General features: G+C 24.4%; 32 protein-coding genes, 3 tRNA genes and 3 pseudogenes. 19 read left to right on the top strand and 19 right to left on the bottom strand.

The genetic code is table 11. The features are described from left to right. Positions 1-541, top strand: a pseudogene (locus tag NQK76_RS01210) (hypothetical protein); the annotation flags it as partial. Between the two features lie 500 nt (positions 542-1,041). On the opposite strand, the gene NQK76_RS01205 reads toward NQK76_RS01210, so the two are convergent. From NQK76_RS01205 to NQK76_RS01170, 9 genes are all read right to left on the bottom strand, one after another. Then, positions 1,042-1,383: an SVM family protein gene (locus tag NQK76_RS01205; RefSeq protein WP_255872657.1), complete on the bottom strand. Its 342-nt coding sequence runs from the start codon at positions 1,381-1,383 to the stop codon at positions 1,042-1,044. A 1-nt stretch (position 1,384) separates the two neighbouring features. Continuing rightward, positions 1,385-1,843 carry a hypothetical protein gene (locus NQK76_RS01200; protein WP_255872656.1) on the bottom strand — a complete coding sequence of 153 codons (459 nt, stop codon included), beginning with the start codon at positions 1,841-1,843 and terminating at the stop codon, positions 1,385-1,387. Positions 1,844-2,609: 766 nt separating this feature from the next. Continuing rightward, positions 2,610-2,948 (bottom strand): hypothetical protein, encoded by a 339-nt coding sequence (locus NQK76_RS02550; protein WP_320415238.1) that lies wholly within the window; start codon positions 2,946-2,948, stop codon positions 2,610-2,612. Beyond that, positions 2,908-3,180: a hypothetical protein gene (locus NQK76_RS02545; protein ID WP_004994791.1), complete on the bottom strand. Its 273-nt coding sequence runs from the start codon at positions 3,178-3,180 to the stop codon at positions 2,908-2,910. Before NQK76_RS02545 ends, NQK76_RS02550 begins: the two co-directional genes overlap by 41 nt. Positions 3,181-3,621: 441 nt before the next feature. Next, entirely contained in the window at positions 3,622-3,786 is a 165-nt protein-coding gene (locus NQK76_RS02610; RefSeq protein WP_407064893.1) for a hypothetical protein, read from the bottom strand. A 389-nt stretch (positions 3,787-4,175) separates the two neighbouring features. Further along, positions 4,176-4,691: a hypothetical protein gene (locus NQK76_RS01185; RefSeq protein ID WP_152908763.1), complete on the bottom strand. Its 516-nt coding sequence runs from the start codon at positions 4,689-4,691 to the stop codon at positions 4,176-4,178. A gap of 209 nt (positions 4,692-4,900) precedes the next feature. Beyond that, on the bottom strand, positions 4,901-5,239 hold the full coding sequence (locus NQK76_RS01180) for a holo-ACP synthase (protein ID WP_004994785.1): 339 nt from the start codon (positions 5,237-5,239) through the stop codon (positions 4,901-4,903). A 17-nt stretch (positions 5,240-5,256) separates the two neighbouring features. Then, positions 5,257-7,269: an NAD-dependent DNA ligase LigA gene (ligA, locus tag NQK76_RS01175; RefSeq protein WP_255872655.1), complete on the bottom strand. Its 2,013-nt coding sequence runs from the start codon at positions 7,267-7,269 to the stop codon at positions 5,257-5,259. 331 nt (positions 7,270-7,600) lie between these two features. Continuing rightward, entirely contained in the window at positions 7,601-8,488 is an 888-nt protein-coding gene (locus tag NQK76_RS01170) for a hypothetical protein (RefSeq protein ID WP_004994779.1), read from the bottom strand. A gap of 1,082 nt (positions 8,489-9,570) precedes the next feature. Here NQK76_RS01170 and pgsA point away from each other — a divergent pair. From pgsA to nrdF, 3 genes are all read left to right on the top strand, one after another. After that, the gene (pgsA, locus tag NQK76_RS01165) at positions 9,571-10,227 is read left to right on the top strand and encodes a CDP-diacylglycerol--glycerol-3-phosphate 3-phosphatidyltransferase (protein ID WP_004994778.1); all 657 of its coding nucleotides are present in this window, start codon (positions 9,571-9,573) and stop codon (positions 10,225-10,227) included. Positions 10,228-10,302: 75 nt separating this feature from the next. Continuing rightward, entirely contained in the window at positions 10,303-11,316 is a 1,014-nt protein-coding gene (gene recA, locus NQK76_RS01160; protein ID WP_255872654.1) for a recombinase RecA, read from the top strand. 318 nt (positions 11,317-11,634) lie between these two features. After that, positions 11,635-12,663, top strand: coding sequence for a class 1b ribonucleoside-diphosphate reductase subunit beta (nrdF, locus tag NQK76_RS01155; protein WP_004994776.1), 1,029 nt, complete (start codon positions 11,635-11,637; stop codon positions 12,661-12,663). Between the two features lie 137 nt (positions 12,664-12,800). On the opposite strand, the gene NQK76_RS01150 is transcribed toward nrdF, so the two are convergent. From NQK76_RS01150 to NQK76_RS01130, 5 genes are all read right to left on the bottom strand, one after another. After that, positions 12,801-12,875: transfer RNA gene (locus NQK76_RS01150), tRNA-Trp, on the bottom strand. 999 nt (positions 12,876-13,874) lie between these two features. Next, positions 13,875-13,949 (bottom strand) — tRNA-Gln (locus NQK76_RS01145). A gap of 32 nt (positions 13,950-13,981) precedes the next feature. Beyond that, a tRNA-His gene (locus NQK76_RS01140) sits at positions 13,982-14,057 on the bottom strand. Between the two features lie 149 nt (positions 14,058-14,206). Further along, positions 14,207-15,112 (bottom strand): hypothetical protein, encoded by a 906-nt coding sequence (locus NQK76_RS01135; RefSeq protein ID WP_255872652.1) that lies wholly within the window; start codon positions 15,110-15,112, stop codon positions 14,207-14,209. 248 nt (positions 15,113-15,360) lie between these two features. After that, positions 15,361-15,954: a hypothetical protein gene (locus tag NQK76_RS01130; RefSeq protein WP_255872651.1), complete on the bottom strand. Its 594-nt coding sequence runs from the start codon at positions 15,952-15,954 to the stop codon at positions 15,361-15,363. A 690-nt stretch (positions 15,955-16,644) separates the two neighbouring features. Here NQK76_RS01130 and gyrB point away from each other — a divergent pair. The 5 genes from gyrB (at position 16,645) to tsaD (ending at position 25,025) form a co-directional block, all read left to right on the top strand. After that, positions 16,645-18,591, top strand: coding sequence for a DNA topoisomerase (ATP-hydrolyzing) subunit B (gyrB, locus tag NQK76_RS01125; RefSeq protein ID WP_213680370.1), 1,947 nt, complete (start codon positions 16,645-16,647; stop codon positions 18,589-18,591). 84 nt (positions 18,592-18,675) lie between these two features. Further along, positions 18,676-21,216, top strand: coding sequence for a DNA gyrase subunit A (gyrA, locus tag NQK76_RS01120; protein WP_004994766.1), 2,541 nt, complete (start codon positions 18,676-18,678; stop codon positions 21,214-21,216). Between the two features lie 399 nt (positions 21,217-21,615). Next, positions 21,616-22,080: a tRNA (adenosine(37)-N6)-threonylcarbamoyltransferase complex ATPase subunit type 1 TsaE gene (gene tsaE, locus NQK76_RS01115; protein ID WP_255872650.1), complete on the top strand. Its 465-nt coding sequence runs from the start codon at positions 21,616-21,618 to the stop codon at positions 22,078-22,080. Next, positions 22,067-22,693, top strand: a complete 627-nt coding sequence (gene tsaB / locus NQK76_RS01110; RefSeq protein WP_004994758.1) for a tRNA (adenosine(37)-N6)-threonylcarbamoyltransferase complex dimerization subunit type 1 TsaB — start codon at positions 22,067-22,069, stop codon at positions 22,691-22,693. Before tsaE ends, tsaB begins: the two co-directional genes overlap by 14 nt. A 1,327-nt stretch (positions 22,694-24,020) precedes the next feature. Further along, a complete protein-coding gene (tsaD, locus tag NQK76_RS01105; RefSeq protein ID WP_004994752.1) occupies positions 24,021-25,025 on the top strand; it encodes a tRNA (adenosine(37)-N6)-threonylcarbamoyltransferase complex transferase subunit TsaD in 1,005 nt (334 codons plus the stop codon). A gap of 40 nt (positions 25,026-25,065) precedes the next feature. Here tsaD and NQK76_RS01100 read toward each other — a convergent pair whose 3' ends face one another. The 5 genes and pseudogenes from NQK76_RS01100 to NQK76_RS01075 form a co-directional block, all read right to left on the bottom strand. Next, positions 25,066-25,371, bottom strand: a complete 306-nt coding sequence (locus NQK76_RS01100) for a hypothetical protein (RefSeq protein WP_213680514.1) — start codon at positions 25,369-25,371, stop codon at positions 25,066-25,068. Positions 25,372-25,546: 175 nt separating this feature from the next. After that, positions 25,547-27,278, bottom strand: a pseudogene (ltrA, locus tag NQK76_RS01090) (group II intron reverse transcriptase/maturase). A gap of 557 nt (positions 27,279-27,835) precedes the next feature. Continuing rightward, the gene (locus NQK76_RS01085) at positions 27,836-28,282 is read right to left on the bottom strand and encodes a pseudouridine synthase family protein (RefSeq protein WP_238120351.1); all 447 of its coding nucleotides are present in this window, start codon (positions 28,280-28,282) and stop codon (positions 27,836-27,838) included. Between the two features lie 705 nt (positions 28,283-28,987). Then, positions 28,988-29,128: pseudogene (locus NQK76_RS01080) on the bottom strand (tRNA pseudouridine synthase); the annotation flags it as partial. A gap of 117 nt (positions 29,129-29,245) precedes the next feature. After that, positions 29,246-29,563 carry a thioredoxin family protein gene (locus NQK76_RS01075; protein ID WP_004994742.1) on the bottom strand — a complete coding sequence of 106 codons (318 nt, stop codon included), beginning with the start codon at positions 29,561-29,563 and terminating at the stop codon, positions 29,246-29,248. A 563-nt stretch (positions 29,564-30,126) separates the two neighbouring features. On the opposite strand from NQK76_RS01075, the gene NQK76_RS01070 reads away from it, so the two are divergent. From NQK76_RS01070 to NQK76_RS01025, 10 genes are all read left to right on the top strand, one after another. Beyond that, positions 30,127-31,428, top strand: a complete 1,302-nt coding sequence (locus NQK76_RS01070; protein WP_255872647.1) for a trigger factor — start codon at positions 30,127-30,129, stop codon at positions 31,426-31,428. 118 nt (positions 31,429-31,546) lie between these two features. Next, complete coding sequence (gene lon, locus NQK76_RS01065; RefSeq protein WP_255872646.1) at positions 31,547-33,946, top strand: endopeptidase La; 2,400 nt, start codon at positions 31,547-31,549, stop codon at positions 33,944-33,946. A 177-nt stretch (positions 33,947-34,123) separates the two neighbouring features. Then, positions 34,124-34,336, top strand: a complete 213-nt coding sequence (locus NQK76_RS01060; RefSeq protein ID WP_004994729.1) for a hypothetical protein — start codon at positions 34,124-34,126, stop codon at positions 34,334-34,336. A gap of 246 nt (positions 34,337-34,582) precedes the next feature. Further along, on the top strand, positions 34,583-34,756 hold the full coding sequence (gene rpsU, locus NQK76_RS01055; protein WP_004994728.1) for a 30S ribosomal protein S21: 174 nt from the start codon (positions 34,583-34,585) through the stop codon (positions 34,754-34,756). Positions 34,757-34,957: 201 nt separating this feature from the next. After that, positions 34,958-35,377 carry an rRNA maturation RNase YbeY gene (gene ybeY / locus NQK76_RS01050; protein WP_004994727.1) on the top strand — a complete coding sequence of 140 codons (420 nt, stop codon included), beginning with the start codon at positions 34,958-34,960 and terminating at the stop codon, positions 35,375-35,377. Between the two features lie 50 nt (positions 35,378-35,427). Continuing rightward, the gene (era, locus tag NQK76_RS01045; RefSeq protein ID WP_213680471.1) at positions 35,428-36,333 is read left to right on the top strand and encodes a GTPase Era; all 906 of its coding nucleotides are present in this window, start codon (positions 35,428-35,430) and stop codon (positions 36,331-36,333) included. Between the two features lie 20 nt (positions 36,334-36,353). Further along, positions 36,354-37,712: a glycine--tRNA ligase gene (locus NQK76_RS01040; RefSeq protein WP_255872645.1), complete on the top strand. Its 1,359-nt coding sequence runs from the start codon at positions 36,354-36,356 to the stop codon at positions 37,710-37,712. A 48-nt stretch (positions 37,713-37,760) separates the two neighbouring features. Then, positions 37,761-39,674 carry a DNA primase gene (gene dnaG / locus NQK76_RS01035; RefSeq protein WP_255872644.1) on the top strand — a complete coding sequence of 638 codons (1,914 nt, stop codon included), beginning with the start codon at positions 37,761-37,763 and terminating at the stop codon, positions 39,672-39,674. Beyond that, the gene (locus tag NQK76_RS01030; protein ID WP_255872643.1) at positions 39,652-40,956 is read left to right on the top strand and encodes a sigma-70 family RNA polymerase sigma factor; all 1,305 of its coding nucleotides are present in this window, start codon (positions 39,652-39,654) and stop codon (positions 40,954-40,956) included. The genes dnaG and NQK76_RS01030 overlap by 23 nt, the downstream gene beginning before the upstream one ends. A 2-nt stretch (positions 40,957-40,958) precedes the next feature. Then, positions 40,959-41,408 (top strand): tRNA (adenine(22)-N(1))-methyltransferase TrmK, encoded by a 450-nt coding sequence (locus NQK76_RS01025; RefSeq protein ID WP_054598515.1) that lies wholly within the window; start codon positions 40,959-40,961, stop codon positions 41,406-41,408. Positions 41,409-41,719 lie beyond the last annotated feature (311 nt).

Below are 41,719 nucleotides of genomic sequence, written 5' to 3'. Positions count from 1 at the left end.
TGAAGATAGAGATCTAACTATTAAAAAGGGAGATCAAATTATTGAAGCTCAAAAACAAAGTAGTGAAGATAGAGTTCTAGTTATTGACAATAGAGATCTAACTATTGAAGCTCAAAAACAAACTATTGAAGATAGAGATCTAACTATTAAAAAGGGAGATCAAATTATTGAAGCTCAAAAACAAAGTAGTGAAGATAGAGTTCTAGTTATTGACAATAGAGATCTAACTATTGAAGCTCAAAAACAAACTATTGAAGATAGAGATCGAACTATCGTGATTTTAACTGAAACTGAAGAAATTAATTTTGAACAAAAAAAATATTTATATAATAAAATAAATAAAATATCTGAACAACAATTAACTTTCTCTAAAAAAATTATTAACTTAATGAAACAATATTTAAAAAATCTTTATTTGATTAATAATCAAATATGGAAATTATTATTCCAACAATATAGTAGAATGTACTTCATAATTATTTTATGCGTAATAAATATTTTATTTTACTTCTTATTAATTAAGAATTTTAAATCATATTAATGATAATAATAAAAAATTCTAAACAAGATTAATGTTAAATTGTTTACTTATTATTCTTTTCTTATACTGTTGAATATCATAAATTTGTTGATTTTTTCAAACATTCTTTCTTCGAAGACGCTAATACACCACGAAATGATGTGAGAAATATGAAACATAAAATAAAATAGAACCTCCGCCGAGGTTCTATTTTTCTTTTTCACCACGAAATTTGTTAGAATTGAACATAAAACAAAATCGAAACCAACCAACTTATAGAAAAAACAAACCAACACAAGTTAGCTAAGATTAATTTAGCAAAAAGTAAAAAATGAACAAAGAAAATTTATATTTATTTTAATGTATTTTCTTTTTATAAATCTTCAAATAAAATTTTTTTTATTTTTATTGTGGTTTCAATATTTATAACAACATAAAAAAACATTTATATTAAAAATATATTAACAAAAAAAGACCCTTCAGAAAGGGTCTTAAAAAAAAATAATAGTTTATTTTAATTTTTATTTTTTAGAATCATCAGGCTTTTTAGAAGAAGAACCTTTTTTTTTAGACTTAAGCGCTTCTTCTTGTAATATTTTTAATGTTTGCGAATCTGATAACATTTGAATAATTTTATTTCGATCTTCTTCAGAATAATTTTCAAGAGTATTGTATAATTCATAATATTGTGATATATCTTTTTTAGTTGTTTTTTCTTGTTTTTCAGAGGAAGCGATTTTTTTACCTTTATCATTTTTTTCGGGAGCGGCTATAACTTGATTAATATTAATTAACAGGAATAATCCTAAAAAACTCATTAAAAATAATGGTAAAAAATATAATTTATTTTTTATTTGCATCATTTTAGCTTATAACTCCTTTTTTTATTGATCCCTCAGTTGAGGTAATTTCGTAGAGTTCGTTTAATTGAGAATAAATTAAATTTTTATATTGTTTTTCGGATCTTTCATATCCTTTTTCTAAATCTTTTTTTAATTTTTCAGCACGATTTAAAATATCTTGGTAGTATTTTTGGTCTGTTTCTAAATTTTTGATTTGAACTTTTATTTTGCCGATTTCGTTAACTATTTCCGAAATTTCATTTTGAAGTTTGTCGATTTTATCTTCGTTAGCTTTCCTATCAATCTTTAATCTATTAACTTCTTGGTGTCTTTCGTCTCGTTGTTTTTCTAGTTTTTGTTGTTGTGGTTTTAAAGATTCTATTTGAGATTGAAGAGAATTTAATTGCGATTGGTATTCATCACATTTATTTTGATATTCGTTAATTTCATCTTTTTTTTCATTTAAATAACCTAAATCCAATCCTCAACTCTTTTTAAGTTTATTAATTTCGTTATCTTTCTGATAAATCAGATGGTAATAAAGTAGGATTAAGAGGTTCAAAAAAGATAATTTTAATTTGTTCTAAACGAGCAGCAGTTGTTTGAATTTTAGGGATTGGTGGTTCTTCCAGAGAACGTTTTGTCCTAGGAGAAGTGGGGATTACTTCAGAAGGTAATGAATCTGATAATGATTCTGGTGAAGACGCTAAGGTTGTTTCTTTTTGATTTTGAAACCAGAAATAACAAAAAACAAGTCCGAAAATGATAAGAAGGAATATAAAAAACCATTTTTTTCGAAAAAATTTGATTTATTCATTGTTAGAATAACCTTTCTTAATAATAGTGATAATTATTATATTTAATTATCACTATTATACAGTTTTATTAATAAAATGATTAAATAAAATAATTATTAATTTGTTAAATTAATGATTTCAGGAATTTTGCCAACTCGTTTTTCTTGTAGGCGTTGTTGAACACGGGCGTAATTCGGATTTTTTTGTTTTAATTGTTCTTTTATAATATTCACGTTATCTCTTTTGTTTTCTAATATTTCTTCTAATTTGGCTTTGTCTTCATATAATTTGTCAGTGTCGGAAACTTTATCTCTTTCTTTTTCTAATTCTTTGGCGATGGTTCCATATTCATCAATCCAAGTTACAAATTATTTTTTTATACTTTCATTTAATTTTTCAGAGTTTTTCCATTCATTCTTTAAATTATCTTGGTTAAGACGAAGTTTATGATCATCTTTTTTTCTTTTCGTAATCTTTGTAGTCGGCATCGAGTTTGTCTAAATCACGGTTAATGTCTTTACTATACATTTCTAAAGCTTCTTTGGTAATCATTTTTGGATGTTCATTGTTTTCGTTAATTGTTTCCATAAACATGTGATATAAACGGTGGCCTTCGCGAAGAACTAAAGTAGTTTTTGACATACCTTGGACGAATTTACATGTAAAAGTAATTGATTTTCTTATAACTTTCAGACCAAATTTAACTGGGGATAAGTCAGTAAATTTATCAAAAGCTTTAAAACCCCATTTAACCACATTTCCTACTGATAATTCGTTCTCTTTTTTCATAAATTAGCGCACGATTATACATTTCTTGATATTTTGATTTTAATTCTTGATATACTGTTTTTTCGAGTTTGATTTCTTCAAGTTTTCCATCGACTTCCTCGATTTCTTTTTGGATTTCAATACGGTGTTCTTCGACTGATTGGATTTGTTTGAATATTGGTTTTTCATCATTTGTTAAAGTTTCAAATCTTTTTTCTAAATCTTTTTTTAATTTTTCAGCATGATTTAACATATCTTGGTAGTATTTTTGGTCTGTTTCTAAATTTTTGATTTGAACTTTGATTTTACCGATTTCACCAACTATTTCTGAAATTTCATCTCGGAGTTTATCGATTTCCGCTTGTAATCTAATTTTATCATCGGGAGAAGCTAATTTTAACTGTTCTTCTTTTTCTTTAATTCCTTTTTCTTTAGTTTCTTTGTCTTTTTCTAATTGGACTAATTTCCTTTTAAGATAGTAATATTTTTATCATTTTGATCTAAATTTTCTTTTATTTCTTTAATTTTAGCTTCATTTTTTTCTAAAGCTTCTTTGATTTTTTCTTTGGCTTTTTGGGTAAGGGCTTTTTGTTCATAAAGGTCTTTTAGTTCTTTTTCATATTTTTCTAATTCTTTTTCCCAATCTTGTTTTAAACCATGGTAATTATTAATAGTTTCTTCTTATTTATTCTTCTTATTTATCAATAGCTTGATCAATTTTATCAATTAATTGGCCATAATAACCATTAATTTTACGGATGGTTTCAGAAATCGCTTTTTGAATATGTGGTCGAGCATAAGCGAGAAAATCATAACCTAAATCTTGATAATAATCGAGAGCTTTCATTAAACCTAACAATCCTTCTTGAAATAAATCTTCTTTAGTTAAAACGCGAGGATAATAGTTAAATGCGAGGATAATAGTTAAATTTTTTCACTATTTTATGAACCAATGGATAATGAAGTCCAATTAATTGAGAACGTACCTGCATATTTTTTTTATTTTTTAAAAAAAGTAAAAATAAAACTTTTCTTTCCATATTATGCCTTTGCCAAAATAAATTAGAAAAGATAAGCATAAAAAAAATCTTTTTTTATTTCTTTTAAAAAACAAAAAAAGATCAACTAAGAAAGTTGATCTTGAACATGATTAACAGATTTATTAATTGTAATACTTTTGGGGTTCAGTGCGATCTTCCCTGGTTATTGGTTCGATATCACGAAATTTAGGCATCTTTGGTAACCATTTTAAGAAGGTAATATATCATTAAACCAATTTTTAATTTTTTTAGGCATTAAATAATTAATTCCGTTTAAAGTGGCACATAAAATTGATAAAGATAATAACAAGCTACTTAAATGATTAGTTTTAGTTTTGTAATTCAAATTAATATTGTTGTTATTTTCAAGTAAAATAAAAATTTTGCTTAACATTTTGATATAAAGTGGTTCATCTGTATCTGTAAAAAAAACATTATTTTGGTTAGTTTTAATTTCAATTCTTTTATAAGAATCTTTATTAAAAAAATTGTTACCTGAATCTTGAATATTTATAGATGTGATATTTTTATTTTGTTCTAATTGAGTTGAAAAATCTTTATAAGATAATTTCGTACCTAAATTTATTTGCATTTCTGCTAAAATAATTTGCATAAACCAAATTATTACGAGCACTAACAAAGTAATGTTAATGGCAAAATTTAACATGTTATAACTAATATTTAAAGTTTTAGCAATTTTTTTTTTAATTTGTTTACACAACAAACAAAATTTTATAAACAGAATATAACCCTTTCTATTTTTGTAATGAAAAATTATTATTTTTTATTTATTTTATAGGAATGATTATCTTGTTAAACGGAAGAATAACTCCGAATTACAATTTAATTATAACATTAATTATTGGTAATAATACTTGTAATAAGATGCTATTTTGTTAATTGATATTGGTTTAATTGTAAATTAATTTCATATTATAACATAATTACTAAAGCTAAAGCATATTTATCAGTATGAGTAATAGATATCATAAATTGATTACTGTATTTATCTATTATATAAGGAGCTCCTGTATTATCATTTAGTATAGACCAATCACAATAATTATTAGTTAAATTACCTTTTTTATAAGTTTTAAAGATGGCTTCTTTTGCGGCCCATCTTCCTGCTAAAAAAAAACTTTTACTTTTTAATGAGGTTATTTTTTTATAAATGTGATGTTCCTGAGTAGATAAAATTCGATGAGATATTGAATTTAATCCGATTTTGACAATTTTATTAATTTCAATTAAATCGATACCAATATTTTTCATTTTTTAATTATTACCTTTTATATTTGATTGTTTGTTTGTTTTAAAATTTTATATAACTCTGATTCTTGAATAATAGTGATATTTAAATGTTTAGCTTTTTCTATTTTTTGTTCACTGTAATTTTTTCCGCAAATTAAATAATTAGTTTTTTTAGATAAATTATGCACTATTAAAGCTCCTAATTTTTCTAAATTTTTAGTTATTTGTGAACGTTTATATTTTGTTAATGTGCCTGTAATAATAATTTTTTTGTTATTAAAGAAATTATTATTAATATTATTGATATTATTTTGTATAGAAAAATTTAATTGATGTTTTTTTAGTTGAATTATTTCGTTAATATTTTTTGCATCATTAAAAAAATTATGTATACTATCTGCGATTTCTGGTCCTATTTCATTTATATTTATTAAATCTTCTATTTTAGATTGTTTTAAATTATCTATATTATAAAATTTATGAGTTAAAATCCGAGCAATTTTGCTACCAACATGTTTTATTCCTAATCCAAATAGAACTCGATCGAAAGGTTTTTGTTTACTACTTTCTATAGCTTCTAAAATATTATTAATTTTTTTAATGCCAAAAAAGGGCAATTTTAGTAATTTTGGTTTATGTTGTTTAAGATTGTATAAATCCGAAATTTTTTGGATAATTTTTTTTTGAAATAAAATTGTTAATGTTTTGGAACCTAAAATATTGATGTCCATAGCTTCTCGAGATGCGAAATGAATTATTTTTTGTAATTGTTGTTCGTTACATTCCTGATTAATACAAAAATAATTAATTCCATTATTGTCTTTGTGTAACAATGTATCACAAGATGGACACTTCGTGATCATTATAAAAGGTTTAACAGATGCATCTCTTTTATGAGTGATTACTTTAATAATTCTAGGAATAATAGAACCTGATTTTACAATAATTACGCTATCATTAATACGAATATCTTTATTTTGTATATAATTGTAATTATGTAATGTTACACGTGATATTGTGCTGCCATCAATAATAATAGGTATTAGATCTGCTACAGGATTAATTATTCCAGTTCTTCCGACATAAAATAAAATATTTTTAATTATAGTTTCGCCGGTAATAGAGTTAAATTTATAAGCAAGAGCATATTTAGGAAATTTATTAGTGTAACCGATTTGCGGATATAAATCAAGTTGATTTATTTTTATAACAATACCATCTACATCATAATTTAAAGATGATTTTAAATCAATATAATGATTGATAAAGTGAGTTAAATCAGACCAAGAATTAATTATATTATAATGCGGATTGACAGAAAAACCTAATTTGTTTAATAATTTTAAAACTTCTTCTTGACTATTAACAATCAAGGATGAATATACAATATTATAAAAAAAAGAAGATAAGTTTCTGGAAGCAACAATATTAGCATTTAATAATCTTACAGTTCCAGAAGCCGCATTACGCGGATTAGCAAAAGTTTTTTTTTGTTCTCTATTGTGTTGTTGATTTAATTTTTGAAAATTTTCATAATTAAAAAAAACCTCCCCTCTTACTTCTAAATTTATTGGTTGTAAAAGTTTTGACGGAATATCTTTAATGTTTTTAATATTATGAGTTACCAATTCTCCTACTAAACCATTACCCCTTGTAGTAGCTTGTGTTAAAATGCCTTGTTCATATTTTAAATTAATAGCTATACCGTCTATCTTTAATTCTGTAATAAAATTACAATGAGGATACTTTTCTTTTATTCTTGTATAAAATTTTTTTACTTTCGCAATATCAAAGGCATTTTCTAATGATAACATAGGTTTACTATGAGTTATTTTAGGTATTTTTTTTTCACTTAAAGAACTGCCTATTTTATCAGTAGGGCTATCTTTTGATTTAAATTGTGGGTATTTATTTTCTAAATATATTAATTCTTGTAATAATGCATCATATTGCTGATCAGTTAAAGAAGATTGGTTTAAATTAAAATACTCGTAATTAGCTTGATTTATTTTTTTAGTTAATTGTTGAATTTTTTTTATAATATTTAACATATTTTTTATCTATTATCCGTATTAAAAATTGTAATTTATTGATTTATTGATATTTTAAATTTTGGGTTATTTTTTAAATGATATTTTAATTTTAAAAAAATATTATATAATATTAAAAAAAATATGCATATTTTAATATATGCATATGCGAAAATATGATTTTAATATTATAGATTTCTATATTTATATTTTACTTTTATACTGTAAAACATGATTACATGAAATAATCAATTAAATGAAGATATTTCTAAGTAATCTTTTTTTGTTTAACAGTGTTTTATATTTATGAAGTCAATTGTCATTTTTTTTATTTAATAAAATTAATTTTTTATTATATATTCTCAGTATCTTTTGTAGAACGTTTATTTTCGGCAATTGACACAAATTCTTCTACAAAAAATTCTTCTGCTTCTTGTCCTGAATGGAAAACTTTTGTTTGAACTAAAGTTTCTTCAGGAATAATATTGTTTAATTCTTCTATAGACTTCAATTTATTATCGGTATAATGATAGATTTTAGTTATTTTTCCTTTATTATCGAACAAAAATCTTTTTTCTATTTGACTAGGATTATTTGCACTATATTTATTCATTGTAACTAAAACATTTTTATCATTATATGTCATAACGTGAAACGGTATGAAAGTTTTAGTTTTTTGGTCATATACATTTAATATTTCAGTCTTTGTTTTATCTTCATTATAGATTGTAATGAATTCTGTTTGATTATTTTCATCTAAAGTAATTATTTTAAAGAGTTTATTATCTCGATATTCTTCTATTTTGTTATAATCATTATTTTGATCATTAAAAAAGATTTTACGTATTAATTCTCCGAATTTGTTAAAATATTCAATATGATCTATTTTTTCTTCGTTATTATTTTTAAAAACTATAACACTTTGAACAGTTTCATCAGTTAACTTTTGCAAAGAAGCATCGAAGTTTTTTGTTTTTGGTCGAAAGAATTTTGTTTGTAATTTTATATTATCTTTTAAAGAGTTTATTACAGGTTGTAATGATATTTTATTTTGATTAATTTTATTATAACTTTCTAATTGTTGATTATTAATTTTTAATTTTTCATTTTCCTCTTGTATTTCTTCATTATGAGCTAATACATTCATAATAAAAAACATTTGGCCTAATAAAATTATACAACTAATAAAAAATAATAATACTTTGTATAATGTGGTGTTTTTTTCGTTATTGGAGTTCATTTGTTTGAGTTTATCTCACTTTCTGATTATTTATATAAATATAATAAAATAAACTTAATTTGCGATAATAAACCATACACAATCCTATACTAAACGATAACAAACCATACACAATCCTAATAGATAAAATGTTTTAAATTTTAAACAAACGCAATCTAATTATAACAAAAAATAATATAATAATAAATATTAGTTATTTTAAAATTTAATTTTTTCAAAAGTATACTAAATGCGATTAAAATGTTTTATGGAGGCAATTATTTCAAATTATATTATTAGTTAAAAAAATTCATTTATGTAGTCATTATATGAATAATTATGTTTAAAATTTTTAAAATAATATTTAATTTATTTTTTATTTATGTCTTAATGCATTATAATTTTAATTATTAGTTAAGTTAGTTATTAAAAAAAATTATTAATAATTTTAAAATTTTTATATTAAATATCTATTTTGTATTAATTTTATATTAATAGGTAATTAAAATTAAATTGATTGATATAATTGAAAATCAAATTATTAAATTTTATTTTGATATAAAAAATAAAATAATTTTTTTTAATTAAAATCGGAACTTATCTAAAAAGAATAATCATAATTAATAATTATTTATAATACTTAAAATCTCAAATCATAAATGATTTTCGACATTTTGATGATTATTATAATTAAATTTTTAAATTATAATTGCCTCATATATAAAAAAAATAAATACAAAATATTTTCTTTTTTTAATAAAAATACAATATTTTTAGCTTAAATTAAGTAGGTATATTGAAAAAACAATGCATTTTTATCGATGCAATAATTTTTAATTATATATAGGTATAAGATAAGAGATTATATTTTAAATTAAGTAGGTATATTGAAAAAACAATGCATTTTTATCGATGCAATAATTTTTAATTATATATAGGTATAAGATAAGAGATTATATTGTCAATAAAAAAATCAAAACATAATTCAAATAAATTGCACGTTTATAATATATTTTAGTAATTGTGATAGTATATTGAAATATAATTAAGAAGATTTTATTTTTGGATAATTTGTTTTATATGTTGGGAAAGATTATTATAATATGAAAAATATAATTAACAAAACAGCCAATTTATTAACGATATTTCGTATTTTTTTAGTTTTTTGTATGCTACCTTTTTTATATTTAAAGTTGCTAAAACACGAAATTGAAATTTTTAAAATTTATTTTAATATTATTTTTTTAGTAGCATCTATAACTGATTATTTAGATGGCTTTATTGCGAGAAAATTTCTTCAAACAACTATTTTTGGAAAATTTTTCGATCCTATAGCGGATAAATTATTAGTCATTATCTCTTCTTTTTATTTACTAATTTTATGTCAAAATAATAATTTATTACATCAAGATAATGAAAAAATTGTTAATTATGTTTTAAGTTTTTTAATCGTGACTATTATAAGAGATTTTATTGTTATGGGTATTAGATTATTAGCTTTTGAAAAAAAGCATATTATGACTCCTTCTTTTGGCGGCAAATTAAAAACTTTTTTAAATTTTATTTCCATTAGTATAATGCTTTTATCTGCTCAATTAGAACGTTTTTGTTTTCAATTATTTCCAAGATATAATTTAAAAATGTATTTTTTTATTAATATTATTTTAATTTTGAATATTTTTATAATTATTGTTTCTGGTATGGATTATATTTTAAAAAATTTTAAATTAATTTATACGAATTTTAATTCTAAAAATTAATTTTTATAGAAAATTATATTTTTGATAATATCGTTAAATTTTATTAAAATGATATATGTAGAGGTGATTGATCAAATGAGTAAAGAAATATTTAAAAAACCTCCTTTAACTCAAACTATCTGTGAAATAGAGAAAATTTTCGGCAAAGGTAGTATTATGCAAATGAACTCCGATAAAGTAGAACCTATAGAATCTATTTCTACTGGTTCTTTAGGATTAGATATAGCTTTATCTATTGGAGGTTTACCTAGAGGTAGAATTGTAGAAATTTTTGGACCCGAAAGCGCTGGTAAAACTACTTTAGCTTTGCATGTAATAGCAGAAGCTCAAAAATCTGGAGGTACGGTTGCTTTTATAGATGCTGAGAATTCTTTAGATATTAATTATGCTAAAACTATAGGAGTAGACTGTAATAAAATGTTAATATCTCAACCTGATTCTGGAGAAGTTGCTTTAAATATTGCTAATTTGTTATTTGAAAAGAATGCTGTTGATCTAGTGGTAGTAGATTCTGTAGCTGCTTTAGCACCTTTAGCTGAATTAAATGGTGATGTCGGTGATTCTTACGTAGGTATACATGCTCGAATGATGAATCAGGCTTTAAGGAAGCAAAGCCATATCGTTTATAAATCTAATGCTATTCTTATTTATATTAATCAGTTAAGAGAAAAGGTAGGAATTACTTTCGGTAATAATGAAGTTACTCCCGGAGGTAAAGGATTAAAATTTTTTACATCTGTTAGATTAGATGTTCGAAAAACATCAGAATTAATTAAAGAGAATGATCAAGTTGTGGGAGTGAAAACTAATGTTCGTATTGTTAAATCTAAAATTTGTTCTCCTTATAAAACCGTTAGTTTTGATATTTTATATGGCAAAGGTATTTCTAAAGTTAGTGAAATTTTAGATTTAGCAGTAAGTTTAAATTTAATTAAAAAAAATGGTATGTGGTATAGTTATAATAATCAACAAATTGGTCAAGGTAGAGAGAAAGCGCGAGAATTTTTACTAAAACATCCAGATCTTGCTCATGAATTAGAATTAACTATTCGTAAAAATTATAATTTAAGCAGTAATAATAAAAAATAAATGTTTAATTGAAATGCCTATTAGGCGTTTTTAATAATTGATTATTTAATTTTTTATTTTTCTTAATAAAAATTTAATATTTTTTAATTATAATTTTTATTTTAGAAAAGATTTTATTTATCATTTCTAGTATATAAATATTTTAAATTAATAAAAAATAAAAAGATTTTTTAAATAATTTAATATTCGGCTTTAGAAAAATATTTATATAAAATTTATTGGTTTCAGATGAGAATAAATAATAAAAAAAGTGTTTTTTGTTTGTTAAATTATTTTAGATTTTAATAAATTTTAAAAAGATAGGAATTAAATTAATATATGGATTTGAAAAAAATAACTTATCAAGGCGCTAATTGGAATAATTTAGATGATGATTTTACGCATCATTTTTATGAACAAAATTTAAGTCAATTTTGGCGCCCAGAAGATATTAGTTTACAAAGTGATTTACACGTTTGGAATACTTTATCTCCTTGGGAACAAAAAACCTATTCACGTAATTTATTAGTTTTAACTTTTTTGGATACTTATCAAGGGGATATTGGTATGCCTGTTTTAGTTAGAGCTTGTTTACCTGAAGAACATCAAAAAAAAGCTACTTTGAGTTTTATGGGAGCTATGGAAAATGCTGTTCATGCTAAAAGTTATTCTAATATTTTTATGACTTTTTTAAATAAAAATGAAATTGATGATTTATTTTGTTGGGGTATGAAACAAAAAAATTTACAGAATATTTTAAATTTAATTATTAATGTTTATGAAATGTTAGATCAAAAAATAGTTGTTAATAAAAATGATTATGTTTATTATAATAGTTATGAATTTCGCGAAATCAAATGGAAAGCTATGGTAGCTTCAGTATTTTTAGAAACTTGGTTATTTTATAGTGGTTTTTATTACCCTCTTTATTTTTATGGACAAGGTAAATTAATGCAAGCCGGAGAAATCATTAATTTGATTATTAGAGATGAAAGTGTTCATGGAGTTTATACTGGAAGATTAGCGAAAAATTTATACTCTACTTTTGATCCAGATCAAAAGAAAAAATTATATAGTTGGTTAGAAAATTTTTTATTTAAGTTATATCAAGAACAAAAAAAATTATCTTTTGAAATTTATCAGGAAATTAATTTAGTTGAAGATGTAAATAAATTTGTTCGTTATAATGCTAATAAAGCTTTATTAAATTTAGGTTTTGAACAATATTTTCCTTATGAAGAGATTAATCCTGTTATTTTAAATGGATTAAATACAGAAACGAAAACAATGGATTATTTCTCTATGAAAGGTAATGGTTATCAAAAAATGAAAACCGAAAGTTTAAAAGACGAAGATTTTATTTTTTAATTTTTTAAAAAATATATTAATGCTTATATTTTATCCAATTATAAAATAAAAAAAGAAGGTTTTTATACCTTCTTTTTTTTATTTCAATTAATTATTTTAGTTAAATTATTTTTTTTCAATATTTTTTAAATTTAATTTGGCAGGGATATCAGGATTCGAACCCGAACTCATGGTTTTGGAGACCATTATGCTACCATTAACATCATATCCCTAAATAAAAATAATTGGTACGGGTGACAGGACTCGAACCTGCAAGCTAAAGCGCTAGAATATGGATAGAAAACCATAATTATTATGCATATGGTTAGCCCCCATCCAAACCGGACAGGCATGTTTCCATGCATCCGGCTTTCCGAATTCAACATAATAAATTTTTTTATTCGTTTAGATTAAAAAAATATTTTTTTATTTAATTTATATTGCGCATTTATAAATTGTTTTATAGAAAACAAAAAATTATCTTTTTAAAAAGTGATAAAAAAATATTTTTATTATTTTTAATCTTTCTGCTTTCCTTCGCCTTGTGAATAGTTTTCCTATTCTCCCTGAGAGGGCATAAAACCTCCGACTACTATGTCAGCTCTGCAACCTTAACTATTTTATAAAAAATAATTTTAGGTTTTCCTAGGTAGCTATAAATTATAGGCTAATGATAAATAGCGGTTGGAGACTTATAATAGACAAAATTAATGATATAATTGAATTTTGTCTTGGTGTAGATAATTTAAAATAAATTTTTTTATTATTAATTGGTAATTATAATTACTTTAGGATCTGGGAGCAATTATATAATTATCTATTTAGGTTTTTGGAATATATCGTTTAACCATCCCTAAAGCTTTAGAACTGCGCCACCATTCTTTGCTCTTCACTTAATTTTATATTTGTTCAACCTTATTTTATCTTATTCTTACATTTAATTTAATTTTTTTAATAATAATTAAAAAAAACGATTTTATTTTTCATTAAATGCTTTATGAATATGCTATTGTCCCTTTTATTCTTTCGAATTCAGGTAAATTCATTGAATTACTTTTATTACCTTAAAAGTGAGGTGCCCATAAAAAATCCTCTTTAATTTACGCCCGAACTAGCGCCCTCCTAAGTCTAGTGCGTCTACCAATTCCGCCACACCCGCAATATGACTATTTTTTATTTTAAAAATTTTTAATTATTTCATTTATATTAAAGACAAAAATTTAGAAAAATTATGGCAGGCCCAGCTGGATTTGAACCAACGCATGACGGAGTCAAAGTCCGTTGCCTTACCGCTTGGCTATGGGCCTTTTATTTATAAAAAAATAAGTTAATTAAACTTTGGGGCGGATGATGGGGATCGAACCCACGAATGTCGGCGCCACAAGCCGATGCGTTAACCATTTCGCCACAACCGCCACAAAAATTATTAAATATTTTAATTTCAAAATATAAAAATTTAATAACATTACATATTATACATGATTATAGATAAAAAAATATATAGAATATTATTTAAATTAAAAAAAATTATTTAAGTATTTAAAAAAATTGTTTTAAAATCAAATTATTGTTTTATTTGTTTAAATTGTTTTTGTTTTTCTATTAATAATGATTTGACAAATATTAAATCTTTGGGATCTATATATAAAGCTTTATTTTTGGAATCATAATAAGAATGAGAAACATTGTAAAAGTTATTACGATTTTCTATAGGCATATTATTTAACATAAATAATTGTATTTCAGCGAAATTTTCCATCCTATCAAAAATTTTTTTTAAACTTTCAGGTATTTGTTTTTTTAAAGCTTCATCAATAAATGTTAGGTCTATATTCTCTAATAAATTTTGAGATAATTTATTATTTGTTTTTGAAGTGTTATTTTTTGATTCTTGCTTAATTGACGAATCTTGATGATAAAATTTTGGTTTGGTTGTAATTTTTAATAATTCTTTTTCTAAATTATTTATTTGTTGTTTAAGCATCTCTTGTTCGAAGTAATTTTTTTGTTGTTGTAATTCTATTTTAGTTTCCATTTTATATTGATTTAATTCAAGACGAAAAGACTGTTCTTTATGTTTGTTTTCATTTTCTTTTCGATTAATTTCTAACATTTTCAATTCTATTAATGTTAAATTTTTATCTTGATATAATTCATTAGGAATTTGGTTTTGTATAGAGAAATTTGGTACTTCTGTTTTTGTATTTAATTCAGATGTTTGATTATCTTTAGTTTTTTCTTCTTGGATGTTGAAAATAAAATGAAAATTTAGCAAAAAAATACGATATATAAATGTTAAAATTTTTCGCAATACTATCTTGATAATTTCTGAAAACATGAAAATACTTAAAAAATATATCCACCAATAGTTTTCAAAAGGAAATCGATTTAACCATTCTTTAATATTCATTATCATATTTATCATCAAATTATTGACACAACCTTCTGTATAATCATTGCCTTTTGACAATGTTATCTCAAATTTAATTTTTATTCATTTCATTGCGAAAATAACAAAGCAAATTTATCGAAAACTTATCATTTGATATAATATTATATTAAAGTTAATTTAAAAAATATTTTCAACTTAAATAACTTTCAGCACTATATAAGATAGTATTTAATTTTTTGATAATCATTGAATAGAAATTTGGTTTTGTTAACTTTTTATTACATTTATTTTCTTTTATTTGATAATTGATTTGTTTATATTATTTTTTATCGATTTCTACTATTACTATTAATAAATAATTCGTTGGAATGATTCAATTTCTTTTGTGTTATTTTTTTTTCTATTTTTATTATTCTATCATTAATATTTTTTATATCTTGATTGAAAATACTTAGAGTAGTAAAGTATTCTTGTAAAACGTTATTAATGGTTGGTTTATTTTTATTTTCTTGACATTTATTTACCCATTTCGCAAAATTTTTTTTTATTGTTGCAATTCTTTGTTTAACTAAAACTGCTTCTTGGTTTAATGAAATTAGAAGAATTGATATTTCATTCGTATTATTTTCATCATTTTGATTATTATTTAGAAGAATTATGATTTTATTCATATGATTTTCGGCATCTTGTATATCTTTTTTTATACTGTTTTCTGTAATTAGCTGTTTTTCAACATTCGGTTTTATTTCTTTAGTTTTCGATAAAAAAGGCCAATCAATATCAAAAAAAGCTTTAATATTATTTAATTTAGAATTGTATAAATTACCTTGTTTATTTATAAATACACCATAAAAATTAATAACAAAAAGATTTAGTAATAATAATATAAACAATTTTTTTATTTGAATTTTTTTAAGCATTTTCGCTCCCTCAATGTTATTATATATAAAAAATGCAAAACATATGTTCTATTTTATTTTAAAATAAGAAACATAAATTTTATATAATATTTTAACATTTTTCCAATAATGTTTCAATATTTTAGGATATTTTGATAAAAAACTGAATATTGTACTTTAATGAAAAATAGAAATACAAAATTAGAGATTATTAATTTATATTTTTTAATCTTATAAAAATATTATTTTTAATTAAAAAAAATGAAAATTTTTTTTCGAAAATCTAAATAAGTTTAAATTTAAAATATTATTTATATTAAATTCCATTTAAGGTTTAAATTTATTTTAAAAATTTTAGATTATTTTTAAAAATAAAAATTTTATTATAATTTGCTAAAAAGAAGTTATATCTGCTTTAATCTCAGTTTGATTTTTTATGTGTTATAATTATTAACACATTTTTTATTTTTAGTTTACCATTTTCTAATTAATCTGATTTTAAAAAAATTATTTAATTAAAGTTTTATTAATCTGTATATTTATATTAAATTTTTTTAATTAAGTTAAACAATAACCTGAGAATTATTTTTATGAAATTGAAAAAAAATTAAAATTTTGAAATTATATTGTTATGATTTTTACTAAATTAATTATTAAATTGAATAATAAATAATAAAAAAAATAAAAGGAGAAAATAATAAATTTCATAAAATGAGCAAAAATGATAAAAAAAATAAAGAAAATTTAGGTGAATATAGTGCTTCTAGTATTGAAATTTTAGAAGGTTTAGAAGCTGTTCGTAAAAAACCAGGAATGTATATTGATTCTGTTACTATGAAAGGAGCATATCATTTAATTTGGGAGATTATAGATAATTCTATAGATGAAGCTTTAGCAGGTTATGCTACAGAAATCATTTTAAAAATTTTTCCAGATAATGTAGTTAGTGTTTCTGATAATGGTAGAGGCATTCCCGTTGATATTCATCCTAAAACTAAAAAATCAGCTGTAGAAACTATTTTAACTACTTTACATGCAGGAGGTAAATTTAAAAATGCTCCTAATTCCAAAAATTATAGTTATTCAGGTGGTCAGCATGGTGTAGGCGCTTCTGTAGTAAACGCTTTATCCACTTGGTTTACAGTGGAAATTTGTTTAAATGGCAAAATATATTATCAGAAATATGAAAAAGGCGTTCCTACTACATCTTTACAAATTATAGGTAACACTAATAAAAGAGGTACTAATATTAAATTTTTACCTGATGAAACTATTTTTCAAGATATAAAAAACACTCCTTATAGTTTAGATGTTTTAAAAAAACGAGTACAACAATTAGCTTTTTTAAATAAAAATGTTAAATTAATTATAGAAGATTTACGCCTTGAACCGCCTCAAATTATTAATTTTTATTCTAAAGGCGGTATTCAAGAATATCTTCAGTATCTAAATGAAAATAAAAAAGTTTTAAATCAACCTTTTTATCAAGAGAGTTCTGAAAATAATATTTTTTTAGAAATAGCTTTCCAATATAATGAAAATTATATTTCTAATATTTATTCTTTTGTAAATAACATACCTACACATGAAGGTGGAACTCATGAAGAAGGTTTTAAAATGGCTTTAAATAGAGTTTTATCTAAATATGCCAAAGATAAAAATTTATTAAAGAAAGATCTTAGTTTCATCGGTGAAGATACTTTAGAAGGTATTACAGCTATTATTGCTTTAAAACATTATGATCCTTTATTCGAAGGCCAAACTAAAGCTAGATTAGGTAATTATGATATGAGACAATTTGTTTCTAAACATTTTGGTATTGCTTTGGAAAGTTATTTATTAGAGAATCCGCAAGAAGCTAAAAAAATTATTGATAAATGTTTATTAGCAGCTAAAGCTAGAGTAGCAGCGAAAAAAGCTCGTGAAATTACACGAAAAAAATCACCCTTAGACACTTTAAGTTTTGCTTCAAAATTAGCTGATTGTCGGACTAAAGATCCGTCTTTAGCGGAATTATATATTGTTGAAGGAGATTCTGCGGGGGGGTCTGCTAAACAAGGGAGAGATTCTTCTTTTCAAGCTATTTTGCCATTGAGAGGTAAAATTATTAACGTTGAAAAAGCTCGATTAAATAAAATTTTAGTTAACAATGAAATTATTTCTTTAATTCAATCTTTTGGTACAGGTTTCGATAAGGAGTTTAATATTTCGAAAGCGCGTTATCATAAAATTATTATTATGACGGATGCTGATGTTGATGGAGCTCATATAAGAACTTTATTATTAACTTTCTTTTTTAGGCAATTTAGACCTTTAATTGAAAATAACTATATTTATTTTGCTCAACCTCCTTTATATAAAGTGCAAAACAATAAAAAAATTTCTTATTTCTATACAGAACAAGATTTAAAAAATTTTATGAGTCGTAAAAATAATTCTCAAAAAATTGTTGTCCAAAGGTACAAAGGGTTAGGAGAAATGAATGCCGAACAACTTTGGGAAACTACTATGGATCCTGCCACTAGAACATTATTGCAAGTGAAATTAGAAGATGCAGTAGAAGCTGATAGAATTTTTACTATGTTAATGGGCGAAGAGGTTAGTAATAGAAAAATTTTTATTCAAGAGAATGCTACTTATGCTGACATAGATATTTAAGATTTTAAATTATAAAATATTATTTTACTTTTAAAGTAAATCTTAATTAATTTAACTCAATTTTTAATAAAAAAGGCGTGAAATATGATATTAAAAAAAACAAAAAAAAATGATAGTTTAAACGAAGAACACTCCTCTTTAGATTCTAAAATTAATTTTAATCGCGTTCAAGTCGTAGATATCAATGAAGAAGTTAAAAAATCTTTTTTAAGTTATGCTATGAGTGTGATCGTAAGAAGAGCTCTTCCTGATATTAGAGATGGTATGAAGCCTGTACAAAGAAGAATTCTTTATATAATGAATGATTTAGGATTATCTAATCAAGAACGTTTTAAGAAGGCTGCAGCTGTAGTTGGTGCTGTTATGGGTCGTTGCCATCCTCACGGAGATAATAGTATTTATGAAGCTATGGTTCGTATGGCACAAGATTTTAATTATCGTTATCCTCTTATTACTGGGCATGGTAATTTCGGTTCTATTGATGGAGATTCAGCAGCAGCTATGCGTTATACAGAAGCTAGAATGTCTAAAATAGCTATAGAATTAATTCGTAATATCGAACAAGAAACTGTTGATTTTATTGATACTTATGATGGTAACGAGAAAGAACCTACAGTTTTACCTGCTTTATTTCCTAATCTTCTAGTGAACGGTTCTACTGGTATCGCTGTAGGTATGGCCACCAATATTCCTCCGCATAATTTTAAAGAAGTTATTAATGCTCTAATTGCTTTTATAAATAATAAAAATATAGAAACTCAAGATTTAATGAAATACTTAAAGGGACCTGATTTTCCTACAGGAGGAGAAATTTTAGGAGCTGAGAATTTAAAAAATATTTATAATACTGGAAAAGGACGTATTTTTATCAGATCTAAAACGCAAATAATTCAAAATGATAAAAATAAAAATTCTATTGTAATTACTGAAATACCTTTTCAAATTAAAAAAAGTAGTTTAATTGAATCTATTGCTTTTTTAGCTAAAGAAAAAATTATAGATGGAATTACAGATTTAAGAGATGAATCTAATCGCCAAGGTATTAAACTTGTTATTGATTTAAAAAGAGATGTTAATCCTCATGTAGTACTCAATAATTTATATAAAAATTCTCAGGTACAAGTCTCTTTTAATTTTAATATGATTGCATTAGTAAAAGGGGTTCCTAAATTAGTTAATTTAAAGCAAATGTTAAAAGAATTTTTTGATTTTCGAATTAATGTTATTCAACGTCAAAAACAATTCGAATTATCTAAAGCTCTTAAAAAACAACATTTAGTAAAAGCTTTGATTATAGCTTTGAATGATATTGATCGAGTAGTTAGATTGATTAAATCTTCATCCAATTCTAAAATGGCACAAATACAATTAATGGAAAAATATCAATTAGATGAACTTCAAAGTAAAGTTATTTTAGAAATGAGTTTACAAAAAATTACTAATTTAGAAATAGAAAAAATTAAACAAGAAGATACAGAATTATCGTTAAAAATTTCAGAATGCCAAAATATTATTAATTCTATATTGTTAAAAGAACAAATTTTAAAACAAGATTTATTAAATTTACAAAAAAATTTCCAAGATGGACGCAGAACCGTTATTAATATGGAAAATCAAGATTTAGATATAGATAAATCTTCATTAATTGAAAAAGAAAAAATTTTAATTACTATTACTCATAAAGGGTATATTAAACGTTTAAATTTAGATACTTATAAAAAACAAAACAAAGGCGGTAAAGGTGTTATAGGTATTACTATGAATCGAGATGATTTTGTAGAACATTTTGCTATAACCTCTACTCATGATTATCAATTGTTTTTCACTAATAAAGGCAAAGTGTACCAAATTAAAGGTTATGAAATAGCTTCTTATTCGCGCCACGCTAAAGGTATTCCGTTAGTAAATTTAATACCTATGGCTAAAGGTGAATTTTTAACTACTTTGACAAGTGTAACAGAATTTAATAAAAATAAAGATTATTTAGTATTAGTGACAAAAAAAGGATTTATCAAAAGAAATCGTATTCAAGAGTATGCTAATATTCGTTCTAATGGCAAAATAGCTTTTGCTTTAAAAAAAGATGATGAAGTATTAGCAGTATTAAAAACTTCTGGTCAACAAGATATTATTTTAGCTAGTTCTGGTGGTAAATCCATTCGTTTAAAAGAAAATTCAATCCGAACAACTAATCGTAAAAGTTCTGGAGTTATTGGTATGCGCATGGATAAAGATGAACAAATTGTAGGAGCAGCTGTTGTTTGTCATCCGGAACAAGATATTTTGGTAGTAACAGAATTTGGTTACGGAAAAAAAACTCAAGCAAGTTTTTATAAACCGCAACAACGAGGAGGTAAGGGTGTTAAAACTTTAAAAATCACTGATAAAAAAGGTCATTTAGTCGCTTTAAAAACCATTTTTCCAAATGAAGAATTAATTTTAATTTCTCAGTGCGGGCAAGTTATTCGTATTGAAGCTAATAAAGTTTCTACTACTAAATCTAAAAACACTGAAGGAAATAGATTATTTAAATTAAAAGATGATGATAAATTACTTAATTTAGTAGTTGTCCAGAAACAAGAAGATGATGATTCAATAGATGAAAAATCTATAATTATTAATTAGATTAAAATTTATCGACTATTGTTTTTTTGATTAAATAATTTTAATATATTTATTAAAATTGATTATTATAAAATGGTTAAAATTATTATATATATTATAAAATTATATAAAATTTCATTTAAATTAACTAACTACTTTACTGATTTATTAATTTGATAATTATTAGTTAATAAAAAATAAATTTATATAACATGAACTCTGATCAATTAATTATGATTTATTAAAAAACTTATTTCATTTAGAAATAACAAAGATATCGGAAATATAATCTTTATGGAAATATATATTGTTCTAGTTATGTAATAATTAATTACGAATATACCATTTAAGCGAAAATACTCTTTTTAAATTGATTTGATAGTAATAATTTTATCTCCCGATTACAAAATGGAATTAAAAATGACATTTATTTATAATAAAATATCTTTAAAATCGGTACAAACTAAATTAGCTGGTATTTTTTTAGCCAAAAAAATTTTATCTACAAATCGATACAAAAATAAAAAGAATATTGTGTTTATTCATGGTTCGATGGGTTTAGGTAAAACTATTTTTGTAAAGGGTTTTGCTCAGGAATTAGGAATTTTAACAATTAACAGTCCTAGTTTTAATTTATTTAAAAGTTATAATTTTAATAATAAAACATTGTTTCATATGGATCTTTTTCGTTTAGAAAATAATAGTAAATTAATTTTTTTATTTGAAGAGGTATTGGAATATTTAGAACTAGGTGATATTATTTTAATAGAATCAACTTATATAAATGATGAAATTGATAAATTATGGGATTTTAAAGTTGAAATTAAATTTTTAAAAGATAATAGTAGAGGTATTTTAATAAAACAAAAAAATGTTAAATATTAATAAAAAAGGTTTTGATAAAACAAAGATATACAATAATTCGTTATTTTTTAATAAAAATATTTTAATTATAGATACTTCAACAGATATGCAAATAGTGATTTTAACATATGAGCAAAATATTATTGATATATGCTTTAATGTTAAATCTAAAAGTTTTGTATCTTGTATGATGCCTTTGATTAATAAAATTTTAAAAGCAAATTCTGTAGATTTATTTAAAATAAAAAAAATTATAGTAGGTTGTGGTCCTGGTTCTTATACTGGTACTAAAATAGGCGTTTTAACAGCCAAATTATTATCTTTAGAATTAAATATTCCTTTGTTTAAAATTAGCAGTTTATTATTACTTTCTAGCGGTTTTGAAAAAAATCCTTTAACTCCTAAAATAAAAATTAATGAGGATTATTTTTACGCAATTAGCTATCAACACAACAAAATTATTTTAGCAGAATCAAGATATTCTACGGATTTGCTAGTTAATTATCCTAATCATATTTTATTAAATTCTTTAAATTATAAAATTGCTTTGAATAAATTATTTAATTATTTAAATATCGTTGATAATCCTCACGAATTATTGCCTAATTATTATTGTTCTAATTGGGAGGATTAAAGTAAGTTCATAATTCGCTATTTATATATGATATTTTATATATATAAATTAATTGTATCTAACACATATAATAGAATTATGTAATAACTTTGATCTCTTTAAAAGCAACCACAAAAGGTTTAAACTAATAGCTGTTAGGTTCAAAAGAAAAGTGAAATTTATATTAGTTGTTAGTTTAATTCTAGAATGGGAATATTTTAAAAAAAACCTGATCATGACAAAAGGTAATAACCTTTACATGGCCACAGAGTTTCAATATCTTATAATAATGTTTTAATTAAAATTTTAATAGAATATAAAATATTTATATTAATTTATCGGACGCCAAAGAGGCCTAAATTTCGTGCTATTTAACCAATAGCCAGGGCCGATAAACCTTGAAAGGAGATGGTCGGTTTAGTAAACGAAAGAATACTGAATTATAGCAGACCATAAAAAGCGGGTTGCGACGAAAGCAAATTAGTCAAGATGACTCCGCCACCTAACAATTCGATGGATAAGCCTGAAAGGGCCTAAGAAGCTAAGAAGATGTAATATTAAACCTGACTTGTAAATTACTGTAATCGATCAGTCCAGAGTCCATCAATAATATTATCACGAATTGGATGGTTTATCTATAGAAAACCTGGAATCTCACCACCAAAATAATAGTGGTTACTTCACCTAAGGAATCAAGGTCGATATTTAGAGTAACTTGGAGAATCCTAAAAGTCAGTTCTTAACAGGAGCAGTATAAGAAGTAAAATTCTTATGGCCCAAGGATAAAGCGACTTTTTAGTAGTCGGAAGAACTAAAACTTTGTTTGGAATAACAAAGATAATCGCCCTCCCGAGAAGAAGGTTAACCACCTTTATAGGGCGAAAGAAGTCAGTAATTTGCTGTTAATAATACAACAACTAACTAGTGGCAACACCAAGTTAGCCTTATAAAAAGGACAAATTATGGCAAGCCGGATGCTGGGAAACTTGCTTGTCCGGTTTGGACGGGGGCTGATTGTAAATAAAACAGCAAAGATAAATCGCTGAATAAAACGCAATTAATCTATCCGTATTGTAAAATAATATTTTTATATTAAGTTTAATTGTTATTTTTGTTTTATTTCTCAATAAAATTAATTAAAGTATAAAATTAAATATTCTAAATTTTTTTATTTAATTAAAAAAATATTTTTTAAATAAAAAATCAATTAAATTTCTCATTGTTTTTAAAAAAATATATATTTAAAATATGAAATTATTTTTTTAATTTACAATGAGATTAACTATTTATTTAATATTGATCAATAAATAGAAAAAATATAATAAATATAAAAAAAGGTTTTCTAATTATGATTATTTTATCTATTGAAACTAGTTGTGATGAAACTAGTATCGCTATTACTCAAGATGGAAAAAAAGTATTAGCAAATGAAACTTGTTCGCAAATTAAATGTCATCAAAAATATGGTGGTGTAGTTCCTGAAATAGCTTCTAGAAAACATTTAGAAGTGATAACATATCTTTTACAAAAAACTTTTGTTGAAGCAAAAATAAACCCTAAAAATATAGATTTAGTAGCAGTAACTCAAGGTCCAGGATTAATAGGATCGTTATTATTGGGTGTTAGTGCTGCCAATACTTGGTCTTATATTTATAAAAAACCTTTAATGGGAGTAAATCATTTAATGGGTCATATTTACTCTGTTCAAATAGAACATGAGATAGAATTTCCTGCTTTAGCTCTAATTGTTTCAGGAGGACATACAGAATTAATTTATTTAAATAATCATTTTGATATACAGAAATTAGGAGCTACTTTAGATGATGCTGTTGGTGAAGTTTATGATAAAGTTGCTAAAAATTTAAATTTAAATTATCCTGGTGGTCCTATTATAGAAAAACTCGCTCTTAAAGGCGAATCTGTTTTTAAATTAACATTACCTTATATTAAAAATAATAATTTGGATTTTAGTTTTTCAGGATTAAAAAGTCAAATTATTAATTTAATCAATCAAAATAGTCTTAATATGTCTAACAAATTTATTTATGATATATGCGCTTCTTTTCAAAAAGTAGTTATTGAGGTTTTATTAATTAAAATAAAAAGAGCTTTAAAAAAATTTCCTACTAAAAACTTAATTTTAGTAGGAGGTGTAGCTTCTAATGCTAGTTTAAAAAAGAGATTTTTTCAAGAATTTCCTGATTTAAGATTATTAATTCCAAGTGTAAAGTTTTGTACAGATCAAGCTGCCATGATTGGCATTGCAGCTTATTATCAATACAAATTCAAAAAGCCTAAAGAATTGTATAGTTATAATTTAACAGGATTAGCTGATTTAAATTCTTTTTTTTAATAACTTTTTAAATAATATTTGTAATTATTAAAATTAAACTTTAAAAAAAATATTTAGGAATATATTTATATTTTTGGATAGGTTCATAGTATGCAATCCATTCGTGATTATAATTTGTGACTATAAAAGGTTCTGTGGTGATAATTTGTCTTTGATCTAAATACACACCGTTTTTAATTAATCTTATCAAATAATCATTTAAAATAATTTTTTGATAATTTTTAAATAAAATTTTAATATCTATTAAATTAGATAAAGAAATTTGATTCATTAAAGTAGCTTTTTGTAGATCATATATACCAATTCTAGTTCTTTTTAATTCTTTTAGTGCACCATAAGTATTCATTTTTTCACCAATATCTCGAAATACGGATAGATTAATTGCGTTTTATTCAGCGATTTATCTTTGCTGTTTTATTTACAATCAGCCCCCGTCCAAACCGGACAAGCAAGTTTCCCAGCATCCGGCTTTCCATAATTTACTCTCTTGCGAGAACTAATTTCCCCTCACGGTTGATTAGCTATTTATTCTTATTGTTCTTATTCTTTCTGATATCGTGTATTTGTTGATTGGTTACCTTTCGGTGACAATCTTCACACAATACCTTTGTTCTTTTATTCATGATACTTTGGTGGTGCGCATTGCGGACCGTACCAATGTGATGAATTTGTAGTTGAGTTGTTTTATCGCAGTGCTCACAACGTTCCGCCTTTAGACGGTCAGTTAAATGCGTGCGCCCATGGAATATAAATCTATTAATGGTAATATCGGGATTTCCCTTATAATTACGCATTGTCTTAATTTTGTTCCAAGAGTAAACCTCCCATGGTTCATATTGGGTTCTTCCTTTATTAAGATAAGAAATACCCCAGGTTGAACCAATTTTACATTTCTTTCGAACTTTGGCAATTGACGTTTTCCGTTTCCTTGCCAGTGTTTTCAAACAGCTATATTCCGCTAGATAATTTAAATGGGTTAAGACCCCCGAGATTGTTAGCTAAACAAAAGTATTGGATAATTCCTCTAACTATTGTTTGATAAGTTCGGATTATTTCTAACTCGTCTCTATCTGCTAATGTTTCATCGTGTCTCACCTTTCCCCTTTTTAACCAATTATATTCCTCTCCATATTCTTTAGCTTTCGCCTTGGGAATTTGGATCTGAACTTTGCCGTTTAAGGAATTCTTGGTGGCCTTCTCTTGGCGAGTTTTATTAGTAGGGTTGACCTTTACCATGTAGGATAGAAATCTAGTTCCTTTACTGGCTTTCACAATTTTTGACTTATCCTTACTAATCGTAAGGTTTAGGTCTTGCTCTAACCACTGTGTTACTTGATTTTTGATGTTATACGCCTCATTATATTCTCCCTTAACGCCAATGATAAAGTCATCAGCATAGCGGATATATTCAACTCTTGGTTTTGGATTCAGGTTGATGTGTCTGTCAATCCCTAAATTATGGTGCTGGTTTCTAAGCCATGCTTTCTTATATTCTGGGTTACTCTTCTTAATTGGTTTTCCTACTTTAATCAGTTCCTCCATTTTCAGGTCAATGTAATGTAAATAGACATTCGCCAACAAAGGAGAAATAATTCCTCCTTGAGGAGAGCCTGATAAAGATTCATATTTGATCCCATCTTTCATAAAGCCCGCTTTTAACCATTTGTTAATGGTTGAGAGTGTTTTATTCTTTTTGATGAACTGATTTAAGGTTCTCATCAGAATCTCATGATTAATGGTATCAAAGTAACCTTCTAAGTCAATTTTGACAAGGTAATCAATTCCTTGAAATCTTGGTTTGACGCGTTTGATAGCGTCATGACATGATTTTTTGGTTCTAAATCCAAAGCTCCATTCTGAGAAGATATTTTCAAAATAAGGAGTTAAGAGTTGTTCCAGGCATTTTTGCATCAATCTATCTTTGATAGTCGGTATGCCCAAAGGTCGGGTTTTTTTATTATCTTTAAGAATGAGAACTCTTTTAACTGGTTTCGGATGATAACCATTGTTGACGTATTCCTGATGGTATCTTTTTAATCTTACTAGATTAATCCCATCGATGGTTTTATTGTCGATTCCGGGGGTATCCGCCCCTTTGTTAGCCGCAATTTTATTAAATGCTGTTAACGTGTTGTAAAAGTTATTCATTCCCTGCTGGAGTTCTCTTTTTAAAGAGTAGCTGTTTGATGAACAATATTGAATTTTATTCAATGTTCGTAAAAGTTTAGCTTCTGGTGAAACTGTCGTTGACATAATATATCAACTCCTTTCCTAACACCATTGAATAACTAGTAAATTACTTTCTTCCTTCGCCCTATAAGGGTGATTAACCCTCTTCTTGGTAAGTCGATTAACTAAATTATTCCGAATCTAGGTTTACGCTTACGACTACTAAAAAGATGCTTTATCCTTGACCATCCAGACTTTTATTTCCGGATTCGTAAATTTAATTACTTAGTTTTAGGATTCTCCAAGTTACGCTAAATTTCTACCTTAATTCTTTAGGGGAAGTTTCCTCGTTAAGAGGCTGATTCCAGGTTTCTTTTCTTTGATAAACTACTCAATACGTTTAATTTATATTAGCAGACTCTGGACTGTCCGTTTCAGCAACTTCCGAAACAGGTTTTAGGATTACATCAATTTTCCTTCTTAGGCCATTGCAGGCTTCTCCATCGAATTATTTGGTGGCGGAGTCATCTTGACTAATTTGCTTTCATCGCAACCCGCTTTTATGGTCTGCTGTAATCCGTCATTCTTTCGTTTGACTGACCGACCATCTCCTTTCAGGGTTTATCGGCCCTGGCTATTGGTTAAATAGCACGAAATTTAGGCCTCTTTGGCGCCCTTAAACTTCTAATGTAAGTTCCTTTAGATACATCTACTTGAAATTTCGCCTCTTGTTTGTGCGGATTATATGAAATTAATTTTAAATTTGAAATTGTTACTTTTCTAGGTGGAATATCAATATGTTTTTGTTTTCTAGCTAAATTATACATTTTTTGACCTTTAATTTTAATAGCAGAAAACATTGGGGGAGTTTGCCAATATTGTTTATTATTAAAATAATCAAAATTTTTTTTTACAATATTTTCTGGTAAAATTATTTCTTTTTTATCAATTAATTCTCCATAAATATCTAATGTATCATAATTTTTATTAAATAAAGCAGTTCCTTGATATTGCTTATTTAAATCATTAAATAAAAATGCTAATTTTGTTGCTTTATTAATATAGGGATAGATTATTTGCGTTTCCATATCAGAATTTATCCTTCTGATATTTATTACAAACAGCCTCCCTCTAAACCGGACGAGCAAGTTTCCCAGCATCCGGCTTGCCATAATTTGTCCTTTTTATAAGGCTAACTTGGTGTTGCCACTAGTTAGTTGTTGTATTATTAACAGCAAATTACTGACTTCTTTCGCCCTATAAAGGTGGTTAACCTTCTTCTCGGGAGGGCGATTATCTTTGTTATTCCAAACAAAGTTTTAGTTCTTCCGACTACTAAAAAGTCGCTTTATCCTTGGGCCATAAGAATTTTACTTCTTATACTGCTCCTGTTAAGAACTGACTTTTAGGATTCTCCAAGTTACTCTAAATATCGACCTTGATTCCTTAGGTGAAGTAACCACTATTATTTTGGTGGTGAGATTCCAGGTTTTCTATAGATAAACCATCCAATTCGTGATAATATTATTGATGGACTCTGGACTGATCGGTTACAGTAGTTTACAAGTCAGGTTTAATATTACATCTTCTTAGCTTCTTAGGCCCTTTCAGGCTTATCCTTAGAATCATTCGGTGGCGGTATCTTATTGACTAACTACTTCATCGCAATCCGCTTTTAAGAACTGCTGTAATTCTTTATTGTTTCCTTTAAAGAACCGTTCTTATCCTGTCAGTGTTTATCGCACTGGTGATTGGTTAAATCACACGATATTTAGGCATCTTTGGCGCCCTATCACAATTAACAAACCTTCTGCTAAAGGATCTAAAGTACCTGTGTGACCCGCTTTTTCTAAATTTAATTTTTTTTTGATAAATTTAACAACATCATGTGATGAAATACCAGAAATTTTATTTATTAAAAAAAATCCATTCATTTTTTATGGACCATTTACTTTCTTTTTTATTTATATTTTCAGAATTTTTTATCAAGTAATTAAAATTATAAATATTGACTTTTTTATTTTAAATGATTAAATCATTTTATAATATTATTAATCATCTATATTATTTGTTAAAAAATTTAATAATTCTGTTAAAGATAAATAACCTACATTTTTTTTTATTAATTTCCCGTTTTTGTATAGCATTAAACTAGGATAACTTGTAATATTATATTTCTTAGCTAATTCATAATTCTCATATCCATTAATTTTGATAATTTCGATATCTGGTTTTTCTTTTTTTATTTGTTCTAAATGAGGCATTAATTTTTGACATGGAGGACAATTTGTTAAAAAAAAATCAATTAATAATAATTTATGTTTATTTTTAATGATTAATGTATCTAAATTTTCTATAGAATTTTTCATTATTTATTCCTTTAAAATCCTTTTCTTTATATTTTTTAATATAATAAATATTATTATTAAGTAAAGATAATAACTTTTTTATTTTTTTAATTTTTTTATGTAAATTAATTATTAATTTTAAAATTAATTTACGCTTATATATTATAATGATTTAAAGGAAATTAATATTTTATTAAATATAATTATAAATTTACGTTTTGTATGTATTATTAAAAATTTATTTTAACTATGTAATTTTACAGAATTTTTTTTGGTATAAAAAAATTTAATTTAATCAAAAAAACTCGGAATTATTAATTTTTTTGATAAAATTTAATATGTATTGATCTTTATTATTAAAATAATATATGTTAAAATATTTTTTTAATATATGAATCTTTTTATAATTGAATTATAATTATTAGATAAAAAGGTTTTTTAATATATTAAATAATTTAATTATATTCATATATTTAAATAAGTTTTATAATATTATTTTTATATAATTATATAAATAAATTCAAAAAAGTTTTTATCTTTATTATTTTGGTTTTTTAAAAAAGTGATTTGCTAGGTGATGAATAATGAAAAGTGAATATATAAACAATGATTTTGTGAAATACCATTTCGAGATCAATCCTCAAGAGTTTGAATTTTTTTTACAGAAATCTTTTGATAGTGTTAAAAATGATATTAAAATTAAGGGGTTTCGCAAGGGTTTTGTAACTAGATTATTATGTGAAAAACATTTTGGTGAAAGATTTTTATATCAAAAAGCTATTACATTTTTAATTGATAATAAAATAAATGAAATTTTAGCCAAAGATAAAAAAAAAATTATGGGTCAACCTGAATTAGTTGATTTTGATTTAAATAAAATAGAACGAGATCATAATTTTAATTTAATAATTAAATTTGCTTTAAAACCAAAAATTGAGTTATGTGATTATAAATCTATTAATGTAAATAAAGATCAAGGTGTTATAGTAACTGAAGAAGAAATAGATAAATCTATTCGAAATTGGTTAAATATGGCATTTAAAGAACAAGGCTTTAAAATAGATAATAAATATTGTCAATATTTTTTTGATTTAGAAATAAGAAATAAAAATATTATTTTATTTAATGAAAATGATATTTGTTTGTATGGTTCTGATCAGCAATTCGATAACATTATTAATTATTTATCTTCTCATATAATAGGCATGAAAGAGAAAGAAACTCGCAATTTAAAAATTAAATTTCCTGATACATTTGCAAATTTAAAGTTATCTGGTCATAATTTAAAAATTAAAGTTTTTTTAAACAGAATTAACGTTATATCTGATATTGATTTAAATAATGATTTAATTAATCAATTAAATTTATCTGAAAATTTTCCTGATATTAAAAATTTAAGAGATTATTTTAGAACACAATTGCAATTTAATAAAAAAGAAGTTTTGAAAAAAAAAGAAATACAAAATATTTTGGAGTATTTATTAAAAAATTCGATTATAAATATACCTCAATATTTATTACAAAACTACATTTCAACAACCGAAAAACAAATATGTGAACAGTTAAAAAATAAAGATCCTCACTTAAAAGAATATTTACAGCAAAATAACTTGTCAGAAACAGATTTTAAAAAACAAATGTCTGAAGAAACGATTAAAAAATTAAAAATAGAATTTTTGTTGGAAGAAATCGCTATTAAAGAAAATATTCGGATTTTAGATAATGAAATTCAAGATTTTTATCAAAAATTATTTCGTAGTTCTAATATGCAAAATTTAGAAGATTTTCAAAAAAAATATAATATAGATTATATTAAGACAACTTTATTACAAAATAAAGTTATAGATTTTTTATGGAATAATTGTTCTGTTAATAAAAATTCTTAACATAATTATTATGTAAATGATTATTTTGAATATTTAAATTATTTTTTTATATTAATATTAAATATTAATAAATTCTTATTATAATAGTTTAATTTTATTTTCAAAAGAGAGGCAAGTAATGAATAAAAAAATTAAATTAACTCAAATCGAAGATGATCATAAATTCGAATATATTGATGGTGTTGAGGTTCCTTTCGAGTTACCTGCAATTATTGTGCGTGATGTGATACCTATTCCCAACAATGATTTTAGAATAGAGATAGGGCGTGATTTCTCAATCAATGCTTTAAAATATGCGGAAAAAACTAAATTTCCTTATGTAGTTATTTTGCCTCAAAAAATATTTGCTTTAGAAGATCCTGAAATAGTAGATATTGCAGAATATGGGGTTTTAGCTCGAATTGTGGCTTCTGTTAAAATTCTTAACAGTTCTATTTATAAAGTTAAATTCCGTTTATTAAAAAGAATTAAAACAACTTTTATTTCTAAAAAAGATAATTTTTTTAATGTTAAATATATTCCGGTAGCTACCGAATTAAGCGATGATATAAAAAAAGAAGAAGCTTTGATTAAATTAGTTATGGAGCAGATAACTTCTAATACAAGTCAATTTTTATTTATATCTGAAAATAATTTGCTAGAACAAATTCAAAGTGGTATTGATACTGAAAAAATAGCTGATTTAATTACTTTTGCTTTAAAAATTGATGAAAAAGAAAAATATAAATATTTACAAGAAAAAAATTTAAATAATAGATTGTTTTATATTTTACAAGACATTCATAAAAAGATTGATATTATCGAATTAGAAAATAAAATAAATGAAGAAGTAAAACGTAGTATTGACGAAAATCAAAAAGAATTTTATCTGAGAGAAAAAATACGTGCGATTCAAAATGAATTAGGTGATAGAGCTAAAAAAGAAGAAGAGATAGAAACCTTAAGATCACAAATTAAAAATTCTAAAATGCCCGTTAATATTAAAGAAAAGGCGTTACAAGAATTGTCTCGTTATCAATCTATTTCTTCAGCAGTAGCCGATTCGTTTGTTATCCGGAATTATTTAGATTTTTTAATAGCTTTACCTTGGGGCAAAAAAAGTAAAGATATTAATAATCTAGAAAAAATTCGTACGGTTTTAGAAAAAAATCATTATGGTTTACAAGAAACAAAAGAACGTATTTTAGAGTATGCTGCTGTTAAAATTATGACCAAACATAATGCTCAAACAATATTATGTTTAGTGGGGCCTCCGGGAGTAGGCAAAACCACTTTAGCTATTTCTATTGCAGAGGCTTTAGGACGTAAATTTGTTAAACAATCTTTAGGAGGTTTACAAGAAGAAAGCGAATTTAAAGGTCATAGAAGAACTTATGTTGGAGCCATGCCTGGACGTATTTTAGATGGTATCAAAAATGTAGGAGTTATCAATCCTGTATTTTTATTAGATGAAATAGATAAATTGGTAAATAATTTTCATCATAATCCAGAATCTTCTTTATTAGAGATTTTGGATCCTAATCAGAATAAAACTTTTGTAGATCTTTATTTATCGGAGCCTTTTGATTTATCGCAAGTATTATTTATAACTACTGCTAATGATATTAGTAACATTTCTGCTCCTTTAAGGGATAGATTAGAAATTATCGAATTAAGCTCTTATACAGAAAAAGATAAATTGAATATCGCGAAGCAACATTTAATTCCAAAACTTTTGAAAGAACATGGTTTAAAATCAACACAATTTTCTATTAGTGATTCTGCTTTAATTAAAATCATTAGAAATTACACTAAAGAAGCTGGAATCAGAAATTTAAGTCAAAAAATAGCAACTTTAATTCGTAAAACAATTAAAAATATTTTAATTAAAAAAATAACTCACGCTAACATTAATGAAGATAATTTAGAAGAATTTTTAGGAAAAATTATCTATTATGATTTATTAACAGAAAAAAAACCTCAAATAGGTGTTGTTAATGGATTAGCTTACACTACTGTAGGCGGAGATGTTTTATCTATTGAAACTACTTGTTATCCTGGAAAAGGCAAGTTAGTTTTAACAGGTCATTTGGGTAAAGTTATTGAAGAGAGCGCTATTACTGCTTTTAGTTTTTTAAAAGCTAATGCTCAAAAATTAGGAATCGATTACGATATCTTTGATAAAAAAGATTTTCATATTAATTTTGTTGAAAGCGCTATACCTAAGGATGGGCCTTCCGCTGGTGTAACAATAGCTACATCTTTATTTTCTGTTATGACTAGTCAAAAGGTTAAAGAAAATATAGCTATGACTGGAGAAATTAGATTAACTGGTGATGTAATCGCTATAGGTGGATTAAAAGAAAAAGTTTTAGCCGCTGATAGAATAGGGATAAACATTGTTTTTATTCCGAAAGCTAATTCAAAAGACATTGAGGATATTCCTGAAGAAGTTCGTAATAAATTAAAAATTATAACTATTCAAAATGTTCGAGATATATTCGCAGAAGCTTTTATTTCTTCCGTTATTGAGAGATAAATATAATTCCGCTATTTAACGCATAGCCTGGAGTGATAATAGGCGCCGGATGCTGGGAAACTTGCTTGTCCGGTTCTGTGGGGGGGCTAATTGCGAATATGAAAGTAAATTATCAATGCACTTTCTAAACCGAGTTAATCTATCCCGATTTAAAATTATTAAAAAAAAGGTGGTATTATGTTTGCATTACCCAATTATATTATCTATATTATATGTATTATTATTATTATTAGTGTGCTTTTTTCTTCAGAAACAGATGTAACTGATGTGTTTGCCGAACAATATGGAACTTTTAAAAGTAATAAGAGTATAGATAAATTTAATCGTTTTATTAGTGTTTTGATTTTAATTCTCTTTTTACAATTATTTATGCAACAATCAATATTATGATTATTTAAATAATAGTTTATATATTAGTAGGATTAAAATCATTCTCAATATGCAAAAATTATCCATTTTAGTATATTTTTTATATCTTTTTATTGTAATTTATGTTATAATAAAGCAACGTATTGATTAGATGATTTTAATTTTGTTGATGTAAATAAAATTATTTACTTATTTACTGAAAAAATGAAATTAATAAACTGTTTACTGATATATTAAAATGATAAAAAAAGGAGAAATAATAATTACATGCCAAAAGTTATTACGCGCGAAAATGAACAAATTGAAGATGCATATAAACGTTTTAGAAGAGAAGTTTCTAAATCGGGTATTACCGCTATAGTTCGTCAAAGAGCATTTTTTATCAAACCTAGTGTAGCTAGAAAAATGCGTGCTAAAAAATTTCAATCAAAAAAACGTTAATAAAATAGTTTTTTATTTTTATCAAAAACTTTTTTTATTTTAGATAAATTTTTAGATAAATTATAAATTTTTTCAGTTTTTATTTTTATTTATTAAAATTGCAAAATATAAATGGCGATAATAAATAAAAGCAAATTCTGAATTTATTTTTTGTGATTATGCAAATTGAGCAAATTTTGATTTTTGGATAAGATTTGAATTATGGATGTTAAAATAATAAATAATACTAATTTTGAAATTAATAATTTAAGTATTGTTTTGACGCAAATATTTCAAAATTTGGATATAGGTAAAAAAATGAATATTATTTTTGTTAGCGACAAATATATGAAAAAAGTTAATAATTTTTATTTAAAAAAAAATTATACTACTGATGTTTTAGCTTTTAATGATTATACAAATGATATTTCTTTAGGTGATATTTTAATTGCTTTACCAAAAGCTTTTAAACAAGCTATCCAGCATAATATTCGTGATGAACAAGAGATTAGTTTTTTGGCTTTACATGGTTATTTTCATTTAAAAGGTTATGAAGATAAAACAGAAGAATCATTATGCGAAATGATTGATTTACAGCAAAAAATCTTAAAAAAACATAATTTACATTTTGATTATTATTAAAATCAAAAAATTTTATTAGGCTATTTTATTTATAAAAAAGGAGGGGTATTTTGTTTAAATCAGGATTTATTTCTATTATTGGTAATACTAATGTAGGAAAATCTACCCTTATTAATGCTTTAATTAATCAAAAAATATCTATAACTAGTTATAAGTCTCAAACTACACGGGATGCTATTATAGGTATTGATACTTCTTCTTGTTATCAATTTATTTTTATTGATACTCCTGGTTTACACGCGAATAATAAGTATTTATTAAATAAAATGATGTATCAAGTAACTTTAAAAAGTTTAAATGAAGCTGATGTTATTTTATTGGTAGTAGATCGGGAATATCAACAAACTTCTCGAGAACAAAAGTTTTTAGATCTTCTTAGAAAATATAATAAAAAAATTATTTTAGTAGTTAATAAAATGGATTTGTATAAAAAAATAGTTATTGATAAAATTATTTTAAGTTATGTTAAAAAATTTAATTTTGATGCCGTTGTCCCTATATCATCTATTAACAACAATAATAATAATATAAATATTTTAAAACAACATATTTTAGAATTTTTACCTGAAGGCGAAAATTATTATCCATCTCATATTAAAACAAATATAAACCAAAATAAATTTATATCGGAACTTATTAGAGAAAAAATTCTTTATTATTTGCATCAAGAAATTCCTCATGCTTCCACTGTTTTGATCGAAAATATTTCTCCGATAAACTCTTCTGCTGTTGTTAATATTTCGGCACTAATTTTAATTGAAAAAAATAATCAAAAAAAGATTTTAATAGGTAATCAAGGGAATATGTTAAAAAAAATAGGCATTGAAGCTCGAAAAGATATTGAACAAATTTTAAATAAAAAAATTTATTTAGATTTATGGGTTAAAGTTGAAAAAAAATGGCGTAATAACATTAATTCTTTAAGAAAAATCGGAATATCAATTAATTTTAATTAAAAATAGCAAAGGATAAAGAAATGTTTTCTTTACAAGAGTTAATTAGTTTTGCAAAACAAAATGGTTTTATTTTTCCAGGAAGTGAAATTTATGGAGGTTTAGCCAATACTTTTGATTATGGACCTTTAGGGTGCTTATTAAAACAAAATATTAAAAAAGCTTGGCAAAAAAAATTTTTTCAAGAGAGAGAAGATACATTATTGTTAGATAGTTCTATAATATTAAATACCAAAGTTTGGGAAGCTTCCGGACATATTAAAAATTTTACTGATCCTTTAGCGGAAAATAAAGATACTAATAAACGTTATCGAGCAGATAAATTAATTCAAAAACATAATCCAAAGATTGATGTTCATGGAATGTCTTTAGAATCAATGACTCAATATCTTATTAAGTATCGTTTGTTAAATACTTCTAATTGGTCTACGGTTAAACAATTTAATTTGTTATTCCAAAGTCATCAGGGTTCAGTGCCATCTAATAATAATATAATTTTTTTAAGACCAGAAACTTGTCAAGGTATTTTTGTTAATTTTAAAAATATTTTAAATACTTCTAGAAAACGAATACCTTTTGGTATTGGTCAGATCGGCAAATCTTTTCGTAATGAAATTACTCCAGGAAATTTTATTTTTCGAACTTGTGAATTTGAACAAATGGAATTAGAATTTTTTCATCATCCTCAAGAAACTCAAAAATGGTTTGATTTTTGGAAAAAATATACTTATGATTTTTTGCTTGATTTAGGTTTAAAAACGGAAAATTTAAAATTTAAAGATTATAATAAAACAGAATTAAGTCATTATGCTAGCAATACTACTGATATTTTATTTAATTTTCCTTGGGGTTTTGATGAGCTATGGGGGATTTCTGCTCGTAATGATTTTGATTTAAAGCAACATCAAGAGCATTCAGGTATAGATTTAAGATATTCAGATCATCAACAATGTAATAAATTTTATCCTTTTGTGATAGAGCCTTCTGTAGGAGTCGAAAGATTATTATTAGCTGTTATGTTAAATAGTTTACAAAAAGAAACTTTAACAAACCAAACAGAGAGAATATTATTTAAGATACATCCGTTTTTAGCTCCTTATAAAGTGGCAATTTTGCCTTTGATTAAAAATATTCATCGAGAAAAAGCTAAACAAATACAACGTTTTTTATGTAATTATTTTGAAGTTATTTATGATGAAACTCAAAGCATTGGCAAAAGATATAGAAGACAAGATGCTATAGGTACACCTTATTGTTGCACAATAGATAATCATACTTTAGAAAAAAATATTGTATCTATAAGAGATCGAGATTCTTTAAATCAAGAATTTATACCCTTGGAACATCTTAAGGATTATTTGGTAGATAAAATATCTTTTTAATAAATTATTAAAATTAATTGATCTAAACTGGATAATATAAAAATAAATATGAACCATATGAGAAAAAAATTATCATTTATTGAGCAAATTAATAAAAAAATACCTATTCATGAATTAGTTAGCCGATATGCCGGAATAACTTTAGAAAAAAAAGGAAAAAACTTTATGAGTTTATGTCCTTTTCATAAAGAAAAAACTCCTTCTTTTTCTGTTTCACCAGAAAAAAATATTGCTGTTTGTATGGCCTGCCATGAAGGGGGTAGTCCAACGGCTTTTTGGGCTAAATTAAAAAAAATAACTTTAGAAGCAGCTGCCCACGAATTAAATTATAAATTTAATTTACAAATATTAAGTCAACCACAAGATTATGTAAACAATAAATTGATAAATATTTTAGAACATACCCAAGATTTTTTTAAAACCGCTTTAGAATGTATTTTAAATGATATCGAAAATCATTATGTTTTAGATTATTTATTAAAAAAACGTAAATTAAATTTAAAATTAATTAAAAAATTTAATTTGGGTTATGCACATGCTCATCCTAAAGCTCTTCAAAATCATTTATTAAATAAAGGTTTTGAAATAAAAGATTTATTATCATTGGGTTTGGTTGTCCCATCCAAAGATGATTCTCAACAATATCGTGATTTTTTTTATGATCGAATTATGTTTCCTTTAACTAACGAAAAAGGTCAAGTTATAGGTTTTGTCGGCCGATCTTTGAAAACAGATCCTAATAATCCTAAATATTTATTTAATAATGAAACAGTTTTATTTAAAAAAAGTAATTTATTATATAATTTATTTGAAAGTTGTGAATTTATTAAACGAAATCAAGATGTTATTTTATGCGAAGGTATTTTTGATGTTATAGCTTTTTATAAGTTTAACATTTATAACACTATTGCTACTTTAGGTACTCAATTAACTCCAAAACACATTGATTTGTTAAAACAAAATGCTCAAAAAATTATAATTGCATTCGATGGTGATGAAGCGGGTATAACAGCTACATATAAAATAGCTGATATGTTAACAAAACAAAAGTTACAGGTTTTTATTTGGCATCCACCTAATGGTAAAGATCCAGATGATTTTTTTTCAAATTTAACTGAATCAGAATTATTTAATTATGAAAATTTGTTGCAAAAATCTCAAGATTATGTTTTTTATATGATCGAAAAATATTTACAACAAGATATAGAAATAACAATTTTAAATCGCCATATCTTTAATTTAATTAAAAATTATGATGATAAAATTAAATATGATTATTGCAAAAATATTTATAAAAAATATTCTCTTTTTATAAATAATGATATTCATCATAAAAAAATCATGAATCAAAATGATTATACAATTCTGATGCGTCAAAAGTATTTTCAAGAAGTTCAAAAACCAACCCAAAATATTATAAGTCTTGTAGAAAAAGAAATTTTAATTGAAATTTTATTAAATTCAGAACATTTAAAATCAATTAAACACGATATTTATGATCATGTCGTTTCTAATATAAATTTTTTAAAATTAATAGATAAAATTGATGTTTATTATCAAAATGATGCAACAGAAAATGAAATAAAAAATGGTATAGATATAGATCGTTTTATGGAAGTTTATCGCGATTTTATATCAGAATTATCAAAAGAATTTGATATTTATGGTTTATTTTTAGAAATTAAAAATAACTATTTATTTAAAAAAAAAATACGTATACGGAAAGCTGAAAGTTTAAATGAATTTTATTGTTATTTAAAAATGCATTTAATGGATCAAATTCGACAAGAATTAAAAATTCTTAAAAATAAATTGCAAAATTTATCAGAACAAATTATAAACACTAATAACAATGAAGATAATGATCTGAAACAATTAATATTAGAAATAGCCCATAAACAAAAAGAGTTATTAAAGTTAAAAAATATAGGAGTTCATGATGAATCTAAAAATGACAATTAAAAAAATCTACAAACAAAAAATTTTGCAATTTGAAAAAAAAGGTGAAACAGTTTTAGTTGATATTTTAAAAAAAGAATTAAAATGGTTTAGTTATAATGTTAAAGACATAAATAATATTTATCAAAAAATTTTTAAATGTTTGTTAACAGCTAGTAAAATAATTAATAAAAAAACATCTAAAAATTTTAAATCAAAAAAAACTCAAAATGAATTAGAAAATGCTGATTATGATATGTTAGATATAGAAGATTTAGAAGATGAAAATATTAATATCGAAACTATTCGTTCCGAAGAAATACAGGAAGATATTAATTTAAAAAAAATTGCCAATTCAATTAAAGTTGATGATCCTGTAAGAATGTATTTAAAAGAAATTGGACAAATCCCTTTATTAACTTTAGAAAAAGAAAAAGAAAATTCTAAATTAGTTTATGAAGGAGTAAAAGCTAGACAAAAAATAGAAGATTTTAAAAATAAATTAATTTCTATAACTGACGAGGAATTAGAAAAACTCCAAATATCAATTAATAAAGCTGTTATAGCAAAAAATAAATTAATTGAAGCTAATTATCGATTAGTGGTATCAGTAGCTAAATTATATATAGGCAGGAAAATTAAATTTTTAGATTTAATCCAAGAAGGTAATATGGGATTGATGAGAGCTGTAGATAAATTCGATTATACAAAAGGTTTTAAATTTTCTACTTATGCAACTTGGTGGATTAGACAAGCTATTACTAGAGCTGTTGCCGATCAATCTCGTACTATTCGATGTCCGGTTCATGTTTCAGATATTTTAAATAAAATTTCGCGTTTAAGAGGTAAATTAACTCAAGATTTAGCTCGAAAAGCAGAAAATCATGAAATAGCTAAGGCTATGAATATAGAAACAAAAAAAATTAATGATTTACAAATGATTGAAAAAGAAACGATTTCTTTAGAAACATCTATTCGTGATGAAGATGATTCTTCTTTAGGTGATTTTATTAGCGATCCTAACGCTATTTCGCCTCATGATTATATGTTACAAGAAACTTTAAAAAAAACTTTAGAAGAATCGCTTGAAGAAGCTTTAACCCCTAGAGAGCAACTTGTTTTGAAAATGAGATATGGAATTTTAGAAGGCGATAATAGAGTACATACCTTAGAAGAAGTTGGAGCTAAATTGGGTGTGACACGCGAACGTATTCGCCAAATAGAAGCTAAAGCTTTAAGACGTTTAAGATCACCTTCAAGGCAAAATAAATTAAAGATTTTATACAAAAATATAAATAGAAAATAAATATGAAAAGAATTTTATTTATAGCTTCATTAATTAAAAATTATAATACAGTAGCTGATATTGGTACAGATCATGGATTAGTATTAAAAAAAGCGTTAGATTTAGGTTATATTTGTAAAGGAATTGCCGCAGATATCAGTCCCAAAGCTTTATCGAATGCTCGTAAGAATTTAAAAAATTATCCTGTTCAATTTTTTGTTAGCGATGGTTTTAAAAATATTTATTCGGATTTCGATTTAGCGGTTATTTGTGGTTTAGGAGCTTATACAATTATAAATATTTTAAAAACTGCTCCAATTACTAAACCATGTTTATTAGGTTGCCAAAGTAAAATACATTTATTATTTAATTGGTTAAAAAATAATAATTTTTTAATTATAAAACATTACATTTTTTCGGATAAATTTGATTATATTTTTTTTAAAATTCAACCTAAAAATATTAATTTTTAGTTATTTTTTTTCTTGAAATGATAAGATAATAAGTAGTTAATTATAAAATATTAATAATAATTAATAAATTTACCTTTATAAATTAATTATAAATTGTATATTTCTAGTATAATATAAGTTGTTTTTTGAAAATGTTTGAGTAGCTCAGCAGGATAGAGCAACGGCCTTCTAAGCCGTCGGTCGGGGGTGGACGAAAAAGATGCCTTATATTTAGTGATTTAACCAATCACCTACTGCATGATAATCAGTAGCAGTATATAGTCGGTTATTATAACGAAAGAAATAATAATTATAGTAGATTATAAAAACAA

The sequence above is a fragment of the Candidatus Phytoplasma australasiaticum subsp. ipomoeae genome (genome assembly GCF_024425275.1).
In the GTDB taxonomy this organism is placed as follows: domain Bacteria; phylum Bacillota_I; class Bacilli_A; order Acholeplasmatales; family Acholeplasmataceae; genus Phytoplasma; species Phytoplasma australasiaticum.
The sequence above is the reverse complement of the archived record's forward strand: the minus strand, read 5'-3'. Positions and strand labels throughout refer to the sequence as shown.

Bases quoted from the DNA above. Each gene is read 5' to 3' on its own strand.
- NQK76_RS01205 (WP_255872657.1), bottom strand. From the start codon at position 1,383: ATGATGCAAATAAAAAATAAATTATATTTTTTACCATTATTTTTAATG.
- NQK76_RS02550 (WP_320415238.1), bottom strand. From the start codon at position 2,948: ATGAAAAAAGAGAACGAATTATCAGTAGGAAATGTGGTTAAATGGGGT.
- NQK76_RS02545 (WP_004994791.1), bottom strand. From the start codon at position 3,180: ATGTTAAATCATGCTGAAAAATTAAAAAAAGATTTAGAAAAAAGATTT.
- NQK76_RS01180 (WP_004994785.1), bottom strand. From the start codon at position 5,239: ATGAAAAATATTGGTATCGATTTAATTGAAATTAATAAAATTGTCAAA.
- ligA (WP_255872655.1), bottom strand. From the start codon at position 7,269: ATGTTAAATATTATAAAAAAAATTCAACAATTAACTAAAAAAATAAAT.
- NQK76_RS01170 (WP_004994779.1), bottom strand. From the start codon at position 8,488: ATGAACTCCAATAACGAAAAAAACACCACATTATACAAAGTATTATTA.
- pgsA (WP_004994778.1), top strand. From the start codon at position 9,571: ATGAAAAATATAATTAACAAAACAGCCAATTTATTAACGATATTTCGT.
- recA (WP_255872654.1), top strand. From the start codon at position 10,303: ATGAGTAAAGAAATATTTAAAAAACCTCCTTTAACTCAAACTATCTGT.
- nrdF (WP_004994776.1), top strand. From the start codon at position 11,635: ATGGATTTGAAAAAAATAACTTATCAAGGCGCTAATTGGAATAATTTA.
- NQK76_RS01130 (WP_255872651.1), bottom strand. From the start codon at position 15,954: ATGCTTAAAAAAATTCAAATAAAAAAATTGTTTATATTATTATTACTA.
- gyrB (WP_213680370.1), top strand. From the start codon at position 16,645: ATGAGCAAAAATGATAAAAAAAATAAAGAAAATTTAGGTGAATATAGT.
- gyrA (WP_004994766.1), top strand. From the start codon at position 18,676: ATGATATTAAAAAAAACAAAAAAAAATGATAGTTTAAACGAAGAACAC.
- tsaE (WP_255872650.1), top strand. From the start codon at position 21,616: ATGACATTTATTTATAATAAAATATCTTTAAAATCGGTACAAACTAAA.
- tsaB (WP_004994758.1), top strand. From the start codon at position 22,067: ATGTTAAATATTAATAAAAAAGGTTTTGATAAAACAAAGATATACAAT.
- tsaD (WP_004994752.1), top strand. From the start codon at position 24,021: ATGATTATTTTATCTATTGAAACTAGTTGTGATGAAACTAGTATCGCT.
- NQK76_RS01100 (WP_213680514.1), bottom strand. From the start codon at position 25,371: ATGAATACTTATGGTGCACTAAAAGAATTAAAAAGAACTAGAATTGGT.
- NQK76_RS01085 (WP_238120351.1), bottom strand. From the start codon at position 28,282: ATGGAAACGCAAATAATCTATCCCTATATTAATAAAGCAACAAAATTA.
- NQK76_RS01075 (WP_004994742.1), bottom strand. From the start codon at position 29,563: ATGAAAAATTCTATAGAAAATTTAGATACATTAATCATTAAAAATAAA.
- NQK76_RS01070 (WP_255872647.1), top strand. From the start codon at position 30,127: ATGAAAAGTGAATATATAAACAATGATTTTGTGAAATACCATTTCGAG.
- lon (WP_255872646.1), top strand. From the start codon at position 31,547: ATGAATAAAAAAATTAAATTAACTCAAATCGAAGATGATCATAAATTC.
- NQK76_RS01060 (WP_004994729.1), top strand. From the start codon at position 34,124: ATGTTTGCATTACCCAATTATATTATCTATATTATATGTATTATTATT.
- rpsU (WP_004994728.1), top strand. From the start codon at position 34,583: ATGCCAAAAGTTATTACGCGCGAAAATGAACAAATTGAAGATGCATAT.
- ybeY (WP_004994727.1), top strand. From the start codon at position 34,958: ATGGATGTTAAAATAATAAATAATACTAATTTTGAAATTAATAATTTA.
- NQK76_RS01040 (WP_255872645.1), top strand. From the start codon at position 36,354: ATGTTTTCTTTACAAGAGTTAATTAGTTTTGCAAAACAAAATGGTTTT.
- dnaG (WP_255872644.1), top strand. From the start codon at position 37,761: ATGAACCATATGAGAAAAAAATTATCATTTATTGAGCAAATTAATAAA.
- NQK76_RS01030 (WP_255872643.1), top strand. From the start codon at position 39,652: ATGAATCTAAAAATGACAATTAAAAAAATCTACAAACAAAAAATTTTG.
- NQK76_RS01025 (WP_054598515.1), top strand. From the start codon at position 40,959: ATGAAAAGAATTTTATTTATAGCTTCATTAATTAAAAATTATAATACA.